Origin of the sequence: Delftia sp. DT-2 (assembly GCF_028401915.1) — a bacterium.
GTDB classification, from domain to species: domain Bacteria; phylum Pseudomonadota; class Gammaproteobacteria; order Burkholderiales; family Burkholderiaceae_C; genus Comamonas; species Comamonas tsuruhatensis.
Window position 1 is genome coordinate 333,710 of record NZ_JAQOTI010000008.1, and the last position, 55,788, is coordinate 389,497.

Here is a 55,788-nt window from a genome sequence, read left to right on the forward strand (position 1 = left end):
CATGGGCGGCCTATCATCGGCGGCCTGAAATCCCTTCCCAAGAAAGCTCCATCCATGCTGCCCCGCCACAACGACCCCATTGCCGCCATCGCCACCGCTCCGGGGCGCGGCGCCGTGGGCATCGTGCGCGTCTCCGGCAAGGGGGTGGCGCCGCTGGTGCGGGTGCTGTGCGGGCGCGACCTCAAGCCGCGCGAGGCCACCTACCTGCCGTTGCGCGATGCCGCAGGCGGACCCATAGACCACGGCCTGGCCCTGTTCTTCCCGGCGCCGCACAGCTACACCGGCGAGGACGTGCTGGAGCTGCAGGCCCACGGCGGCCCGGTCGTGCTGCAGCTGCTGCTGGCACGCTGCCTGGAGGCGGCGCAAGAGCCTCTCGAAGGCCATCGCAGCGTACTGCCTGGCCTGCGCCTGGCCCAGCCTGGGGAATTCACCGAACGTGCCTTTCTCAACGACAAGATCGATCTGGCCCAGGCCGAAGCCATTGCCGACCTGATCGACGCCAGCACCGAGGCCGCCGCGCGCAGCGCGAGCCGCTCGCTGTCGGGAGCCTTCTCCGAGGAGATTCATGGCCTGCGCGATGCGCTGGTGCACCTGCGCATGCTGGTCGAGGCCACGCTGGACTTTCCCGAGGAAGAGATCGACTTCCTGCAAAAGGCCGATGCCAGCGGCCAGCTCGCGCGGCTGCGCGGCAAGCTGGACCAGGTGCTGTCGCGCGCCCACCAGGGTGCGCTGCTGCGCGAAGGCATCAAGGTCGTGATCGCAGGGCAGCCCAATGCGGGCAAGAGCTCGCTGCTCAATGCGCTGGCCGGTGCCGAGCTGGCCATCGTCACGCCCATCGCCGGCACCACGCGCGACAAGGTGCAGCAGACCATCCAGATCGAGGGCGTGCCCCTGCATGTGATCGACACGGCAGGCCTGCGCGAGAGCAGCGACGAGGTCGAGCGCATCGGCATCGCGCGCGCCTGGGACGAGATCGCCGCGGCCGATGCCGTGCTCTTCCTGCACGACCTCACGCGCATGGGCGACAACGACTATCTGGCCGCAGACGCGGCCATCGCCGAAACCCTGGCCCAGAAGCTGCCGGGCCAGGTGCCCGTGATCGATGTCTGGAACAAGACCGATCGCGCCGAGCCGGCCCAGCTGCAGGCGCATGGCGGGCGCGAAGGCAGCGTGGCGCTGTCGGCACGCACTGGCGACGGCCTGGATGCGCTGCGCCGGCGCCTGCTGGATGTGGCCGGATGGCAGTCCGCCCCCGAAGGCCTGTACCTGGCGCGCGCACGCCATGTGGAGGCGCTGCAGGCCGTGGCCGCGCACCTGGAAGAGGCCGAGCTGCAGCTGGCGGCCCAGGCCGCCCATCTGGACCTGCTGGCCGAGGAACTGCGCCTGGCCCAGGTCTCGCTGAACTCCATCACCGGGGAATTCAGCTCGGATGACCTGCTGGGTGTGATCTTCTCGAGCTTTTGCATTGGCAAGTGACAGAGGGGATGCGGGCTGAGCGCGGCATGCCCAGCACGGCTGATGGGATGGCGGCAATATTTATCTTTTGCTACAAAATTTGCCGTCGAAAACCCACGCGCCGGCATTGGCGTGCCCGCTGCCGTCGCTTAGCATGCGGCGTGCCGCAGCGGCCCTTGCCGCTGCCTGTCGCCGGGTGCCGTCCCGGAGCGGGTACGCGGCCCACTTCGAACCGGATCCGCCATGTCTTCTTCCTCCCACAATGATTTGCGGCCTTTGGCCCAGGCCATGTCGTCGGCCGTGGCTGTCGACGGTGTGCAGAACGCGCTGACCTCGGAGCAGTGGGATCTGCTGGCACCTTACCTGGTGCCCGTCACTATGGCCGCGGGCGAGCTGCTGTTTGCCGAAGGTTCGCTGGACCGCAATCTGTACTTCGTGGAGTCCGGCAGCCTCAGCGTGCACTACCAGGATGCCAAGGAGCGTATCCGCCTGGCCATCGTCGGTCCGGGCTCCATCCTGGGCGAGGGCGCCTTCTTCGCGCACCGGGCGCGCCACGCCACCGTGCAGGCTGCTGCGCCGGGGCGCCTGTGGTGCCTGACGGCCATGCGCTTCGCCGAACTCAGCAACCGCCAGCCCGGGGTGGCGCTGGCCCTGGTCATGGCCGCCGGCCAGGTCCTGGCGCGACGCGCGGTGGACAGCCGCCGCCGGGTGGCGAGCACCTGAGCAGCACCTGAACGGCACTTGGGCGAAGGCTCTCCGGGGGCCGGGTGGGATTACAGACCGGGCTTTGCTCTGCGACAAATTGATACAGCGGTTTTTGCAACACCTGTGCTCAAAATGTCGCCAAGTTGCAGGCACAATGCCGCGAGTTTGTGACTATTCGTGACAATGAGAGCCCCCATGTCTGTGTTCAACTGGTTTTCCCGCAAGCCTTTGCCCGAACAGGGCCGTGGTTCGCCTGGAAACGATGGCCAGGCCAACCCCGCGGCACGCCGTGATGCCGTCGCGGCCGGGCGCCGCAGCGAGCGGTCCGAGCGCCGTGAGCAGCTCTATGGCGTGGTGCGCGATGTCATGGTGCGTGCCGGGGTGTTGTCGGCCAGCTACAAGTTCAAGGTGCTCTCGCTGGACAGCGTGGGCCAGCGCTTCGTGGTGATGATGGACCTGGCACGGGCCTATGCCAGCGAAACCGCTCGGCTCAGCGAGATCGAGGCCATGCTGGCCCAGGCGGCCAAGGCCCGCATGGGCGCGGTCGTGACAGCCGTGTACTGGCGGGTCAGCGACCAGAACGCCGCCGCCCAGGCCCAGGTGCATTCCGTGGCCGTGCGCACACCGCGTCCCGTCCAGCCCGTGGCCGTCCCCGCCGTGGCTGCGATGGAGGCCGTGGCGCCCCAGCGCCGCAGGCAGGACACGGCGCCGTTCGAGCCCATAGACGATCAGGAAATGGCCGCCTTCAAGATGGCCGTGGCGGCCATGCCCGCTGCAGCCCGTGGTGCGGGCTCTGCAGCTGCGGCGCCCGCCGGCGTGCGCCGCTCGGGCCCCTTGCTCGGGCCAGGCGCAGGCGAACGCGGCGCGGACTTTCACCACAGCACGCTGGACCATCTGGACCTGGGTGTCACCCAGTACGGCGAACTGCGCTGACCGGGCGCCGGCCTGATTCAGTGGCCGGCGAAATCCACCAGCGTGAACAGCGGCAGGCCGCCATCGCGCAGCAGGGTGGAGCCGCCCAGTTCGGGCAGATCCACGATGGCCGCGCCCTCGATCACCGTGGCGCCCAGCTTTTCCAGCAATCTCTTGCCGGCCATCATGGTGCCGCCGGTGGCGATCAGGTCGTCGATCAGCAGTACGCGATCACCGGTCTTGACGGCATCTGTGTGCAGCTCCACCGTGGCGCTGCCGTATTCGAGCTCATAGGTTTCCTCCACCGTGGTGAACGGCAGCTTGCCCTTCTTGCGGATGGGCACAAAGCCAACGCCCAGCTCGTGGGCCACCACGGCACCCAGGATGAAGCCGCGTGCATCGAGCCCTGCCACCACGTCGGGGCGCATGCCGCGCTGCATGTAGCGGTGCACGAAGGCGTCGGTCATCACGCGAAAGACCTGGGGATCCTGCAGCAGCGGCGTGATGTCGCGGAACTGCACGCCGGGCGCCGGCCAGTCGGGCACGGTGCGTATGTGCGATCGCAGGTAGTCGTTGACGCTGAGGGTGGTGTGCATGGCGCTGGATCGGGGGCTGGAAAGAACGGGCCAGTGTACCCAGACGCCCGATGGGGCCGCCGCCGCCGGGTAGCCAGACCGCCTAAAATCTTCCAGATGAATTCTGATGCTGCCACCTTGAATGCGCTGGATACGTCCAGGGTCCTGCGCCTGGCCCGCGACACCCTGGGCATCGAGGCCGATGCCCTTCTTGCCATGTCGCAGCGCCTGGATGGCGTGTTCGGTGAAGTGGTGCAGCGCATCCTGAGCCTGTCCGGCCGCGTCGTCGTGATGGGCATGGGCAAGAGTGGCCATGTCGGGCGCAAGGTGGCGGCCACCCTGGCATCCACGGGCACTCCCGCCTTCTTCGTGCATCCGGGCGAGGCCAGCCATGGCGACCTGGGCATGGTGACCGGCATCGATCTGGTACTGGCGCTGTCCAACAGCGGCGAGGCCGATGAACTCACCGTGCTGCTGCCTGCCATCAAGCGCCAGGGCATACCCCTGGTGGCCATGACCGGCGGCGCGCAGTCCACGCTGGCCCGCCATGCCGACTGGGTGCTGGACACCCGTGTGGAGCGCGAGGCCTGCCCTTTGAACCTGGCACCCACGGCCAGCACCACCGCGCAGATGGCCATGGGCGACGCCCTTGCCGTGGCACTGCTCGATGCACGCGGCTTTGGCGCCGAGGACTTTGCGCGCTCCCATCCGGGCGGCGCGCTGGGCCGCAAGCTGCTGACCCATGTGCGCGATGTCATGCGCAGTGGCAAAGAGCTGCCCAAGGTCGGGGCCGATGCCAGCTTTGTCGAGTTGATGCGCGAGATGAGCGCCAAGGGCCTGGGCTGCTCGGCCATCGTCGATGCGGCAGGCGTGCTGCAAGGCATCTTCACCGACGGAGACCTGCGCCGCCGTGTCGAGGCCGGCACCGACCTGCGCGCGCTGCAGGCCGGCGATGTCATGCACAAGGGGCCCCGCACCATCGCCGAAGACGCGCTGGCCGTCGACGCCGCCAGCATGATGGAGGAGCACGGCATCACCGCCGTGCTGGTGGCCGATGCGCAGCACCAGCTGCGCGGCGTGGTCCATATCCGCGACCTGATGCGCGCCAAGGTAATCTGATGGCACGCGCTCCCTTGACGCCCGTGCAGAACTGGGACGCACCACTGCTGCTGCTGGCGCAGGACGTGCGGGTGGCATTCTTCGATGTCGATGGCGTGCTGACCGATGGCGGCCTGCTGTTCTCTGGCGAAGGCGAAGTGCTCAAGCGCTTCAACACGCTGGACGGCCATGGTCTGAAACTGCTGCAAAAGGCTGGCATCACGCCCGCCGTGGTGACGGGCCGCGATTCGCCCGCGCTTCGCCTGCGGCTGAGCAATCTGGGCGTCACGCATGCGCGCTTTGGCACGGAAGACAAGGTGCCTGCCGCCGAGGCCATCCTGAAGGAGCTGGGCCTGCAATGGCACCAGGCGGCAGCCATGGGCGACGACTGGCCGGACCTGCCCGTGATGCGGCGCTCCGCCTTCGCCTGCGCACCGGCCAACGCCCATGACGAAGTGCTGGCCGTGGCCGATTGGGTCACGCCGCGCAGCGGCGGTGAAGGAGCGGTGCGCCAGCTGTGCGACCTGCTGCTGGCCGCGCGTGGCGCCTATGCCGGGCTGCTGGCGGAATACGCATCATGACCCAGGCCTGGCGCCGCGTCGGTGACCGGCTTTCCCTGTACCTGCCCGTGCTGCTGATGGGCCTGCTGGCGCTGGGCACCTGGTGGCTGGTGCGCAATGCGCCGCAGCCCCTGGCCAGCGGCACCGAAAAGGCCGTGGCGCACGAGCCCGACTATTTCATGAAGGATTTCTCGATCAAGAGCTTCGATGCCACGGGGCGTCTGAAGAGCCAGATCGAGGGCAGCATGGGCCGCCACTATCCCGATACCGACACGCTTGAAATCGACAACGTCCGCATGTTCGCGGTCTCGCCCGAAGGCCGCATCACGCGCGGCAGTGCGAACCGGGCGCTGAGCAATGCCGATGGTTCCGAGGTGCAGATGTTCGGCAATGCCATCGTCACGCGCGAGCCATTTGTGACAGCAGGTAAACAGCCGCAGCCGCAGTTGCAATTCCAGGGCGAATTCCTGCACGCCTGGCCCAACGAGGAGCGCGTGAGTTCCAACCAGCCCGTGGTGCTGACCCGTGGCAAGGACCGCTTCACGGCCGACAGCATGCAGTACAGCAACCTGGATCTGGTCATGAAACTGCAGGGCCGCGTGCGCGGCACCCTGCAGCCTTCCAGGACCAAGTAAGGCGCCAGCGCAAGCGCAGGCATGCCGATGGAGAACAAGCCATGACGACATCCTCGCGCAGCCCGGCACCCCTGGCCTTCATCACCGGCGCATCCAGCGGCATAGGCCAGGCCCTGGCCTGGCACGCCTACCAGCAAGGCTGGTCGCTGGCGCTGGTGGCTCGGCGCGGCGACGTGATGGCGCAGTGGGCTGCGCAACAGGGCCTGGACTCCTCGCGTTTCGCCCTCTACGAGGCTGATGTGGGCGTGCCTGACAGCATCATCGCCGCCGCCCGGCGCTGCGAGCAGCAGCAGGGCCTGCCCGATGTCGTGATCGCCAATGCTGGCGTCAGCTGGGGCGTGGACACCTCGATGCGCGAGGACATCGACACCATGCAGCAGGTGCTGGCCGTCAACACGATGGGGGTTGTGGCCAGCTTCCACCCCTTCATCGCACCCATGGTGCAGCGTGGAAGCGGGCAACTGGTCGGAATTTCCAGTGTGGCCGGGCTGCGCGGCCTGCCAGGACACGGCGCTTATTGCGCCAGCAAGGCTGCAGTCATTGCCTATTGCGAAAGCCTTCGCGGTGAATTGCGCAGTAGTGGCGTAAAAGTCACGACATTGCTTCCTGGCTATGTGGATACACCCCTCACGCGTGGTAACCGCTATGGCATGCCATTCCTATTGGAGCCGCAGGAGTTTTCCGCAAGGGCCTGGCGTGCCATTGAAGCTCGCCGCAGTCTGGTCATCATTCCATGGCAAATGGCCTGGGTGGGGCGGTTGATGAAAATTCTCCCCAACGCGATATTCGACAGGCTGCTTGTAGGACGGAAGCGCAAACATCGGCATTTGGAAAATCCCTGATGCCCATTGCCGTTCGGAATATGCTCATGCACGCATCTTGTGCGTAAAAAAGGCTCCATGAAGGAGCCTTTTTGATTCGGGGTAACACTGAGAACCGTGGAACTCATTCCCCGTTGTTATTGTTGTTTCCCCAGCCGCCGCCACGGCCGCCATTGCGGGGGCCGGAGCCATAAGGGCTGCGGAATCCGCCGTCGCCACGACCGCCGTAGCCGCCGCCACCGCCGCCGTCGCCACGGCCATAGCCGCCACGGTCGCCACCGTCACCGCGTCCGTAGCCACCGCCATCACCGCGGCCACCGCCACCGTAACCGCCGCCGCCACCATCACCACGGCCATAGCCGCCGCCACCGCCGCCAAAGCCGCCCGAACGCGGGGGACGAGGCTCCATGGGACGTGCTTCGTTCACCACGAGGCTGCGTCCGCCCAATGGCTGGCCATTCATGCCCTGAACGGCAGCCTGAGCCTCGGCATCACTGCCCATCTCGACAAACCCGAATCCCTTGGAACGGCCTGTGTCGCGCTCCATCATGACCCGGGCGCTGGTGACAGCGCCGAACTGGCTGAATGCCTGCTCCAAGTCGTTGTCACGCACACCATAGGGAAGGTTGCCGACGTAAAGCTTATTGCCCATCAAAAACTCCTCAACTCCTCAATGCTCACTGGTTTGCGCTCGGCTTCAGGACGCACAGACATCAGGTTCCTTGTATACAAGAGCCTGGCCAACCTTCCTAAACACATAGCGTTCGAACGGGTCTGCCCGAAACTAAATTATGAAGCACAAAAATCAAAAAGATAAATGCTCGAAAACACAAGCTGATAACGTTTGGCAACAAAAAAGGGGCCCAGAGGGCCCCTTTTTTTGCTAACGCATGCTCTAAGCGAGAGCTTAGTAGCTGTTGCGACGGCCACCGCCGTAGCCGCCGTCGCGGTTGCCACCGCCGAAGCCGCCACCGCCGCCACCACCGAAGCCGCCGCCGAAGCCGCCGCTACGGGGAGCGCGGGGCTCCATCGGGCGGGCTTCGTTGACCACCAGGTCACGGCCGCCGCGGTTTTGGCCGTGCAGGCCTTGGATAGCAGCTTGTGCTTCGGCATCGCTGCCCATTTCGACGAAGCCGAAACCCTTGGAACGGCCGGTGTCGCGCTCCATCATTACCTTGGCGCTGTTAACGGCGCCGAATTCGCTGAAGGCTTGCTCCAGATCGCTGTCACGGAAGGTGTACGGCAGGTTGCCGACGTAAAGCTTGTTGCCCATGGAGGACTCCTGAAAAAACTGGAAAACGCGATGGAGCCCTAGGGAGTCAACACGGGATGACAACGTTAGAGACGCAAACGCACTAGCACTCATTGAGCCGAAGCCCGAACGAAAGCTCGCCCATTATGTGGCAGAAGTTTTCGCACGTTATTACTGTTTCGCAAAAATTCGTCGTGCCCGCCACAGAATGCCCCTGGGAGTTACCCTGAAATTGCGGCAGCGCATAAGCAAGTGCCTTGGCGGCAGTGGGGGCCGGCATGCAGATCCGAGGGCTGCTATGATCGCAGGCTCAGTCTTTGGGGAGTAGATCGTTCGGCTCAGCAGCCGGATGCATGCGTCAACAAACTTGGGCCTTCGCTGGCCTATGGCGTATGCGGCGCGCAGTGCAATGCTGCGTGTGACCGATCGAGACCATTGACCGCGCACCGATCCAAAGGCCGGAGTCGGAGCGTGGTCAATGCGTGCTCTATCCGGCCGGATAAATCCCCACACCATGGAAGCCTTCCTGATTTCAACCTCCGTCGTCGCGCTTGCCGAGATGGGGGACAAGACCCAGCTGCTGTCGCTGGTGCTCGCCGCGCGTTTTCGCAAACCCTGGCCCATCGTTGCGGGCATTTTCGTGGCCACCCTGGTCAACCATGCGCTGGCCGGTGCCGTGGGCGCCTGGATCACCAGCTATCTTGGCGAGAACGCCATGCGCTGGATTCTTGGCCTGTCCTTCATCGCCATGGCGGTCTGGATGCTGATCCCCGACAAGCTCGACGAGGACGAGGTGTCCGGACACTCGCGCTGGGGCGTCTTCGGCACGACGCTGGTGGCCTTCTTCCTGGCCGAGATGGGCGACAAGACGCAGATTGCCACCGTGATGCTGGCGGCCAAGTACAACGCCTACCTTTGGGTGGTGGCGGGCACCACGCTGGGCATGATGCTGGCCAACGCTCCCGTGGTGTGGCTAGGCGACAAGCTGGTCAAGCGCGTGCCCATCCGGCTGGTGCATGTGATCTCGGCCGTGATCTTCCTGGTGCTGGGCGTGCTGGCCCTGTTCCTTCCGGGGGCAGGGGTTTTGGCATAATGATTCTTCATGCGCCGATTTGCTTCTGCTTGCGGGCGCTTTATAAATCCAGCTAAAGACGACACCAGAGAACCCGGCCTCGTTTTTAGCGATGCCGGGTTTTTTCATGTCCTTCATCGCCACACCACAATCCATGCACTTCGACGAGCCGCTGCCGCTGCAGGGCGGCGGCTCGATCCGTGACTACGACCTCGCCTACGAGACCTACGGGCAGCTCAATGCCGACCGCAGCAATGCCGTGCTGGTCTGCCATGCGCTCAACGCCTCCCACCATGTGGCCGGCGTGTACGAGGGCCAGCCCAAGAGCGAGGGCTGGTGGGACAACATGATCGGCCCCGGCAAGCCCGTGGACACGAACCGGTTCTTCGTGATCGGCGTGAACAACCTGGGCTCGTGCTTTGGCTCCACGGGCCCCATGCACCCGCATCCGGACACCGGCAGGATCTATGGCGCCGACTTTCCCGTGGTCACCGTGGAGGATTGGGTGGACGCCCAGGCCCGGCTGCTGGACCGGCTGGGCATAGCGCAGCTGGCCGCGGTGCTGGGCGGCAGCCTGGGCGGCATGCAGGCGCTGTCCTGGTCGCTGCGCCATCCGGACCGCATGCGCCATGCCGTGGTCGTGGCCAGCGCGCCCAACCTCAATGCGGAGAACATCGCCTTCAACGAGGTGGCGCGGCGCGCCATCGTCACCGATCCGGATTTCCATGGCGGGCATTTCTACGAGCATGGCGTGGTGCCGGCGCGCGGCCTGCGCATCGCCCGCATGATCGGCCACATCACCTACCTGAGCGACGACGTGATGAACCAGAAGTTCGGCCGCCAGCTGAGGGAGGGCCTGGACCTGAAGTACAGCACGCAGGACGTGGAGTTCCAGATCGAGAGCTACCTGCGCTACCAGGGCGAGAAGTTCAGCAGCTACTTTGACGCCAATACCTACCTGCTGATCACGCGCGCGCTCGACTACTTCGACCCGGCGCGCACGCATGGCGGCGACCTGACCCAGGCGCTGTCGGTGGCCAAGGCCGGCTTTTTGCTGGTCAGCTTCACCACCGACTGGCGCTTCGCGCCCGCACGCAGCCGCGAGATCGTGAAGTCGCTGCTGGAGAACAACCGCGACGTCAGCTATGCCGAGATCGACGCGCCCCACGGCCATGACGCCTTCCTGCTCGACGACCCCCGCTACATGAACGTGATGCGCTCCTACTTCGACGGCATCGCCCAGGAAACCACGACAGCCGCCAAGGAGGCCGCATGACCGAGCTGAACACCATGCAGGCGATTGCGCGCCTGATCCCCAAGGGCTCGCGCGTGCTCGACCTGGGCTGCGGCGATGGCGCCCTGCTGTCGCACCTTCAGCGCGAGCGTGGCTGCACCGGCTACGGCGTGGAGCTGGATGACGCCAACGTGCTGGCCTGCGTGCGCCGGGGCGTGAACGTGCTGCAGCTGAACCTGGAGGACGGCCTGGCCATCTTCCAGGACAACAGCTTCGACGTGGTGCTGCAGATCGATACGCTGCAGCATCTGCGCAATGCCGAGACCATGCTGCAGGAGACGGCGCGCATAGGGCGCGCGGGCATCGTCGCCTTCCCCAACTTCGCGCACTGGCCCAACCGCCTGTCCGTGCTGCGCGGGCGCATGCCGGTGACGCGGCGCCTGCCCTACCAGTGGTATGACACGCCCAACATCCGCGTGGGCACCTACAAGGACTTCGAGGTGCTGGCCACCCGGAACCGGCTGCGCATACTGGACTCCTTCGGCCTGCAGGATGGCCGCAGCGTGCGTACCCTGCCCAATCTCATGGCGGGCACGGCCGTCTTCCATTTCGAGCACGCCTGAGCGCAGGCGGGCCATGCCCGTGTCATCCCCGGCGCGCACAATCGAATGCCCCGAGACCCCGGAGACAGACATGGACAACCTCCCACGCCGCCGCGCGCTGGCCCTGGCCCTGGCCGGCGCGGCCGCCGGCCTGCTGGCGGCCGGCTGCGCCGCACCGCAGGCGCCCGCCCGAAGCGATGCCGCTGCCGACTGGCCGCCCCGGCCCGCGCTGATCGCCCATCGCGGCGCATCGGCGCTGCGGCCAGAGCACACGCTGGAGGCATACCGCGAGGCCATACGCGCGGGCGCCGACTTCATCGAGCCCGACCTGGTCATCACGCGCGATGGCGTGCTGGTGGCGCGGCATGAGAACGCCATCGCCATCCTCGCGGCCGACGGCAGCCTCAAGGAGGCCACGACCAATGTGGCCGACCGCCCCGAGTTCGCGGCGCGCAAGACCACCAAAACCATCGACGGGCAGGCGATCACGGGCTGGTTCGTGGAGGATTTCACGCTGGCCGAGCTGAAGACGCTGCGTGCGCGCGAACGCATTCCGGCGATCCGCCCGGCGAATGTGCAGTTCAATGACCGTTTCGAGGTGCCCACGCTGCAGGAGGTCATCGACCTGGCCCGAGCCGAGAGCGCACGCACGAGCCTCACCATCGGCATCTATCCCGAGACCAAGCACCCGAGCTACTTCCAGTCCATCGGCCTGCCGCTGGAGCCCGCGCTGCTCAAGCTGCTCGCGGACAACGGCTGGAACCATGCGCAGGCGCCAGTCTTCGTGCAGTCCTTCGAGGTCGAGAACCTGCGCTGGATCCGTGCGCGCAGCAGCCTGCGCCTGGTGCAGTTGCTGGCGCCCAAGGGCAAGCCCTATGACAGCGTGGCACGCGGCACGGGCCCCGGCTATGCCGACATGGTCACGCCCGCAGGCCTGGCCGAGATTGCGCGCTACGCCAACGGCATAGGGCCGAGCAAAAGCATGGTGATCCCCGTGGTGCAGGGTGCGAATGCCGCGCCCACTGCGCTGGTGGCCGATGCCCATCGCGCGGGGCTGCTGGTCCATCCCTGGACGCTGCGGCCCGAGAACGCCTTCCTTCCCCTGAGCCTGAAATCTCCGCCCGCACAGGACGGCGCCCGGCGTGGCAATGCGCGCGCCGACATGGACGATTTCCTGCGCACGGGCATCGATGGCATCTTCACCGACGACCCGTCGGTGGGGCGAGCCGCCATTGACGCATTGCTCAAGTCGCGGCCTTGACCGGACGTGCTGCCGTGCGCCGGCCCGCTGCCTGCGCCTGCTCCAGCCACTGCTGGCGGCGTGCGGCATCGGCGCCGAGCACGGGTCCGAAACTGTGTATGCGCACGGGTCGGATGCCGCTGAACTCCAGGATGGCACGGCGCATCTGGTGATGGCCAGGCATGTGCGCCAGCCAGCGGTAATACCAGGGCGGGGAATCCATGCTCACCAGCAGATCGGCGGTGCGGCCGGCCAGCAGCCGGTCCCACAGCATCGAGCCCTTGCGGTACTTGAAGGCGAAGCCCGGCAGAAAGATGCGGTCGATGAAGCCCTTGGGCAAGGCCGGCAGGCCGCCCCACCAGGTCGGATAGACCCAGGCCAGGTGGCTGGCCCACAGGATGTCGGCCTGGGCCTGCTGCAGGTCAGGCTCCAGAGGCTGATCCTGGCGATAGCCGGCGCGCAGCAGCGGGTCGAATTCCAGTTCGCCCAGGCGCAGCGTGCGCACTTGGGCACCGCTGTCGCGTGCGCCCTGGGCGTAGGCATCGGCCAGGCCGGCGCACAGGCTGCCGTCCGACGGGTGGCCGAGGATGATCAGGATGCGCTGGGGATGATGGGGGTGCGTGGTGCTTGGAGACATGGCGGCCATGTTCGCCTTGCCCCAAGGGGCAGGGTCAAGACCCTGGATCAAGCCATGGCGGTTTCGCAGGCGCGTTCTCTGGAATCCGCCGGCTCCAGGCGGCATTCGAGCAGCTCACGCTCCAGTGCGGCCAGCTGCGTCTGCAGTCCCTGAAGGTGCTGCATCTGCGCCTGCACCTGCTCGCGGCGGCCGCGCAGCAGCCGGGCCAGCGCGTCCCAGCTGTCGGCGTGGTCCAGGCGCTGCAGGCCATGCAGCTCGTCGAGCCGAAAGCCCAGCCCCAGCGCCTGGCGGATGCGCTGCACCAGCACCAGATCCTGCTGTCCATACACGCGGTAGCTGCCTGCCCGCGCCACGGCACCGAGCAGGCCCCGTGATTCATAGAGCCTGACGGCCTTGGGCGAGCAGCCGGCGCGTCGGGCGAGTTCTCCAATATACATGGGGCGTGATCGTAGTCGCTGGCGCCGGGCTCTCATGGTCTGCATGGCGTTGGCGCACAATGACCGGATCGCGGCGCTGGCTTCGCTCGAACGGTGCGCCCATCCCTGACACGAGGACCCACCATGAATGCACGCACTCCTTCACAACTGCTGCAGCCCGCAGCCGCGCTGGACCGGATCAGCCGCTCCTGGGACGAGCGCATCGTCCCGGCGCTGACCGAGTACATCGCCATTCCCGCCAAGTCGCCCATGTTCGCGCCCGACTGGGAGCAGCAGGGCCACCTGGAGACCGTGCTGCGCAATGCGGCCGACTGGGTGCAGGCGCAGAAGGTGGCGGGCCTGACGCTGGAGATCGTGCGCCAGCCGGGCCGCACGCCAGTGCTGTTCTTCGAGGTGGAAGGCACGCAGGACAAGGCGGCCTCCAGCCCCACGGTGCTGATGTACGGCCATCTGGACAAGCAGCCCGAGTTCGACGGCTGGCGCAGCGATCTGGGTCCGTGGACGCCCAAGTACGAGAACGGCAAGCTCTATGGCCGTGGCGGCGCCGACGACGGCTATGCGGTCTACGCCAGCATTGCCGCCGTGCAGGAGCTCAAGCGCCAGGGCGTGCCGCACCCGCGCATCCTGGGCCTGATCGAGACCTGCGAGGAAAGCGGCTCGCGCGACCTGTTGCCCTATGTCGATGCCCTGCGTCCGCGCCTGGGCGATGTGGGCCTGGTGATCTGCCTGGACAGCGGCGCCGGCAACTACGACCAGCTGTGGCTGACCACCAGCCTGCGCGGCATGGCCAGCGGCACGCTGAAGGTGGAGATCCTCACGGAGGGCGTGCACTCAGGCGATGCCTCGGGCGTCGTGCCGTCGTCCTTCCGCATCCTGCGCCAGGTGCTGGACCGTCTGGAGGACAGCAAGACCGGGCGCCTGCTGCCCGCCAGCTTCCACTGCGAGGTCCCGGCCGACCGCATGGCCCAGATGCGCGCCACGGCGGCCATCCTCGGCGAGGAGACCTATGCGCGCTTTCCCTGGGCGCACTACGACTGCGGCGGCTCCACGCTGTTTGCCCTGCCCACCACCACCGACCCGGTGCAGGCGCTGGTCAAGCGCACCTGGGAGCCCACGCTGAGTGTCACAGGCGCAGAGGGCCTGCCCGCGCTACAGGATGCCGGCAACGTGCTGCGGCCCTACACGGCCTTCAAGCTCAGCCTGCGCCTGCCGCCCCTGGTCGATGCCGCCGCCTGCGTGCAGGAGATGAAGGCGCTGCTGGAGGACAACGCGCCCTACCAGGCCCGTGTGACCTGGCAAGGGCTGTCGGGTGCCAGCGGCTGGAATGCGCCAGCCATGGACGGCTGGTTCGAGGACGCGCTCAACGCCGCCAGCCAGGCGCATTTCGGCGCTTCCTGCGGCTACATCGGGCAGGGCGGCACGATTCCGCTGATGAACATGCTCAGCCAGGGCTTTCCCAAGGCCCAGATGATGGTCTGCGGCGTGCTCGGCCCCAAGAGCAACGCCCACGGCCCCAATGAATTCCTGCACGTGCCCTATGCCAAGAAGCTCACGGCCGCCGTGGCCCAGGTGATCGCCGCCATGGCCGTGACGCAGGCAGGTTCCGAAGCCGGTGCCGGCACTGCCGGCGTGGCGTGATGGCAGCGTCTGCCCCCGCGCCGGAAGGCCAGGTCACACGCCTGGCATCCGGCGACGGCGCCGAGCTGTCACTGTGCGATTGGCCTGCCGGCGAGGGCCCGGCGCGCGCCACCGTGCTGCTGGTGCACGGCCTGGGCGAGCACATCGGCCGCTATGCGGCACTGGCCCAGCGGCTCAATGCCTGGGGCTATGCCGTACGCGGCTACGACCAATATGGCCACGGACGCTCGGCAGGGCCGCGCGGTGGCCTGACGGGCGACAACCGGCTTCTGGACGACCTGGCGGCCGTGGTGGATGACACGCGCGCCCGGCAACCGGCCGACCAGCCGCTGGTGCTGTTGGGCCACAGCCTGGGCGGCCTGGTGGCGGCGCTGTTCGTGGCCCGGGCCATCCGGCCTGTCGATGCGCTGGTGCTGTCCTCGCCAGCCCTCGATGTGGGTCTGTCGCCGATCCAGAAATTGCTCGTTGGCACGCTGCCGCGCCTGCTGCCCGATCTGCGCGTGTCCAACGGCCTGCAGATTCCGTATCTCTCGCATGACGTGGCGGTCTGCGATGCCTACCGCGCCGATCCGCTGTGCCACGACCGCATCAGCGCACGGCTGGCGCGCTTTCTGGCGCAGGGCGGCCCGCAGGTGCTGGCCCGTGCGGGCAGCTGGAGTGTGCCCAGCCTGTTGCTGTGGGCAGGGGACGACAGGCTGGTGGCGCCGGCCGGCAGCCAGGCCTTTTCCGACCGTGCGCCGCCGGCCGTGGTGCAGGCGCAGTGCTTTGACGGCGCCTACCACGAGCTGTTCAACGAGCGCGATGCCTTCGCCGCGCCCGTGTTCGCAAGGCTGCGGCAGTGGCTGGGCCGGTTCAGTCCAGCGTGAGCGCCGCCAGCGCGGCCAAGGGCGCGGTTTCCGCGCGCAGAACGCGTGGACCCAGCGTGACGGGCACGAAACCCTGGGCGCGGGCCAGGGCCTCTTCGGCCGGAGAGAGGCCCCCTTCGGGGCCCGATAGAAAGACCACGGGCGCATCCTCGGCCATGGCGTCCACGATCTCGCCCAGCGGCCGGGTTCCCTCGCCCAGCGACAGCAGCAGCCGCAGCGTGCCGGGCGGCAGCTGTTTCGCGCCGCCCTCCAGCCAGTCTTGCAGGTCGGTGGGCGCATGCAGCGGCGGCACGCGGTTGCGTGTGCACTGCTCGCAGGCCGACACGGCCACGGCCTGCCAGTGCGCCAGCTTTTTCTCGGCGCGCTCGCCCTTGAGCTTGAGCACGCTGCGCTCGGCCACCAGCGGCGTGATGCTGGCGGCGCCCAGCTCGGCGGCCTTCTCCACCAGCCAGTCCATGCGTTCGTTGGCCGTGATGCCTGCCAGCAGGTGCACGGGGCGCAGCGGTTCGCGTTCCACGGCGTGGTGCGCGCCTATGCGCACGGCCACGTCGCTGCGGCCCATGCGCAGGACCGTGGCCTCGAACTCGCCGCCGCTGAAGCCCTCGCCGGCACGGCCCTGAAAGAGGGTGATGCCGTCGCCGGGCTGCAGGCGCAGCACCTGCACATGGCGCGCCGCACCGGGCGGCAGTTCGATGTCGTCGCCGCTGCGCAGCGCGATGGGGCAGTGAAAGCGTGGCATGGCGTACCTGTCCTCAAACGCGCCCGTAGGCCCAGCCCACCTGGGGCTGAATGTTCTCGATCTGGTCCACCAGGCGCAGCAGCGGCGTCAGTTCGCGGTAGCGGCTGCAGGTGGCGCGGATGTAGTGGATGAAGCGCGGCGTATCCGCCAGGTAGCGGGGCTTGCCGTCTCGCAATGTCAGCCGTGCAAAGATGCCGGCCACCTTGAGGTGGCGCTGCAGCCCCATCCACTCCACGCCACGGTAGAACTCGCCGAAATCGTCGCCCCAGCCGCTTTGGCTGCGCGCGCCCACCAATCCCGACTTGCGTGCCTTTTCCCAGTAACGCACGGTAATGTCGATGACAAAGTCCTCTTCCCAGCTGATGAAGGCATCGCGCAGCAGGCTGGCGATGTCATAGGTCACTGGGCCGTAGACCGCATCCTGGAAGTCCAGCACGCCCAGCGGGCCGCTGGCCGTCACGGGCTGCATGAGGTTGCGCGTCATGAAGTCGCGGTGCACGAAGACGCTGGGCGCCGCCAGGTTGTGGGCCACGATCTGGTCGAAGGCCTTGGCCAGCGTGGCCTGCTGCCTGTCGTCGAGCACGGTCTCGCGGTGGCGCGCGATGTACCAGTCGGGGAACAGCTGCAGTTCGCGGCGCAGCAGGGCGTCGTCATAGGCGGGCAGCACGTCGGGGCGCGAGGCGGTCTGCCAGGCCAGCAGCACCTCCAGCGCCGAGCGGTACCAGGCTTCCGCGTCCTGGGGCTTTTCCGGGTCCAGCGCCTCGATGACGGTGTGGCCGCCCAGGTCGGACAGCAGCATGAAGCCGTGCACGGCGTCCCAGTCCAGGATCTGCGGCACGGCCAGGCCGGCCGAGGCCATCAGCGCCTGCACCTTGGCGAAGGGCGCGCAGTCTTCCTTGTCCGGCGGGGCATCCATGACGATGAGGCTGGCGCCGGCGGCGGTGTCCAGGCGCAGATAGCGGCGAAAGCTGGCATCGGCCGATGCCGGGCGCAGGGTTTCGGGGCGCAGCGCGTGGCGGGCGGACAGCGGGGCCAGCCAGGCGTCGAAGGCGGCATGGCGGGCGGGGTCGGCCCAGACAACGCCGGCCGTGGGGGTGTTTGGATGGCTCATGGATAATCGCGATTCTACAAACCGCCACCCCGGCGAATGCCCGGCGGTGATGCTAGGCTTGCGCCTTTGTCCACCCGCCGCTGTTGACCACCGTGTACCTCCGACCGCCGCTCCCCGATCCGCTGGCTGCCCGCGCGCCCGCGCGCCCCGCTGTACGCCCGCTGGCCTGGCTTGTGGCTCTCGCATGGGCCGGTGGCTCGACGCTGGCCCAGGCCCAGCCCGCTGCGGCCGATGAAGGCCGGCTGCAGCAGGTGCGCCCGCTGCGCCCCAGCACGCTGATGCAGGAAACCTACCCTGAGGCGGTCCGCTCCCAGCAGCCCGTCTACGTGCGTGGCGACGCGCTCAGCGGCCAGCCGGACATCAATGCGGTGATCGAGGGCAATGCCGAACTGCGCCGCGGCGACACCATGATCCGCGCCGACCGGCTCGAATACCAGGTGCCCGACGACCGCGTCAATGCCTCGGGCGCCGTGCACATCAACCAGGCCGGCAATGTCTACGAAGGCTCGCAGCTGGACCTGCAGGTCGATGCCTTCAAGGGCTTTTTCGACAACGCCGGCTACCGCTTCCTGGCCAACGGGGCCTACGGCAAATCCTCGCGCGTGGACTTCATCGACCGCGACCATGCCGTGGTCCATGACGCGACCTACACCACCTGCCAGCGCGATGACGAAGCCACCTGGCAGCCGGCCTGGATGCTGCGCGCCCGGACCTTGCACATCGACATGGCCGAGGAAGTCGGCGTGGCCGAAGGCGCGGCCCTGCAGTTCAAGGGCGTGACCGTGCTGCCCGTGCCGCGCATGAGCTTTCCGCTGTCGGACAAGCGCAAGTCGGGCCTGCTGCCCCCCACCATGGGCCTGGACAAGCTCAGCGGCATCGAATACACGCAGCCCTACTACTGGAACCTCGCGCCCAACCGCGACATGACCCTGTATCCCTCGGTCATGAGCAAGCGCGGCGTCAACCTGGGCGCCCAGTTCCGCTATCTGGAGCCCACCTATTCGGGCGAGGCCTACGCGGCCTACATGCCGGGCGACCGCCAGCGCGACCGTGACCGCTGGGCCTACTCGCTGCAGCACCGGGGCGTCATCAGCTCGCCCATCGGCGGCCTGGGGTTGAACATGAACCTCAACCGCGTCAGCGACGACAACTACTGGCGTGATTTCCCGCTGGCCGCCCGTTCCTTGCGCGAGCGCCTGCTGCCCAACGACGTGAACCTGTCCTGGGCGCGTGGCGACGGGGTGCTGACCCTGCGCACCCTGTACTGGCAGACCATGCAGGACGCATCGGCGCCCATTGCCCCGCCCTACGGCATGAAGCCGCAGCTGCAATGGCGCTACACGCCGCTGGACCTGCCGCACGGCCTGGACTTCAGCTTCGTGGCCGACACCACGCGCTTCGAGATCGACAAGCCCCTGGCCGGCATGACCTACAACAACGGCCAGCGCAGCTACATGCAGGCGCAGCTGAGCCGTCCCTTCCTGTCGCCGGGCGCCTTCATCACGCCCAGGATCCAGTTGCACACCAGCAACTACCAGGTGGACCGCCTGATGAGCAACGGCAACCGCAATGCCTCGCGCACGCTGCCCACGGTCAGTGTGGACAGCGGCCTGGTGTTCGAGCGCGACACCACGCTGTTCGGCCGCCAGCTGCTGCAGACCTTCGAGCCGCGCGCCTTCTACACCTACACGCCCTACCGCGACCAGAGCTTTCTGCCGCTGTACGACACGGCGCGCAACGACTTCAACTTCGCGAGCATCTACTCCGAAAACGACTACAACGGCCAGGACCGCATTGCCGACAACCACCTGCTGACCCTGGGCGCGACCACACGCCTGATCGACGGGGCCACGGGCGCGGAAAAGGCGCGTTTCGGCATTGCGCAGCGCGTGCGTTTCTCCGACCAGAAGGTCATCCTGCCCGGCGAGGTGCCTGCCACCAGTCGGCTGTCCGACGTGCTGCTGGGTGCGGCCATCAACTGGACCGATGCCTGGTCCACCGAAGGCACGACCCAGTACAACCGCGACCTGAACCGCCCGGTGCGCACCACCTTCGGCGCGCGCTACAGCCCCAGCTCCTACCGCACGGTGAACGTGGCCTACCGTACCCAGTACGACACCGTGGCACGCACCGATGCCAGCAAGCTGGTCGATGTGGGCTGGCAATGGCCCATCAACGACCTCTGGGGCGACAAGGGCCGTGACCTGGGTGCCGGCCGTGGCCAGGGCGGCGGCCGCTGGTACACGGTGGGCCGGCTGAACTACAGCCTGAAGGACCGCAAGCTCGTCGATACCGTGGTCGGGCTGGAGTACGACGGCTGCTGCTGGATTGGCCGCGTGGTGCTGGAGCGCCTGCAAAGCTCCATCACCCAGTCCAACACCCGGCTGCTGTTCCAGATCGAGTTCGTAGGCTTCTCGCGGCTGAGCCTGGGTGCCGACCCGCAGCGCAGCCTCAAGCAGAATGTGCCGCGCTACCAGTACCTGCGCGAGTCGGTGACGCCGCCCAGCCGCTTCACCAATTACGATTAGAGCCAAGGCTCCAAACACGCTTTTTGCAAGGCATCTCTCCCATGCGTTTTCTTTCCCAGACCCATTGCTGCGCAGCGGCCGCTGTGGCGCTGGCCTTGCTGGCCACCACAGCCCAGGCGCAAGGCCTGCGTGTTCCGGGCCAGTCCAGGGCGCCCCAGGCCGGCGATGCCTCCGTCTCGCGCGCGCTGGACGCCACCAACCAGCCCTTGTCGCGTGATCGCGGCAGCAATGCCGGCGTGCGCTCGGCCGACTACATCGTGGCCGTGGTCAACTCCGAGCCCGTGACCAACAACGAGGTGCGGGCCCGCATGGCGCGCGTGGCGCAGAACATTGCCGAGCAGGGCGGCCAGATGCCGCCCGAGGCGCTGCTGGCCCGCGAGGTGCTGGAGCGGCTGATCGTGGAAAAGGCCCAGCTGCAGGAAGCCAAGGACACGGGCCTGCGCGTGGATGACTACGCCGTGGACCAGGCGCTGACCAATGTGGCGCGGCAAAACGGCCTGGACAAGGCCGGCCTGCAGTCACGCCTGCGGGCCGAGGGCGTGAACGAAAAGCAGTTCCGCGAAGAACTGCGCCGCCAGATCACGCTGCAGCGCCTGCGCGAGCGCGATGTGGACGGCCGCGTGCGCGTGACCGAAGCCGACATCGACCGCTACCTGGCCGAGCAGCGCAGCGGCGGCGCCGACAAGGCGCCGGCGGCCGTGAACCTGGGCCACATCCTGATCGCTGTGCGCGAGGATGCCAGCCCCGCCGAAGTGGCCGAGCGCGAAGCCCGCGCCAAGCAGGCTGCCGAGGCGGCCCGCACGCAAGGCGACTTCCTGGCCGTGGTCAAGGAGTTCTCCGATGTGCCCGACGGCCAGGGCGGCGGCGCCATGGGCATGCGCCCGCTGGACCGCTACCCCGAACTGTTCACCAAGGCCGTGGGCCAGACGCCGCAGGGCGGCATCGTCGGCCCCTTCCGTTCGGGCGCGGGCTTTCACGTGCTCAAGGTGCTGGAGAAGTCGCAGGCCGGCATGCCTTCCGTGGTCACGCAAAACCATGCGCGCCACATCCTGCTGCGCATCGGCGACCAGATGACCGAGGCCGATGCCGCCAAGCGCCTGGCCGACTACAAGCGCCGCGTGGACAGCGGCCAGGCCAGCTTCGAATCGCTGGCCCGCGAGTTCTCGCAGGACGGCAGCGCGCGCAACGGCGGCGATCTGGGCTGGGCCTCGCCCGGCCAGTTCGTGCCCGAGTTCGAGCAGGTGCTCAATGCGCTGCAGCCCGGGCAGGTCAGCGACCCGCTGGTCTCGCGCTTCGGTGTGCACCTGATCCAGCTCATCGAGCGCCGCCAGGCCGCGCTGACGCCGCGCGAGCAGCGCGAAATGGTGCGCAACGTGGTGCGCGAGCGCAAGCTCGAAACCGACTACCAGACCTGGCTGCAGGAGCTGCGTGGCCGCGCCTACGTCGAGTACCGCGAGCCCCCGCAATAAGACACCCCCCAAGCAGCCATGGCTGCGGCAGTCCACAATGGAAGGCGGTGCCATGGCGCACCGCCTTGCTTTTTCTATGAAACACATTCCTCGCAAACGCTTCGGCCAGAACTTCCTGACCGATGGCGGCATCATCGACGGCATCGTGCGTGCCATCGATCCTCGGCCGGGCCAGTCCATGGTCGAGATCGGTCCGGGCCTGATGGCCCTGACCCAGCCCCTGGTCGAGCGCCTGGGCCGGCTCACCGTGATCGAACTGGACCGCGACCTGGCCGTGCGCCTGCGCCTGCACGAGCAGCTCGACGTGGTCGAGTCCGACGTGCTCAAGGTGGACTTTCGCGCCATCGCCGCGCGCCTGGGCGTGCCCAAGCTGCGCATTGCGGGCAACCTGCCCTACAACATCTCCAGCCCCATCCTCTTTCACCTGCTCGAGCAGGTGGACGTGGTCGAGGACCAGCACTTCATGCTGCAAAAGGAGGTCATCGACCGCATGGTGGCCTCTCCGGCCACGGCGGCCTATGGGCGGCTGACGGTCATGCTGCAGTGGCGCTATGCGATGGAGAGCGTGCTGTACGTGCCGCCCGAGAGCTTCAATCCGCCGCCCAAGGTGGACAGCGCCGTCGTGCGCATGGTCCCGCGCGAGGCGCCGGCGGCCCTGGACGCGAAGCTGCTGGAGGAGATGGTGCAGGTGGCCTTCAGCCAGCGGCGCAAGATCCTGCGCAACACGCTGGGGCGCTGGCTGGAAGCCAAGGGCTTTGACGGGGAGTTCGACCTGCAGCGCCGCGCCGAGGAAGTGCCGGTGTCCGAGTACGAGGCACTTGCGGCCCGGTTCACGCGCAGCTAGACGCAGGTGGCGCACGGCGCCAGCGCCCACATGGGACGCTGGCGCCGTGCAATCAATGTGCGGCTCTTACAGGAAAGAGTAGAAGCAGCGGAACGGGATCTTGCGCTCGGCCCAGTATTCGGCCGCGTCGCGGAAGCTGTCCAGCAGTTGCTCGCGCACTTCCTTGTCGAACTTGGGCGTGGTCGGGATCTGGTCGAGCACGAGCACGAAGCCCGGCTGCGGGCCGGCCTTGTGGATGGGGTCGGTCAGGCAGTCGTAGAGCGCGTCGAAGTTCTTGCCGAAATGCGCGGGGAAGAAGAACTGCGTGGCCAGCAGCTCCAGGATGTCGGCCTTGGTCTGCGCATGGGCCAGGTTGGCATACAGGAAATGGCACCCCAGCGTCTCGGCCGCCTGTTGCAGATCCTCCACCCTGTAGGCGCGGATGGACTGCACGATGTTGGCGCGCACGTTCCGCAAAGGGGTGTCCGGGATCTTACGAAGTGGTGCATCCATCTCCGTGGCTCTTTCTCTAACGTGGATGTGGCCTGCGGGTACGGGCACCTGGCCTGCGGCGTCCCCGGGCTGTGGATGAAATGCAGACCCCTGCCAGCGCACTGCGTCGGACGCGGAGGGTCGAACTGGCTGCAAAGACTGGGTCGAGGTCATTCGATGATCTTGCGAAAGCTGCTGTAGTGGTCGCTGGTGTAGTAGCAGGCATCGGGCTGCTGGGGCTCTCCGCCGCAGACGATGCGGCGGGCTCCGCGGTCACGCGAGCCGGGCGTGCGCACCGTGTACTCACGGTAGTAGCCGCGCGACTGGCGCGGCAGGATGCGCTCGCGGTTGCCGAACACCGTGCCGTCCTTGTCGTGGGCAAAAGGCCCGCCGCGCAGGATCAGCGTATAGGTGGAACGGCCTTCGCGCGGCAGCTCTGACAGAGTGACGGTGGCCATGGCCGCCGTCGAATCCGCGCTCTCGGGCGCCGAGCGGCGCGCATCAGCGAGCGAGGGCGACAGCACAAAGGCGGCCCCGACGATGAGCGCTAGACCGGACTGGTACGCCTTGGCGGCGGCTGCCTTCAGCATCAACTACACCTTTCAGAAATCCAGGGAAGCCCTGAAATCTCGACCCGCTAGTGTGACGGAACACCCCTCAAAATGCAAGTTCTGCCTAAAAAACAGGCAGCTTGACCGAGGAAATGTCTGGGGATTGAACAGTGAGAAGGCAACTCTGCGCCTGAGTTGCCTTCCATTCAATGCAAATGCCGCCCGTTGTCTCAAAAACGCGCGCGGCCAAAACGAGGGACACCGAGCAAGGGCCGCCCCGCAGCGAGGGTGTCGTCCCCCTCCCGCGAAGCGAGAGAGGGCGCCGTGCACACGGGGGAAGCGGCGAAGCCGCTCAGGGGGTGCTTAACGGTTAGCGTTAGCGTCCGCCACCGTCAGCGCCGTCATGTTGACGATGCGGCGCACCGTCGTGCTCGGCGTGAGGATGTGCACGGGACGGGCGGCGCCCAGCAGCACGGGGCCGATGGCAATGCCGCCGCCAGCGGCCTGCTTGAGCAGGTTGTAGCTGATGTTGGCCGCGTCGATGTTGGGCATGACCAGCAGGTTGGCATTGCCCAGCAGCGTACTGTTGGGCATGAGCTGGGCGCGGGCCTTGCCGTCCAGGGCCACGTCGCCGTGCATCTCGCCGTCCACTTCCAGCCAGGGGGCCTGCTCGCGCAGCAGCTCCAGGGTCTGGCGCATCTTGACGGCGCTGGGCTGGTTGCTGGAGCCGTAGTTGGAGTGCGACAGCAGGGCGGCCTTGGGCTTGACGCCGAAGCGCATCATTTCCTCGGCGGCCATGATGGTGATCTCGGCCAGCTGCTCGGCCGTGGGGTCGTAGTTGACGTGGGTGTCCACCAGGAAGACCTGGCGGTCGGGCAGCAGCAGGCCGTTCATGCAGGCATAGGTCTGCACGCCGGCGCGGCGGCCGATCACCTGGTCCACGTACTGCAGGTGGTGCGATGTCTGGCCCCAGGTGCCGGTGATCAGGCCGTCCACTTCGCCCTTGTGCAGCAGCATGGAGCCGATCAGGGTCAGGCGGCGGCGCATCTCGATCCTGGCGATGGGCACGGTGATGCCCTTGCGCTCGGTCATGCGGTGGTAGGTCTGCCAGAAGTCGCGGTAGCGCTCGTCGTGCTCGACGTTGACCACGTCGTAGTCCTGGCCCTCCTTCAGGCGCAGGCCGAACTTCTCGATGCGCTGGGCAATGATGGCCGGGCGACCGATCAGCGTGGGGCGCGCAATGCGCTCGTCCACCACGATCTGCGCGGCGCGCAGGATGCGCTCTTCCTCGCCTTCGGCATAGGCCACGCGCTTCTTGGTGGCCTTCTTGGCCGTGGCGAACAGCGGCTTCATCATCGTGCCCGAGGCGTAGACGAAGGTCTGCAGATGGGCGCGGTAGGCATCCATGTCCTGGATCGGGCGCTGGGCCACGCCGCATTCGGCGGCAGCCTGGGCCACGGCCGAGGCGATCTTCATCATCAGGCGCGGATCGAAGGGCTTGGGGATCAGGTACTCAGGACCGAAGCTCAGCTGCTCGCCCACGTAGGCTGCCGCCACTTCCTCGCTCTGCTCGGCCTGGGCCAGTTCGGCGATGGCGTGGACGGTGGCGATTTCCATCTCGGTGGTGATGGTGGTCGCGCCGCAGTCCAGCGCACCCCGGAAGATGTACGGGAAGCACAGGACGTTGTTGACCTGGTTGGGGTAGTCCGAGCGGCCCGTGGCGATGATGGCGTCGCTGCGCACGGCCTTCACGTCTTCGGGAACGATTTCGGGGTTGGGGTTGGCCAGCGCGAAGATCACCGGACGCGCGGCCATCTTGACCACCATGTCCTGCTTGAGCACGCCGCCGGCGGACAGGCCCAGGAAGACGTCGGCGCCTTCGATGACCTGGCCCAGCGTGCGCAGCTCGGTGGCGCGCGCGAACTGGGCCTTGTCCTCGTCCATCAGCTCGGTGCGGCCCTCGTAGACCACGCCGGCCAGGTCGGTGACGAACACGTTCTCGCGGCGCAGGCCGACTTTGAGCAGCAGGTTCAGGCAGGCCAGGGCAGCGGCGCCCGCGCCCGAGGCCACGAGACGGACCTCCTCGATCTTCTTGCCCGCGACCTTGAGCGCGTTGACCATGGCCGCTGCCACGGTGATGGCCGTGCCGTGCTGGTCATCGTGGAAGACGGGGATCTTCAGGCGGCGGCGCAGTTCGCGCTCCACGAAGAAGCACTCGGGTGCCTTGATGTCTTCCAGGTTGATGGCGCCGAAGGTGGGCTCCAGCGCGGCGATCACATCGACCAGCTTTTGCGGGTCCTTCTCGTTGATCTCGATGTCGAAGACGTCCACGCCCGCGAACTTCTTGAACAGGACGGCCTTGCCTTCCATCACCGGCTTGGAGGCCAGCGCGCCGATGTCGCCCAGGCCCAGCACGGCGGTGCCGTTGGAGATCACGGCCACCAGGTTGCCGCGCGCCGTGTACTTGAAGGCGGCGGCCGGGTCCTTGACGATCTCTTCGCAGGGCGCTGCCACGCCGGGCGAGTAGGCCAGGGCCAGGTCATGCTGGTTGGCCATGGGCTTGGTCGGCACGATGGTCAGCTTGCCGGGCTTGGGAAACTCGTGGTATTCGAGTGCGGCACGGCGCAGCTGGGCACGTTTATCGGAAGGGGTCGGGGCCGTGTTGTCGGACATCAAGCGTCTCCAGCGAAGGCATGGCCAACGCACGCGCGGATCAGCCCGCGTGCCGTCGGCCGAGGTAGGGGGGAACCGATTGTAGGCCGACAGGCAATAGCCGGGTCCTGCTGTGAAACTGTTGTGATGCCTGGTTGCCCAATGCCCCGCAGCGGCGGCGGTCTTTGCTTGCGCGCCGCCGCAAAGCCGGGCAATCACCTGGCATCCATCAGATGGCGTCCAGCGGAAACACCGGGCGGCTGACCCGGGCGAACGGAAAGCGCGAATAGTCCGAGGTGGTCACGCCGGGGCTGTCGCACTCGACCAGACCGGCGGACAGCGGCACGAAGACGGGCCGGCAGTACATGCGCGACTTGAGCAGCACGAAGCGAAAGCGAGTCGGGTCCATGCCCACGCAGTGGAACACGCCCAGGTCCCAGGGCTCGTGCGTCTGCTCGGTGATCACGATCTGCGCGGCGCCCGTATCCAGGCAGGCCGTGCGGCCCATGTGGCAGCGCTGGCCCGTGTAGATGGGGCCGCTGACCGTGTAGGCGCCGTCGCTGACGGCGCGCACCGTGCCGCGCAGCCGCAGCGGCTGCTTGTGAAGGCCGATGCGCTCCAGCGAGACCTTGTTGCCCAGCGCGATCTCCACCTCGGCGCCTTCGCCCGCCGCCGTGAGCGAGGCAACCGCTTCGGGGTCGCACAGCGGGCCCACGGCAATGCCTGACAGGCCCAGCTCCAGCGCGGTCTGCAGCACGTCCATGGTGTCGCAGGTGCCGCCGGACATGCAGTTGTCGCCATGGTCGAGCAGCAGCACGGGGCGGTCGGCGCCGTCGGCCAGGGCCTGGGCGCGGCGCAGCGAATCGGCCAGCGGCTCGCTGCGGTAGACGAAGTCGGCGCGGCGCTGCCAGATCCGGGCGGCCAGCGCGTCCACGCTCGCCTGGGTGGCCGCGCGTTCGTCGGTCCTGCAGGTGGCGACCACGCTCACGCAGGGCGCGGCGATGTCGGCCAGCGAGAAGCCGCCGAACACCGAGACCGCGGGCAGGCCCTCCGCTTCCAGGGCGCGCGCTGCGTTCACGGCGTCCAGCATGGGGCCGTCCAGCGTGGTGCTGCGCAGCGTGTGGCTCATCAGCGGCAGGCGGTGCCAGCACACGGCATAGCGCGCGCGGCCGGCCAGCATGTCCAGCAGCAGCCGGCCCGCGTGCTCGCCGGTCTCGTACATGTCGATGTGCGGATAGGTCTTGAAGCCCACCATCACGTCGGCATTGCCCACCATTTTTTCGGTGATGTTGCCGTGCAGGTCCAGCGCCACGCCAACGGGCACGCCGGGCGCGGCGGCGCGCACGCGTTCGAGCAGGTCGCCTTCGCCGTCGGCACTGTTCTCGGCCACCATGGCGCCGTGCAGGTCCAGCAAGATGGCATCGCAGCCCGGCGCGGCCGCCACGATGCGGCGCGTGAGTTCGTCATAGGCGGCCGCATGCACGGGGCCGCTGGGATTGGAGGTGGCCGATACCGGCGTGACCAGGGTGGCGCCCGCCGCCTCGGCCAGGTCGATGAAGGCGGCCATGGCCGTGCGCATGCCCTTGTTGGCCGAATAGGCGGCCTCGCCATAGGTGGGCGCAAACGCCTCGATGGGCGTGGGCACGGGCGAGAAGGTATTGGTCTCGTGGTTGAGCCGGGCGATCAGGATCTTCATGCCGGCACCCCGCCGTCCGCTGCCTGCACCACGCCCGCAGCCGCCAGCATGGCGCGCAGCAGCACGTTGCAGCCGGCCTCCAGGTGGGCGGGCTCGGCATCCTCGATCTCGTTGTGGCTGATGCCGTCGGCGCAGGGCACGAAGATCATGGCGGCAGGCGCCACGCGCGCCAGGTAGACGGCATCGTGGCCCGCGCCGCTGACCACGTCCATGGCGCTGTAGCCCAGGTCGGCCGCATTGGCGCGCACGGCCTCCACCAGGTGCGGCGTGAAGGGCTGGGGCGGGAAGTAGACGACCTGCTCCACGCCAACGGTCACGCCATGCGCGGCCGCAATGCGCTCGCAGGCCGCGCGCAGTGCGGCATCCATGTCCAGCAACTGGCCGTCGTCCGGCGCGCGCAGGTCCACGCTGAGCTTGACGCCGCCCGGGATCACGTTGCGCGAGTTGGGAAACACCTCCAGCGATCCCACGGTGCCGCGCGCATGCGGCAGGCGGTCCAGGGCGATGCGGTTGACCTCGGCCACGAGGTCGCTGGCGGCCAGCAGGGCGTCGCGGCGCAGCTCCATGGGCGTGGGGCCGGCATGGGCCTCCATGCCCTGCACGCTGACGTCGTACCAGCGCTGGCCCAGCGCGGCGCTGACCACGCCGATCACGCGTTCATGGTTTTCCAGCACCGGGCCCTGCTCGATATGGGCCTCGAAATATGCGCCCACCGCAGGCGCCGGGCCGGCCGGCCCGGCATAGCCGATGGCGCGCAGCGCCTCGTCCACGCTCACGCCCTGGGCATCGCGCTGGGCCAGCGCATGCTCCAGCGTGAAGGCATTGACGAACACGCCCGAGCCCATCATCACGGGCACGAAGCGCGAGCCTTCCTCGTTGGTCCACACGGCCACTTCCAACGGGGCGCGCGTGCGCACGCCGCCATCGCCCAGCGTGCGCAGCACCTCCAGCCCGGCCAGCACGCCGTAGTTGCCGTCGAACTTGCCGCCCGTGGGCTGGGTGTCGATGTGGCTGCCCGTCATCACGGGCGGCAGCGCATCGTCCAGGCCTGCGCGGCGCGCGAAGATGTTGCCGATGGCATCGACGCGGATGCTGCAGCCGGCCTCGCGCGCCCACTGCACGAAGAGATCGCGCCCCTGGCGGTCCAGGTCCGTCAGCGCCAGGCGGCACACGCCGCCCTTGGGTGTGGCGCCTATGCGCGCCAGGTCCATCAGCGATTGCCACAGGCGGGCGCCGTCGGTGCGCAGCCCGGCCGCAACGGCGGCGGCTGCAAGAGGGGTACTGAGATCCATGAATGACTCCTGGGAATGCGAAAGGCGGTGGATCAGGCGATCCCTACACCGAGATACCGGTCCTTGATGGCGTCATCGGCCAGGAAAGCGGCATTGCCTGCCTCGTGCGCAATCGCACCCTGTTCGATGATGTAGTGGCGGTCGGCCAGCTGGGTGCAGACCTCCAGGTTCTGCTCCACCAGCAAGATCGCCACGCCAGCGGCCTTGATGGTCTTGAGCTGGGCCACGATCTCCTCCACGATCACGGGCGCCAGGCCCTCGACGGGCTCGTCCAGCATGAGCAGGCGCGGCGCGTTCATCAGGGCGCGGCCTATGGCCAGCATCTGCTGCTCGCCGCCCGACAGCTGGCCGCCGCCGTTGCCGCGCCGCTCCTTGAGGCGCGGGAAGATGCGGTAGATGTCGGCCAGTTGCCAGGGCGAGCGCTTGCGCTGGCCCAGCATCAGGTTCTCCTCCACCGTGAGCAGCTTGAAGATGCCGCGGTGCTCGGGCACCAGGCAGATGCCGCGCTGGGCCACCTGGTGCGTGGCCAGCCGGTGCACGGGCTCGCCGCCGAAGCGGATCTGCCCCTGCGAGGGCTGCATCACGCCTGCGATGGACTTGAGCGTGGTGGTCTTGCCCGCGCCGTTGCGGCCCAGCAGCGTGACCAGCTCGCCGTCCTGCACCTGCAGCGACACGCCCTGCAGCACATGGCTCTTGCCGTAGTGGGCGTGTATGCCCTCGACCGAAAGCAGGGGACCGCTCATGCCTTTCCTCCCGTGATCATGTTGCCCAGATAGGCGCTGCGCACACGCTCGTCGGCGCGGATCTCGTGGGGCAGGCCTTCGGCCAGCACACGGCCCTGCTGCATGACGGTGATGGTGTCGGAGATGTCCATGACGATGTTCATGTTGTGCTCGATGAGCACCACGGTGTGCTCATCCCTGAGGCCCTGGATCAGGCGCTTCATCTCGTCCAGGTCATCGATGCCCATGCCCGAGGTCGGCTCGTCCAGGAAGATGGCCTTGGGCCGCGCGGCCAGGGCCATGCCCACCTCCAGCCGCCGCTGCTGGCCGTGCGAGAGGTTGCCGGCCGGCGTGTCCGCATGGCGCTCCAGGCCCAGGCGCGAGAGCACGCTGGCCACGGTGTCGGCCAGGGCGCGAGCACCCACGGGCGCGTTCCAGCAGTCCAGCGCCCTGGCGGGCGCCACGCCCTGGGCGGCCAGGCGCAGGTTCTCGCGCACGGGCAGGGTCAGGAACAGGCTGGTGACCTGAAAGGACCGTGCCATGCCACGCCGCACGCGGCGGTGGTCGGGCTCGCGCGTCACGTCGTGGCCGTCGAAGACGATGCGCCCGCCGCTCACGCTCTTGGTGCCCGTGAGCATGTGGAACAGGGTGGTCTTGCCCGCGCCGTTGGGGCCGATCACCGAGTGCACGGTGTGGGCGCGGACCTTGAGGTCCACGCCGCCCAGGGCGACGAACTTGTCATAGCGCTTCTCGACGCCCACGGCCTCGAGCAGGATGGGAGATGCTGTGGCGCTCATGCCTGGCCTCCTTTGGTTTCTGCAGCGGCCGCCTCGGCATCTGCCGGCCCTTTGCGGCGCACCAGGGCCCACAGGCTCTCGCCCAGGCCCCACAGGCCGCGCTGCAGGCCCAGGCTCACGATCATCAGCACCACGCCCAGCAGCAGCAGCCAGCGCGGCCACAGCGTGGACAGCCAGTCGCCCAGCAGCACATAGAAGGCCGCGCCCAGCACCGAGGCCAGCAGGTTGCCCGTGCCGCCGATCACGGTCATCACCAGGATCATTTCGCTGGTGTGGTACTCGGCGTTGGACAGCGGGGCGATGCCCGTCATCATGGCGTGCAGCGCGCCGGCCAGGCCCGTGACCGCGCCCGAGATCACGAAGGCCTGCAGCTTCAGCAGCCTCAGGTCGTAGCCCACGGCGGCGGCGCGCTCCTCGTTGTCGCGCACGGCCAGCAGCGTGCGGCCGAACATGGAGTCGCAGACGCGGCGCAGCAGCCAGAACACCACCAGAAAGAGCACGGCCACAAAGCCGTAGTACTGCCAGGGCGTGGCCAGCGGCCACAGCGTCTGGCCGGCCACCGCGAGGGCGGGGCGGGGCACATCGAGCAGGCCGTTGTCGCCGCCGGTGATGTCCGTGGCCGAGTAGGCGATGAAGTAGAACATCTGCGCAAACGCCAGGGTGAGCATCACGAAATAGGTGCCGCGCTGGCGTATGGCCACCCAGCCGACGATGGCCGCGCCCACGGCGCCCATGGCGGTGGCGGCCAGCAGGGCCAGCGGCATGGGCAGGGGCCAGCGTGTCAGCAGCAGGGCGATGGTGTAGCTGCCCAGCCCGAAGAAGATGCCCTGCCCGAAGGACAGCAGCCCCGTGTAGCCCAGCAGCAGATTGCAGCCCATGGCCGCGAGGCCGAAGATCAGCACTTCGCTGGCCAGCGAGCCCGACTGCATGCACAGCGGCATGGCCACCACGATGGCCAGCGCGAGAAGGAGATGGGAATGCCTGGTCATGGTCTTCATCCTTTGCGGCCCAGCAGGCCATGGGGTCGCAGCAGCAGCACGGCGGCCATGGCCACGTAGATCATCAGGCGCGCGCCCTCGGGCCACAGCGTGCTCATCACGCTTTGCACGATGCCGATCAGCAGGCCGCCGACCAGTGCGCCGCCGAAGCTGCCCAGCCCGCCCACGACCACGATCACGAAGGCCACGCCCAGCGCCTCCACGCCCATGAAGGGCTCTGCGCCGCGTATGGGCGCGGCCAGCACGCCGGCCAGCGCCGCCGTGGCTGCGCCCAGCGCGAACACCAGGCTGAAGATGCGCAGCACGTTCACGCCCAGCAGGGACACCATCTCGGTCGATTCGCTGCCCGCGCGCACCGCGCTGCCCAGCCGCGTGCCTTCCAGCAGCCACCACAGCAGCACGGCCAGCACGGCGGTGAAGCCGATCACGAACAGCCGGTACTTGGGATAGACGAAGCTGCCCCACATCACCACGCCCTGCAGCAGATCGGGCACGGCCACGCTGTCGCCCAGCGGGCCCCATTGCACGATCACCAGCTCCTGCACCACCAGGGCCAGGCCCACGGTGACGATGATGTGGAACTCATGCGCCTTGGCATACACATGGCGCAGCATGAGCTTTTCCACCAGCCAGCCCAGCGCGCCCACGGCCAGCGGCACCACGACCAGGGACAGCCAGAAGCTCATGCCCCAGCGCGTCATTTGGTAGCAGAAATAGGCGCCCAGCAGGTAGAAGGCACCGTGCGCGAAATTCACGAAACGCAGCAGGCCGAAAACGATGGACAGGCCCACGGCCAACAGGAAATACAGCATGCCTATGCCGATCCCGTTGATGGTCTGAAGCAGATAGATGCTCATACAGGGTCCGAAACGATGGACGAAGGAGGCGGCGCGGAATGCGCGATGGTTTGAACCTCGTGCGACACAGGGCTGAGCCCTTGAACTGGCACGGCCCAACTCAGGGACACCGAGCAAGGGCCGCCCCGCCGCGAGGGTGTCGTCCCCCTCCCGAAGGAGAGGGGGAAGGCGCGCAGCGCCTCAGGGGGTGCCTTCCATCTCAAACCAGCTTGCAGCCGGTCTGGTCTACGGGCAGGAAGGACTTGCCGGAGCTGACCACATCCACGTAGTCGTCCTTGTTCTTCATCTTGGACTTGGCCTTGCCCTTGAGCAGGTAGTAGTTCTTGAGCACCTGGTGGTCTGCCTTGCGCACCTCTTCCTCGCCCGTCAGGCCCTGGTACTTCATGCCTTCCAGCGCGGCGACCACGGCCTTGGGGTCGACCGTGCCGGCCTTGACGATGGCATCGATCATCAGCTTGGTGCAGATGTAGTGGCCGGCCAGGCTGTAGTTGGGATTGGCCTTGAACTTGTCGTTGCAGCGCTGCACCAGATCACGGTTGAGCGGCGTGTCCACCGTGTGCCAGTACTGGGCGCCGAAGTACACGCCGTCGCACAGGTCAGCGCCCAGCGACTCGAACTGCTCCAGCCCTGAGGCCCAGGCGATCAGGATGGTCATGTTCTTGTTCATGCCGAAGCTGATGGCCTGGCGCAGCGTGTCCGAGGACTGGGCGCCGAAGTTCAGCAGCAGCAGCACGTCGGGCTTGGCGGCCACGGCATTGGTCAGGTAGCCGCTGAACTCCTTTTCGGTCAGCGAGTGGTAACTGTTGCCCACATGCTCGATGCCCTTTTCCTTGAAGATGTTCTTGGCCGCCGTGAGCAGGCCGTCGCCGAACACGTACTGCGGCGTGATGGTGTACCAGCGCTTGGCCTTGGGCAGGGATTCGATCAGCGGGCGCACGGTCTGCTCGATGGCGCCGAAGGTGGGTGCCGACCAGCGGAAGGTGGCGCTGTTGCAGTCCTTGCCCGTGATCTCGTCTGCGCCTGCGGTGGTGATGAAGATGCCGCCGGCCTTCTCGGCCTCCTTGCCCATGGCCAGCGCCTCCGACGACAGGATGCCGCCTGCGAAAAAGCGCGTGCCCTGCTGCTGCGAAGACTCCTGCAGCTTGCGCACGGCCGTGGCGGGCTTGCCCTCGGTGTCCAGCACGGTGTAGGCCAGCGGGCGGCCCAGCGCCTTGCCGTATTGCTCTATGGCCAGCTTCATGCCCAGGTCCGCGTACTTGCCGTTGGCCGCGAAGGCGCCCGACATGGGCACGGGGCAGGCGAACTGGATGCTGTCCTTGGACTGCGCCCAGACGCTGCGGCCCAGGCCCAGCGATGCGGGCAATGCGCCCAGTGCCGAGAGTTGCAGGAGGTGACGACGTTGCATGGGATCTCCGTGATGGGGACTGAAGGCGCTGCGGCCCGGGTACGCTTTTCAGAGCAAGTTGCATGCCAGTCGAAACGGGTGCGTGCAGGCTCCTTGATTCATATTTATAGTGATAAATAGAAGGAATAGGGCGCGTGCTAACCCTAGGCGCAAACGCCCACGCGCCATGGCGGTGCATACTGCACCAAACCCGTATGCAGACTGGGCGCGGACACGATCCGGTGCCCTTCCGGAGAACACAACAATGGCTACACCCAAGTCGGCCCCCCTGGCGATCCGGCAGCTCAAGCGCCCGGATCTGGTGGCCCAGGAGATCAAGCGCCTGATCACCGAAAAGAACCTCAGCCCCGGCGACCGCCTGCCGCGCGAAAGCGAGCTGCAGGCCCAGTTCCAGGTCAGCAAGGGAACGATCCGCGAGGCTCTCAAGTCGCTGGAAGTGCAGGGGCTGATCACCATCTCCACCGGCCCTTCGGGCGGTGGCACGGTCGTCGAGGTGCCGCTGGACCGCACGCTGCAGTTCATGCAGAACTACCTGTTCTTCCAGGAGGTGACCATCGACGACATCTACACGGTGCGCCAGATGCTGGAGCCCGAGCTGGCGGCAGGCGCCGTGCCCCATCTGACCGAGGCCGATTTCGAGGCCCTGGAGCACAGCATCGCCTGCTGCGATCCCACGCAAAGCAGCGACGACCTGGTGAGCCAGCGGCGCGAGGACGTGAACTTCCACGACATCCTGGCGGCCGCCAACCCCAACCCGTTCCTGCGCTTCACCTGCGAGCTGATCAACGAGATGATCCGCCAGCTCATCGTCTTCGCCAACCGTACTCCGCAGGCCGAGCACCGGCGCTTCGGCGAGGCCAATGCGCAGTTCCACCGCAGCATCGTGCAGGCCGCGCGCGAGCGCGATGCTGCGAAGGTGCGCGCATTGATGCAGGAGCACATGCGCGATGCGGCCAGCAGCGTCAAGCGCATGAAGGGCCGCATCCAGGGCCGGCTCATCCTCGATGCCGACAGCCTGCGCAGCCCGCGTCCGCGACGCGCCGTGCAGCCGGTGGAAAAGGCCGCGGCGACAGCGCCAGGGACTGCGTCAAAAACAACGGCAAGGGCGAGCGCAAGGGCCACCGCGAAGGCCCCGGCAAAGGCCCCCGCAAAAACCATCCCAAAGGCTTCCGCAAAGACGGCTGCGAAGGCTCCGGCAAAGTCGCCTGCAAAGGCCACGTCCGCGCGTCCCGCTGCCGCACGCAAGCGCGCGGCCTCCTGAGCTGTCCCGCACCGGTCATCGGCGCCCCACGCCACGCGTTTCGCGCTGCCCGCTGCTGGTATGCTGCCGCGCGCTTGGCCTTCACGCATCCCCCTCACGAGACAACAGCATGAGACAAACCCCTTTCGCATCCTCCCGCACCCCGGTGCGCCGCGCAGCCCTGTGGCACGCCCTGGCCGGCGGCCTGGCGCTGGCGGCCACGCTGGCGGCGCCCCTCGCCCATGCCCAGGGCGCAGGCAGCTATCCGTCCAAGACCATTCGCCTGGTCGTGCCCTTCGCACCCGGTGGCTCCACCGACATCCTGGGCCGCCTGCTGGCGCAAAAGCTGGGCGAGAGCATGCACACCACGGTGGTGGTGGACAACAAGCCCGGTGCCAACGGCACCATCGGCTGCGACCTGGTGGCCAAGGCGCCGGCCGACGGCTACACCGTGGTGCTGGGCGACGTGGGCTGCATGGCCATGGCCAAGGGCCTGTATACCAAGCTGCCCTATGACCCGCTGCGCGACTTCGCGCCCATCAGCCTGGTGGCGCGCAGCCCGCTGGTGCTCACCGTGGGCGCGCAAAGCCCGTTCCACTCGCTCAAGGAGCTGACGGCGGCGGCCCAGGCCCAGCCCGGCAAGCTCAACTACCCCTCGTCGGGCACGGGCGGACCCAACCATCTGGGCGCCGAGCTGTATGCCATGCAGGCCAAGGTCAAGATCGGCCACGTGCCCTACAAGGGCAGCGCGCCTTCGGTGGTGTCGCTGGCCGCCGGCGAGACCGACTTCGGCTTTCTCACGGCCGTGACCATTGCCGCGCAGCTCAAGGCCGGCAAGGTGCGCGCGCTGGCCGTGGCCCACAACGAACGCCTGCAGTCCATGCCCGACGTGCCCACCATGTCGGAGGCCGGCCTCAAGGACTTCACGGCCGATGCCTGGTTCCTCGCGGCCGTGCCCGCAGGCACGCCCAAGCCCATCGTGGACCGGCTCTACGCCGAGATCGCCAAGGCCCTGCCCGCGCCCGAGGTCAAGGAAAAGCTGGACGCCATGGGCGTGCTGCCCTCGGGCCTCAAGCCCGATGCCTCGGCCCAGTTCCTGCGCGTGGAAGTGGACAAGTGGCGCGATGTGATCAAGAACGCGGGCATCACGCTGGACTGATTTCGCAGCCTTGCCGTTGCCATGCAAAAAAGCCCCTGTGGCCTCACGGCCCAGGGGCTTTTCTCATGTGCCGGAGATGCTCAGTTCGTTTCGGTCAGGGCATCGCCCAGGGCGCTGACCAGCCGCTCGATCTCGGCCTTCTCGCTGATGAAGGGCGGTGCGATCTGGATGGTGTCGCCGCCGTAGCGCACGTAAAAGCCCTTGTCCCAGCACTTCATGGCGATCTCGTAGGGACGGCGGGCCGGCTCGCCGGGCAGCGACTCGATGGTGAAGCCCGCAGCCAGGCCGAAGTTGCGGATGTCGGCCACATGCTTTGCTCCCTTGAGGCTGTGCACGGCCTGCTCGAAGAACGGGGCCAGCGCGCGCACGCGGCCCGGGCCGTCCTCGCGCTGCAGCAGGTCCAGCGCGGCCACGCCCGCCGCGCAGGCAATGGGGTGGGCCGAGTAGGTATAGCCGTGCGGGAACTCCAGCATGTACTCGGGGCCGCCCGCTGCCATGAAGGTGTCGTAGATCTCCTTGCTGGCCACCACGGCGCCCAGGGGCTGGGCGCCATTGGTCACCTGCTTGGCGATGTTCATGATGTCGGGCGTGACGCCGAAGGCCTCGGCTCCCGTCATGGCGCCGCAGCGGCCAAAGCCCGTGATGACCTCGTCGAAGATCAGCAGGATGTTGTTCTGCGTGCAGATCTCGCGCAGGCGCTGCAGGTAGCCGGCCGGCGGAATCACCACGCCGGCCGAGCCCGAGAAGGGCTCGACGATGACGGCTGCGATGTTGCTGGCGTCATGCAGGGCGATCAGGTCCAGCAGCCGGTCGGCCAGCGCGCGGCCATCGGTGGCAGGCATGCCTTTGTGGAAGGACCCCAGCGCCGGCTGCGTGTGCGGCAGGTGGTCGGCCTCCACGCCCTGGCCGAAGGTCTTGCGGTTGCCCACCATGCCGCCGACCGAGATGCCGCCGAAGTTCACGCCGTGGTAGCCCTTCTCGCGCCCGATCAGCCGGGTCTTGCCGCCCTGGCCCTTGGCGCGCCAGTAGGCGCGTGCCATCTTCAGCGCCGTGTCGGCGGCTTCCGAGCCCGAGCCCGTGAAGAACACATGGTCCAGGCCTGCGGGCGTCAGCTCCTTGATCTTGTTGGCCAGCGCGAACGAGGCCGGGTGGCCGAACTGGAAGGCCGGCGCATAGTCCAGCTGCTGGGCCGCGCGGCCGATGGCTTCGGCGATCTCGCGGCGGCCATGGCCCAGGCCCGAGCACCACAGGCCCGACAGGCCGTCGAAGATCTTGCGGCCGTCGGCATCGGTGTAGTAGGCGCCCTGGGCGCTGGTGATCATGCGCGGGCGCGCCTTGAACTCGCGGTTGCCGGTGAAGGGCATCCAGTGGGCCTCGAGCCAGGCGGCATCGGTGCGCGTGGCGGGGGCGGCGCTTTGTTCGGTGGGAACCAGGGTCATGGCGATCTCCTCGAGCCTAGGGAAGAAATGTGGATCGGCCCATTGTGAGCGCGCTGTTTGATTTCGCGAAGAGCACGATATCGAGGTTTACTTGCATATTTCTGCAAGTGATCAAGCGCCTGCCGGTCGCTGCATGGCGTGCGCGCATTGGGGGAATCCGTCGCCACTGCCGCCCCGTGGCTCCCCTATAGTGGCTCCCCTGTAGCGGTGGCCATGTCCGGCAAGCACACCGGGAGGCGAATGGCGATGGCGGAATTTTCTCTGGATACCCCTGCGAGCCGCCGGGCACGCGATGGCCGTGCGCGCGCGGCGCTGGGCCAGCTGGGCGACATGGATCTGCGCCTGCTGCGCGTGTTCAAGGCCGTGGTCGAGTGCGGCGGCATGTCGGCTGCCGAGCTGGAGCTGAACATCGGCAGCTCCACGCTGAGCCGCCACATGAAGGACCTGGAAGAGCGCCTGGGCCTGACGCTGTGCCGGCGCGGGCGCGCCGGCTTCGCACTCACGCCCGAAGGCCACCGCATCTACGAGGCCACGCTGCAGCTGCTGGGCGGCGTGGAGGGGTTTCTGGGCCAGGTGGACGACATCCATGGCCGGCTGGCCGGCACGCTGGACGTGGCGCTGTTCGACAAGACCGTGGGCAATCCGCAGTCACGCATTCCCGAGGCGATAGGCCTGCTGCACGATCAGGCGCCGCAACTGCACCTGCGGCTGCACGTGGCCTCGATACAGGCCATCGAGCGCGGACTGATGGAGGGGCGCTGGCAGGTGGGCGTGCTGCCCTCTGCACCCAGTTCGGGCGCGCTGGACAGCGCCCGGCTGTTTGGCGAGCGCATGCAGCTGTACTGCGCTCCCGGCCATCCGCTGCATGGCGCCGACCATGGCGGGCTGGACTGGGACAGCCTGGGCGCACATGCCTTTGCAGGCCTGGGCTACCAGTCGCCCAACATGGCGCTCAGCCACCAGGCCGGCCTGCAGCGCCAGGCCACCGGTTTTGACCAGGAGGCCATTGCCATGCTGGTGCGATCGGGCCGCTACCTGGGCTTTCTGCCCGACCACTATGCACAGGCCATGGAGGGCCAGGGTCTGCTGCAGGCCGTGGCCCCCCACCGGTTCTTCTATCTCTGCGATTTCTTCGCGGTCTGGCGCAGTGCCGTGGTGCCTGGGCGTGCAGCCCGTGTGTTCATCGACGCGCTGCTGGGCGTGCACCGTGAATGAACGGCTTTGCCACAGCCTTGGCAAGAGGAAAATCACAGGTTTGCGAAGAGGCTATACACAGCTTTTCACACAGCTTGTGCACATATTTTCCAGCGTATGCGCTTGACAATGTTTGGCATTGTGACCGGCGCCGGGGCTTCAGTCCGCCCCGATGCGGTCGAAAGGCATGTATGGATTCCGTGCCGGCCATGGGCCGCACGGGCAGCGCCTTGATACCAACGATTTCGCATTTCCCGGGTTCTTGCACCATGCGCCGCCATGTCCACCTCTCTTGCCGCCACGGCAGGGCCGGGTTTCAGCCCGTGCCGCCATCGACCATCCTTGCCAGGGTTTCGGTCAGCCAATTGCCGAATGAGGCGTCCGCGCTGAAAGACCGCAGGGGCGTGGGCATGTTCGTGCTCCTGGCGGGTTCAGGCCGCAGCCGCAGTGGCTGCTGCGGGCGGCGCCATGCCGGCGCCCGCGTCGGCACGGCGGCGCAGGCTGCGCTCCCACAGCTTTTCATGGAAGAAGAAGGCCACGGCCTGCACCGTGGGCTCCAGCAGGCTGAGCGTCAGCGCGGCCCAGAGATTGCGGGTCACGGCATAGGCCACGGCCGCTGCCACGGTGACATGGATGACGTAGTAGCTGGCAGTCTTCAACAGCGTGCGGCGGTGGTGGTGAAGGGTCTGGCGGATGCGGCTCATGGGGCTCTCCTCGGGATGAGACTCCATGCTAGGTGCGTGAAATAGTTATGGCCAATCGAAAATGATCATCAAAGTTATAAAAACTATCGATGGCCGGCGGTTGCGTGCTGCGGCCTTGTGCCATGCCGGGGGCGCGCCATGAGCTGGGACCAGATTTTCGTGCTCGGCTGGGCGCCGCATCCGCAGTGGTTCCAGTGGCTGCATCCGGGCCTGGTGACGCTGTCGGTGCTGGTGGCCGTGGCCACGTCGGTGATGGCCATGCAGATTGCCGGGCTGGCGCGCGATGCCGCGTCGCCGCGCATACGCCGCGTGGGCGTGCTCACGGGCGCCTTCTGCCTGGGCGCGGGCATCTGGGCCATGCACTTCATCGGCATGCTGGCCTTCGTGCCCTGCACCTTTGGCGACTACGACCCCTGGATCACCACGCTGTCCATGCTGCCCAGCATGCTGGCGTCCTGGCTGGCGCTGACGCTGATGGTGCGGCCGCAGCTGTCCACGCAGGCGCTGGTGGGCGGCGGCGTGCTCATGGGGCTGGGCATTGGCTCCATGCACTACATCGGCATGGCGGCGGCCCAGACCTGGACCTCGATGCTCTACGACCCCTGGGGCGTGCTGCTGTCGGTGATCGTGGCGGCAGGCATGGCCATGCTGTCGCTGTGGGTGCGCTTCAGGCTGGGCAACACGGGCCGGCTGTGGCCCACGCTGGTGGCCGGCATCGTCATGGGCTTGGCCATTTCCTGCATGCACTATGCGGGCCTGTATGCACTGCGCCTCAAGCCCGAGATCGATGTGCTGGCGCAGGTGGAGTCGCCCACGCATGCGCTGCTGGTGTTCTCCATCGTCGGCATGGTGGTGCTGATCTTCGGTCTGGTGTTCGCGGTCAACATGACGCTGCGTTACCGCCAGATCTACCGCCAGGTGCAGCGCAGCGAATCGCGCCTGCGCGCCGTGGTGGAGACGGCAGTGGACGGCATCGTGATGATCAACGGGCGCGGCAGCATCGTGTCGTTCAACGGCGCGGCCGAGCGGCTGCTGGGCTGGACGGCGCAGGAGGTGGTGGGCCGCAGCGCCAGCCTGCTCATGCCCGCGTCGGGCTGCGATGGCGATGGCGGCTCGCTGCAAAAGCATCTGGCCACGGGCTTTGCGGGCCTGCTGGGCTCCAGCCGCGATATCAACGCCATGCACAAGGACGGCACGCAGATCGCCGTGCGCCTGGCCGTGGGCCGGGTGGCGATTGCCGGCGATCCGCTGTACGTGGGCTTTGTGACCGATATCCGCGAGCGCCGCCAGATGCTGCAGTCGCTGCGCCGCAGCGAGGAGCAGTACCGCACCCTGATCAACAACGTGCCCGGCACCACGTTCCGCTGCCTGTACGACGGCAAATGGACGCCGCTGCTGCTCAGCCGCTCCATCGAGGAGTTGACGGGCTGGACCGAGCAGGATTTCACCGATGGCCTCACGGGCTGGGACCGGCTCATCCACGCCGAGGACCGCGACCGGCTGGAGGCTGCGGTGGCGCATTCTCTGGCGCGGCGCCAGACCTACAACGCCGACTACCGCCTGCTGCACCGCGACGGCAGCACGCGCTGGGTGTCCGAGACCGGGCGCGGCGTCTTCAACGAACAGGACGAACTGACCTGGATCGACGGCGTGATCATGGATCAGACGGCGGCGCGCGCGCGCAATGCCGAGTTCGAGGGCACGGTGCGCGCCATCGACCTGTCGCTGGCCACCATCGAGTACGACCTGCGCGGCCATGTGCTGCGCGCCAACCGCAATTTCCTGGACCTGTTCGGCTACCGGCTCGACGAGGTCGCGGGCCGCCACCACGGCATGTTCTGCGAGCCCGGCTATGCGCATTCGCCCGAGCATGTGCAGTTCTGGCGCCGCCTGGCCGAGGGCGAGTTCCAGGCCGGCGAGTTCCTGCGCTGCGGGCACGAGGGGCGGCGCATCTGGGTGCAGGCCACCTACAACCCCATACGCGGTGCCGACGGCCGGCCCTACAAGATCGTCAAGCTGCTCACCGACATCAGCGCCCAGCGCAAGCTGGCCCAGGAGCTGGTGCTGGCCAAGGAGCATGCCGAAGCCGCGGCCGCCGCGCGCAGCACCTTCCTGGCCAACATGAGCCACGAGATCCGCACGCCCATGAACGCCATCATCGGCTTCACCGAGGCGTTGCGCGAAACCGCGCTGCAGCCCACGCAGGCGCGCTACCTGGACACGGTGCACTACGCGGCGCGCTCCATGCTGCGCCTGCTCAACGACATCCTGGACACGGCCAAGCTCGACAAGGGCGCGGTGGAGCTGGAGATAGAGGACTTCTCGGTGCGCGAGCTGTGCCAGCAGATCCTGGCATCGCTGCGCATCACGGCCGATCGCAAGGGCCTGGACCTGCGCCTGGACTACGACCCGCACACGCCGGCCGCGCTGCGCGGCGACGGCATGCGTGTGCAGCAGATCCTGGTGAACCTGCTGGGCAATGCCGTGAAGTTCACCGAACGCGGCCATGTGCTGCTGCGCGTGCGCTACGAGCAGGGCGTGCTCCAGCTCGATGTGCATGACACGGGCATAGGCATCGCGGCCGAGAAGATCCACCGCATCTTCGACCCCTTTGCCCAGGCCGACGCCTCGACCACGCGGCGTTTCGGCGGCACGGGCCTGGGCACGACCATCTCGCGCCAGCTGGCCGAACTCATGGGCGGCAGCATCCAGCTGCACAGCACGGTGGGCGTGGGCACGGTGTTCGAGGTGCGCCTGCCCCTGCCGGTCGGCGAGAGCCCGCTGTCCGAGCGCGGGGCGGCCAGCCGCGGCCTGCCGCCGCTGCACATCCTGGCCGTGGACGATGTGCCCGAGAACCTGGAGCTGCTGCAGATCAACTTCTCCAGCCAGAACCACCAGATGGTGCTGGCCCACGACGGTGCCGAGGCGCTGCGCTGCGTGCAGGCGCAGGAGCCGCCTTTCGACGTGGTGCTGATGGACCTGCAGATGCCGGGCATGGACGGCCTGGCGGCGGCGCGCGCCATCCGTGTCTGGGAGCGGCAGCTGCAGCGCCGGCCCGTGCCCATCGTCGCGCTGTCGGCCAGCGTGCTGGAGAAGGACCGCAGCGACGCCACCGCCGCCGGCATGGACGGCTTTGCCTCCAAGCCGCTGGACATGGCGCGGCTGCAGGCCGAGATCGCACGCCTGCTGTCGCTGCAGGTGGCGCTCAAGGAGGCCAGGCCGCCCGCGCCCGCCAGCGCCCAGCCGGGGCTGCCTGATGTCACGGTGGACTGGGCCTCGGGCATTGCGCTGTGGGGCCGGGTCGATCCGCTGGTGGCCGCCATTCGGCGTTTCCTCAACGAACAGCTGGACCTGGCCGACCGCCTGCGCCGTGCCCTGCAGCGCCCCGGACCCGAGGCCTTGATCGGCCTGGCGCACCGCGTGCGCGGCGCGGCCGGCAACCTGGGCCTGCAGGCCGTGTACCGGCTGGCATCGCGCCTGGAAAGCCTGGCGCAGGAGGGCGCCGGGCAGCCGCAGCTGCTTGCCCTCATCGACCAGCTGCACCAGGCGCTGGATGCCGTCGCGCGCGAGCTGCGCCAGCGCCACCCGGCCGCCATGCCGATGGCCGAGGCGCAGGGGGCGGCATCGGGCGAGGCGCCGGGCCAGGCGCAGGGCCATGCGTGGGCGCAGGCCGACGGCGATGCGGCGCCCCAGGCGGGCGCACCCGCCCTGCCTGCCGATGCCCGGCCCTGGCTGGAGCGCATCGTGGCCGCCTTGCACAGCGGGGAGCTGGACGGGCAGGCCATGCAGGCCCTCGTGCGCATGCTGACGGCCGAACAGCTTCAGCCGCTGCAGCAGGCACTGGATAATTTCGACTTCGAGCGCGCGCAGGAATGCGCCCAGCAGTTGCAGCAGCAACTGCCCTCGAACGATGGAGACAGAGCATGAATGCGCCCAATCTATTGGCAACGGACAAGCGCCCGCGCCTGCTGCTGGTCGATGACGACCCGACCAACCTGCATGTGCTGCGCCAGATCCTGGGCGAGGATTACCGGCTCTCGTTCGCCACGGACGGGCGCAAGGCTCTGCAGCTGGCCCAGCACCAGCCGGACCTGATCCTGCTGGACATCATGATGCCCGAGCTGGACGGCTACGCCGTGTGCCGCCAGCTCAAGGCGCAGGCCGACACGGCCCGCATCCCGGTGATCTTCATCACCGCCCTGTCGGACGGACAGGACGAGGCCCTGGGCTTTGCCTCGGGCGCGGTGGACTACATCGTCAAGCCCGTGCGCGCGCCCGTGGTGCGGGCGCGGGTGCGCAACCACCTGTCGCTGGTCAAGCTCGACGAGCTGCGCAGCACGCGGCTGCAGATCGTGCAGCGCCTGGGCCGCGCGGCCGAGTACCGCGACAACGAGACGGGCATGCACGTGATCCGCATGAGCCACTACGCAAAGACGTTGGCGCTGGCGGCCGGCTGCACCGACGAATGGGCGGACGACCTGCTCAACGCCGCGCCCATGCACGATGTGGGCAAGATCGGCATCCCCGATGCCATCCTGCTCAAGAACGGCCCGCTGACGGCCGAGGAATGGACGGTCATGCGCCGCCATCCGCAGATCGGCGCCGAGATCATCGGCGAGCACGATTCCCAGGTGCTGCAGATGGCCTACAGCATCGCGCTGACCCACCACGAGAAATGGGACGGCACGGGCTATCCGCAGGGCCTGGCGGGCGAGGACATCCCGCTGGCCTCGCGCATCGTGGCCGTGGCCGACGTGTTCGATGCCCTCACCACGGAACGCCCCTACAAGCACGCGTGGACGGTGGACGACGCCATGGATCACATAGAGCAGCAGGCCGGCGCCCACTTCGACCCGCGCCTGGTGCCGCTGTTCATCGGCCTGCGCCCGCAGCTGGAAGACATACGCGAGCGCTGGAAGGATTGACGGGAGACCGATTCCTGCAGGGTGCGCCGGGGCTTGGGCAATCGCTTACCCTGGGCGGCCTGTCTCCGGCACCTGCCTGTCCTGCCCATGTCTTGTTCGCCTTCTCCCTCCTCTTCCTTGCCTGCCGCTGACCGCTTCCATGTCCGCGCACTGACCGCCGCCGACCTGCCCGGTCTGCTGGACATCCAGCGGGCCTGCTATGGCGAGGACTATGCCGAGAGCGGCGAGGTCTTTGCGCGGCGCCTGGCCGGCACGGCCCATTGCTCGCTGGCACTGGAGCAGGACGGCCGTGTGCGCGCCTATCTCGCGGCCTACCGCAGCCTCATGGCCAAGATCACGCCGCTGCACGGTGACTTCGAGGCCGTCGAGCAGGCCGACACCCTGTACCTGCACGACATGGCCGTGCACCCCGAGGCCGCAGGCCAGGGCCTGGCCCGTGCGCTGCTGGCTCCGCTGTGGGAGCGGGCGCGCGCCGAGGGCCTGCGCCACACGGCCCTGGTGTCGGTGCAGGGCTCGCGCGGCTACTGGGAGCGCCATGGCTATGCCGTGCAGGCGTTGACCGACCCGCTGCAGCAGCAGCGCCTGGTGAGCTACGGCGACGGTGCGCTGTACATGGCCCGGCCGCTGTAGGGCGGTGCTACGGGGCGCTACAGGGTGCTACAGGGCGCCGTGTCGCGTGGTGGTCTGCAAGGCGCGGTGATGGGGTTTTTGGCCGGGGACGGGCCGGCCGCCTCTGGTCATAATGCGCGCCATGCCCGATCGCTGGAAACCCAATGTCACTGTGGCGGCCATCATTGAGCGCGATGGCCGTTTTCTGCTGGTGGAAGAAGACACGGCCGATGGCGTGCGCTACAACACCCCCGCCGGCCATCTCGACCCTGCCGAGTCGCCCATCACCGCCTGTGTGCGCGAGGTCGATGAGGAGACGGCGCACGACTTCGTGCCCACGGCCCTGGTCGGCGTCTACCTGAACCGCTTCGTGCGCACGCGCACCGGCTCCGACATCACCTATCTGCGCTTTGCCTTCACGGGCGAGCTGGGTGACTTCCGGGCCGGCCAGCCGCTGGACGACGGCATCATCCGCACGGTCTGGATGACGCTGGACGAACTCAAGGCCTGCACCGCCCAGCACCGCAGTCCGCTGGTGATGCAAAGCATAGAGGACTACCTGGCCGGCCGCCGCTACCCGCTGGAGCTGATCCACACCGATCCCAGCGTGCTGCAGGCTCCGCAGCCCCACTGAGTCACCAAGGCACCGAGCACCATGCCGGCCCTGTCTGTCACACAACGCCACGCTCCCGCGTCTTGATGGCATGCAGACCTCCTCCGCCACCGACGATCCCCTGGCCCTGTTCGAGCGCCACCGCCCGCGCCTGTTCGGCCTGGCCTACCGCATGCTCGGCCAGCGCGCCGATGCCGAGGACCTGGTCCAGGAGGCCTGGCTGCGCTGGCATGGCGCCGAGCGCGCCGGCATAGAGCAGCCCGAGGCCTGGCTGGTCTCCGTGACCACGCGCCTGGCCATAGACCGGCTGCGCCGCCTGCGCGCCGAGCGCGAGCACTACCAGGGCTTCTGGCTGCCCGAGCCCCTGGTCCAGCCCTGGGCCGAGGAGTCCGCACCCTCGGCCGAAGACCTGCTGGAGCGTGCCCACGACGTGTCCACGGCGCTGATGTTCGTGCTCGAGCAGCTCACGCCCGACGAGCGCGCCGCCTTTTTGCTGCGCGAGGTCTTCGATGCCGACTATGCCGAGGTTGCCCAGGCCCTGGGCCGCAGCGAGGCCGCCTGCCGCCAGCTCGTGCACCGCGCCCGCACCCATGTTCAGGCCGGCCGCCCGCGCTTTGCGGCGCCGCCCGAGGCCCATGCCGCGCTGCTGCAGCGCTTTGCGCAGGCCGTGCAGGGTGGGGACTTTGCGCAGATCCAGGCGCTGTTCGCGCCCGATGCCGAACTCATCAGCGACGGCGGCGGCAAGGTGCCCTCGTTCGGCCGCGTGCTGGAGACCGGCCGGCGCCTGGCCCTGCTGTACTTCGCCACCACGCGCCGCATGCGGCGCAACGGCCAGCGCCAGACCCTGCACCTGGCTCGCATCAACGGCCTGCCGGGCCTGCTGCGCTGCATCGACGGCGAGCTGGAATCCGTGCAGACGCTGCTGGTCGAAGACGGCCTGATCCGCCGCATCTACACGCTGCGCAATCCCGACAAGCTGTCCGGCGTGCCAGTGCCGCCGCAGGCGCTGCCGTAGTCAGACGAGTTGCAGGTCGCGGGGCGTCGCGCCTTCGAAGACACGCTGCAGCTGGGCCGGGCTCAGTCCATACATGCGCTGGAACAGGCCGCCCAGCACGGCGCGGTACTCGTTGAGCACGGGATGGTCGCGGTTCTGGAACAGGTTTTTCTGGTTGACCTCGACCTGCTCTCCCACGATGCGACCGCCCGCGCGCGCGGAAAGCCCGCCGCCCAGCAGCCAGTAGGTCGTGCCGTGGCCGTGGTCCGTGCCCTTGTTGCCGTTCTCGCGGAAGGTGCGGCCGAATTCGCTGATCACCACCACCACCGTATGGCGCCAGGCCTCGGGACCTATCTCCTGGGCAAAACCGGCCAGGCCCCGGCCCAGCTCGTCCAGCCGTCCGGCCAGCGCGCCTGTGGCGCCGCCCTGGGCCACATGCGTGTCCCAGCCGCCTACATCGACGAAGCCCAGGTCGAAGCGCTCGCGCATCAGGGCCGCCATGCGCTGCGCCACCAGCGCAAAGCCCCGCGCGCTGATGGCGTCGCGCCCGGCCTGGTCCATCTCTTCCTGCACGCTGCGCTGCACCGCATCGCGCACGGCAAAGCCCTCCTGCACGGCAGTGCCCAGGGCAGTGCCTGCGTACATGGCGGCAATGGCCTGGCTGCGTCTATCGTCCAGCCCGCCCTTGCCCACGGACGCCAGGGCCATGTTGGCGGACGGCAGGCTGCCACGCAGCAGTAGTGGCAACTGGGGCGTGAACGACATGGGCGACACCGGGCCCCGCCCGTCCTGCCCCAGCACCTGGGCCAGCCGGTTCAGAAAGCCCGACTGGTAGCTGCGGCGCCCGTCCAGGCCCTGGCCCAGTTCGATGGAGTCCTGTGTCTCGAAATGGCTGCGCGACAGGTCGTGCGTGCCTGCAAAGGGCACGAAGCAGGCCTGGCCGGCCTGGAACAGCGGATGGATGCTGTCCTCCAGCATCGGGTGCAGGCCCCAGCGGCCATCCAGCGCCAGCGCGCCGCCGGCCTCGCCGGGACGGGGGATGGCAATGCTGGGACGGGCCTCGTAGTAGAAGTCGCTGTGCGTGGGCACCAGCAGACTGTTGCAGTCATAGGCACCGCGCAGAAACACCAGCAGCAGGCGCGGCGTGGCTGGCTGGAGGGCGGCCGCCTGCAGCCGGCCCAGGTGGGCGGCAAAGGGCAGGGCCGATGCCATGGTCAGGAAGTGGCGTCGCTGCATGGAAAGTCTCCGGGGTTCAGCGGAACATCATCTCGGGTGCGGACAGGAAGTAGGTATTCCAGTCCGCCGGATTGCGGGCCTGGGCCAGTGCCGCCTGCGTGGCCTGGCTCCACTGGGGCAGGCGCTGGCGCACGCTGGCCCGTTCCGACAGCATGGGGTAGGGCGGCTTCTCCAGCGCCTCCTTGGGGTCGGCGCGAAACAGCACGGCGCTGCGCGTGGCGATCTGGCGCGCCACCTCGAAGCGTGCCGCCATCTGGCCCGAACTGGCCCAGTCGGACTGCATCTGCGGATAGCCGTCCGGCGTCTCATGCGCGTAGAGGTTCTGGCCCAGCCGGTTGATCCAGCCCAGCACGGGCGCCACGTCGGCCGCCACGCGCTGGTCCACCGACAGCCGCGTGGCGGCCAGCACGTAGTGCAGCGGATCGCGGAACTTGCGGCCAAAGCGCGCGGCCTCCGGATCGGTCAGCAGCGCTGCCACGGTGGCTGCGATGTCGCCCCGGCTGCGCGTGAAGGCCTGTGCCGTGCGCTGCACCAGGGCCGGCGGCGGATCGTCGGCAATGAAGAACACCGCCAGCTTGTGCGCGATGAACTGCGCCGTGGCCGGCGCGGCGACGATGCGGTCCAGCGCCTCCTGGACCTCGGCCATGCCGCGTGCGTTCAGGGGCTGGCCCAGGAAGGTCTTGGCTCCGTAGTCGTGCCGGTTGGGATTGAACTCGAAGAATCCCGAGCGCAGGTAGTCGCCCTGGCGCCCGGCGCGCATGCGCGGCGGCGGCGTGCCGGCCGGCTGCAGATTGATGCCCACGCCTGTCAGGATGCGCGCCATCTCCTGCACGTCGGCCTGGGTGTAGCCGCTGCCCACGCCCATGGTGTGCAGCTCCAGCAGCTCGCGCGCGTAGTTTTCGTTGATGCGGCCCGCCGCATTGCTGGCGTTGTCCAGGTAGCGCAGCATGGCCGGGTGGCGCAGCGAGGCCTCCAGCAGGCTGCGGAAACTGCCCAGCGCATACGGGCGTATGGCCTGCTCCTCGTAGTCGCCCACCCAGGCGCGGATATCGGCCTTGCGCAGGCTGACGCTGAAATGGTTCATCCAGAACCAGGTCATCTGCTCTTGCAGCTGTGCCGGCGAGTACAGCGCGCGGATCACGAAGCGCTTCTGGGCATCGCTGCCCAGCTGGTTCAGCGTGCGCTGGTAGGCCTGCTGCCGCGCGGCCTTTTCATCGGCCGATGCGGCTTCCTGCACGGCCTTGCGCTGGTCGCCCAGCTCCAGCAGCACCTGGTCCATGGGGCGCTGGCTGATACCCAGCTCATCAATGCGCTGCTGCGCCTGCGCAGGCAGCGGCTGAGGCCCCGGCTGCAGTTGCCGGGCCAGCCAGGCCTTGAGGCCCAGGCGCTGCAGCTGCGCATCCTCGCTGTCGGTGGCGCCCCAGGTGACGCGGTCCAGCCATTGCTGGCGCTGCGCGGCGGTGAGCGGTGCCTCGGCCACTCCCTGTAGCGCGGCCGCTGCGGACGACGGCGGGGCCTGCAAGGGCGCACAGCCTGTGGCCAGGACGATGGCGGAGAAAGTGAGAGCGATGGCGAACGGCGAAGTGCGGCGCATGGTGTCTCGGTGGGTAGGGGGCATCCATTGGACGCCAGCATCCTCCACCCATGTGCTTCGCCCTGTAAAGCGCCGGTAGCAAAAAGTAAAAGGCAAAAAAAAGCGGAGTGTGAAGCACTCCGCTTTTTCTGAGGGACCCTGCCTTATTTGCTGGGCCGGCTCGCGCATTCAGCGCACTGTCCGTACAGGGCCATCGAATGGTCCTGGATCACCCAGCCCTTGGCCTTGGCGATCAGGTTCTGGCGCTTTTCGATATCGGGATCGTAGAACTCCTCGACCTTGCCGCAGCTGGTGCAGACAAAGTGGTCGTGGTGCTGGCCTTCATTGAGCTCGTAGACGGCCTTGCCGCTCTCGAAATTGCTGCGGATGAGGATGCCTGCCTGCTCGAACTGCGTGAGCACGCGGTAGACCGTGGCCAGGCCGATGTCCGAACGCTCGTCCAGCAGCACGCGGAACACGTCTTCGGCCGTCATGTGGCGTTGCGCACCCGTCTGGAAGATCTCCAGGATCTTCAGGCGGGGCAGCGTGGCCTTCAGGCCGGTACTCTTGAGTTCGTCGATGTTCTTCATGTCTGGGTCTTTGGCAGAGACTGCCCGCTGGGCTGCCACCACGGCAGGTGCGGGACGGCGAACAAAATGGCCCTGGTGCCAGGGGCGTCGCATGATCGCAAGCCCCGGGGACCAGCCGCTACAATGATCCACGATCATATCCCTATGCTGATACCAATGCATGTTCAAGCCCGTTGCCGCGCCAGTGCGGCCCTGATGCTGTTGATCGGGGTGGCGCTGGCAGGCTGCAGCAGCCTCGATGGCGCCGCGCACCGAGTCGCCAATGTCGTCACTCCCTACAAGGTCGAGGTCGTCCAAGGCAACTTCGTCTCCCGCGAACAGGTCGAGGCCCTGCAGCCCGGCATGAGCCGCCAGCAGGTGCGTGACATCCTCGGCACGCCGCTGGTCACCAGCGTATTCCACGCCGACCGCTGGGAATATGTGTTCACCATCAAGCGTCCCGGCGTCGATTCCCAGGTGCGCAAGCTGACCGTCTTCTTCAACGGCGACCTGTTCGCCCGCTCCGAAGGCGACGAGATGCCCACCGAGGCCGAATTCGTCGCCAGCCTGGGCTCCAAGAAGAAGCTGGGCAAGATTCCTCAGCTGGAAGCCAGCGAGGAGCAACTGTCCAAGTTCCCCGCTGCCAAGCCGGTCGAAGAGCCCGTGGCCGCCGAGCCGCCGCCCGCGGCGGCCAGCTATCCGCCACTGGAGCCCGGCGCCCGCTGATATCGCCGCCCGCGCGCCGCAAGGCATGCGGGCGTTTTTCCGTGGATGGCGGCTGCCGCGGTGCCTGCCGTGCGCCCGGGCAGTCCACTTTCCACGCATTGAGCCTTTGCATCTCTTTCCCGACATGAACGCCACGACCGCCACTTCCTCCAGCAACAACCAGCGCCTGCGCGTGGCCGTGGCCGGCGCCTCCGGCCGCATGGGCCGCATGCTGATCGAGGCCATCGCGCAAAGCGATGACCTTGCGCTGACCGCCGCGCTGGACCGTCCCGACAGCCCTGCGCTGGGCACCGATCCCTCGGCCTTCCTGGGCCTGGCCAGCGGCATCGTCATCGAAAGCGATGTGCGCGCCGCGCTGTCCAAGGCCGACTGCCTGATCGACTTCACGCGCCCCGAGGGCACGTTGGAGCACCTGGCCATCTGCGCCGAACTGGGCGTCAGGCTGGTCATCGGCACCACGGGCTTCAGCGACGAGCAAAAGGCCCGCATCGCCGAGTACGCCCAGCGCACGGCCGTGGTGCTGTCGCCCAACATGAGCGTGGGCGTGAACGTGACCTTCAAGCTGCTGGAGATGGCGGCCAAGGCCCTGTCCAGCGGCTACGACATCGAGATCGTCGAGGCCCACCACCGCCACAAGGTGGATGCGCCTTCGGGCACCGCCCTCAAGATGGGCGAGGTCATCGCCGAAGCCCAGGGCACGAAGCTGGCCGACCGCGCCGTCTACGAGCGCTTCGGCCACACCGGTGCGCGCGAGGACAACACCATCGGCTTTGCCACCGTGCGCGGTGGCGACATCATCGGCGACCACACGGTGCTGTTTGCGGGCACGGGCGAGCGCATCGAGATCTCGCACAAGTCCAGCAGCCGTGCCGGCTATGCCCAGGGCAGCCTGCGTGCCGCGCGCTTCCTGGCGGGCAAGACCAGCGGCCAGTACGACATGTACGCCGTATTGGGCCTGTGACGAGGCTCGCAGCACGGGCAAGGTAAGACCATGAGCGGTCCACTCTGGCTCTGGTGGCAGCAAGGCGATGCCGTCGCGCGCGGCACGGCGCTGCTGCTGCTGGCGCTGTCGGTGGCCAGCTGGGTGGTCATCGTCTGGAAGGTCTGGTTCATGGCCGCCAGCCGGCGCCGCGTTCCCCAGGCCATTGCGGCCTTCTGGAGCGCGCCGGACCTGGCCTCGGGCCAGGCCCGCATGGGCGAGGGGGATCGCCAGCAACTGGTGGCACCCATGGCCGAGGCCGTGACACAGGCGCTGGCGCCCATGGGCAGCGGCCTGGCGCTTGCGGGACGCGCGGCGCATTCCGTCCGCCTGACGCGGGGGCTTCGCCAGGCGCTGCAATCGGCCAGCCACCAGCTGCAATGGGGCCAGACCCTGTTGGCCACGGTGGGCGCCACGGCACCTTTTGTCGGCCTGCTGGGCACCGTCTGGGGCATTCACCACGCGCTGGCCACGCTGGCGGGCAGCGGGCAGATCGGCATCGAACAACTGGCCGGCCCGGTGGGCGAGGCCCTGGTGATGACGGCGGCCGGACTGGCCGTGGCCCTGCCGGCCGTGCTGGCCTACAACCTGCTGGGCCGGGCCGCGGCCCAGATGGAGGCCATGCTGGAAGGCTTTGCCCATGACCTGCAGGCCCTGTTCGGCACCCAGCCGGCCGAGCAGGCGCCGCACGATGACGGCATGGCCGTCGCCGGCCTGCCGGCCGGCCCCATGGAAGCGCCCTGACGGGGCGGCTCGCCAGGAGCACACATGGCCTTTGGACGACTGAGCGGCAAGGAAAGCTCCTCCCAGCCCATGCACGCCATCAACGTCACCCCGCTGGTGGATGTGATGCTGGTGCTCGTCGTCATCTTCATCCTCGCGGCACCCATGCTGGCCGCCTCGCTGCGCGTGCAATTGCCCCAGGCCCAGGGCACCCAGCCCATGGCCGCCGCGGGCGAGGACGATGCGCTGCTGCTGGAGGTCGATGCGAAGGGTGCGCTCTGGATGCAGGGCCAGCCCGCCACGGCGGATGCGCTGCGTGAGCGCCTCGCTCAGCTCGGCGCGCGCAACCCCCAGGCAGAACTGCAACTGCGTGCCGACCAGGCCGTGCCCTATGGCCGTGTGGCCGAACTCATGGGCTGGGCCCACGCGGCAGGGCTGACGCGCATAGGCTTCGTGGCCGAGCCGGCGCGAAACCAGGATGGAAAACCCGCAGCCGTCCTGGGTCCCACCGGCGCCGGGCGCTGAAGCGATCAGGCGCTCAAGCGCTCAAGCGCCGCCGGGCCTGTGCCCGCGAACCTAGTCCTGTCCTTCGGGCCAGCGCTCGTTGCCCGCCAGCCGCAGATGCTGGCCATGGTCCGAGGAACGCTGGTACAGACTGAGCCCGAACAGCGGCAGCATGCCGATCAGGTGATCGAAGATCGCGCCCTGTATGGCCTCGTACTCCACCCAGACCGTGGTGCTGGTGTAGCAAAACAGCTCCAGCGGCACGCCCATGGGCGAAGGCTCCATGGTGCGCACCAGCAGGAACATGTTCGGCGTCTTGTGGATGTGCGGATGGCGCAGCAGGTAGGCGTATGCATAGGCCTTGAACGCGGCCAGATTGCTCAGATGCTGCGCTGCCATCTCGCTGCCCGCCGGCGCATCGGCCATGCGCAGGCCGCCATCACTGCTCCAATAGTCCTTGAGGGGCTCGAGCAATGACAATTTCTGCCGCTGCTCTGCCGTCAGCAGGCGGATGGTGTGGGCGTCTATGTGCAGCGAGCGGCGGATGCGGCGCCCGCCCGACTCGAACATGCCGCGCCAGTTCTTGTAGCTGTCGCTCATCAGCCGCCAGGTCGGAATGGTGGTGATGGTCTTGTCCCAGTTCTGCACCTTGACCGTGTGCAGCGCGATGTCGATCACGAAGCCGTCGGCGCCGACCTGGGGCATCTCGATCCAGTCGCCCACGCGCAGCATGTCGTTGGAGCCCAGCTGCACGCCGGCCACGAAGGACATGATGGTGTCCTTGAAGATCAGCATCAGCACGGCCGAGGCCGCGCCCAGGCCGGACAGCAGCAGCAGCGGCGAGCGGTCCACCAGGGTGGCGACGATGAGCACGATGGCGATCAGGAACACCAGCAGCTTGCCCAGCTGCACATAGCTCTTGATCGAGTGCGCCTGCGTGGCCTTGCGCTCTTCCTTGAGGTCGTGCGCCTCGTTCATGGCATTGAGCAGGGCGCTGATCACGCGGGCCACGTGGTAGATGGTGCAGGCGATGGCCAGGTTCAGGATCAGGGTGGCCCACTGCGGCTGCAGCTGCGGTATGGCCTGCACGCCGGACTGCATGACCAGCGAAGGCACGGCCTTGGCCAGCCGCTGCAGCACGCTGTCGTGCAGCAGCACCTGGGCCCACTCCATCTCCACCAGCGTGCTGCGCATGCGCGGCAGCACGCGCAACAGCAGCCATTGCACGACAAAACCCGCGGAGCGGGCCAGCAGCACCAGCGCGCACAGCGCAGCCAGGGCCTGCATGACGGGATCCCAGCCGGAAATCAAAGACCAGTTCAGCAAGAGAAAACTCCAGGGCGCGGAAAAACCTGCCGCGCGATGGCGGCATGCCCGGGGTGTCCGTATCCGTTCCTGCGCAAGTCCGGGCTGGCGATGGCGGAACGTCTGCGGCGCACTGCCACAGAGGGTGCCAAGCATACGCAGCGCGGCTTTTCCCCGCGCGGCGGCCGGGCAACCGGGTGCCGATGGCGCAGTACCGCCTGCGGGCTTGTGGGCTGCTTGCGGCACCGGCGGGCCGGGGCCCTAAAATCGTCGGTTGATTCCGGCCATCCGGCTCGTCCGGCCACCTTGTCCGGCCCTTGGGGCCGCAGCACCATGCAAGAGAAATACAACCACATCGACGTTGAGCGCGCAGCGCAAGACCACTGGTCCGCCCGCGACGCCTACCGCGTGACCGAAGACCAGGCCAAGCCCAAGTTCTACGCCTGCTCCATGCTGCCCTACCCCAGCGGCAAGCTGCACATGGGCCATGTGCGCAACTACACCATCAACGACATGCTGGCGCGCCAGCTGCGCATGAAGGGCTACAACGTCCTCATGCCCATGGGCTGGGATGCCTTCGGCCTGCCGGCCGAGAACGCGGCGCTCAAGAACAAGGTGCCGCCTGCGCAGTGGACCTACGACAACATCGCCTACATGAAAAAGCAGATGCAGGCGATGGGTCTGGCCATCGACTGGAGCCGCGAAGTGGCCACCTGCGATCCCGACTACTACAAGTGGAACCAGTGGCTGTTCCTGCAGATGCTGGAAAAGGGCATTGCCTACCGCAAGACCCAGATCGTGAACTGGGACCCAGTGGACCAGACCGTGCTGGCCAACGAGCAGGTCATCGACGGCCGCGGCTGGCGCACGGGCGCGCCGGTCGAAAAGCGCGAAATCCCCGGCTACTACCTGAAGATCACCGACTACGCCCAGGAGCTGCTGGACCATGTCCAGGTGGGCGGCGACAAGGCCACGCTGACCGGCTGGCCTGAAAAAGTGCGCCTGATGCAGGAAAACTGGATCGGCAAGAGCGCGGGCGTGCGCTTTGCGTTCACCCACGACATCCGTGGCGCCGACGGCCAGCCCATCCAGGACGGGCGCCTGTATGTGTTCACCACGCGCGCCGACACCATCATGGGCGTGACCTTCTGCGCCGTGGCGCCCGAGCACCCGCTGGCCCAGCATGCCGCGGCATCGCAGCCCAAGCTCGCGGCCTTCATCGAAGAATGCAAGAAGGGCGGCACCACCGAGGCCGAACTCGCGCTCAAGGAAAAGGAAGGACTGCCCACGGGCCTGTTCGTCACCCATCCGCTGACGGGTGCCCAGGTCGAGGTCTGGGTCGGCAACTACGTGCTCATGAGCTACGGCGACGGCGCCGTCATGGGCGTGCCCGCGCATGACGAGCGCGACTTCGCCTTTGCGAAG

At 67.8% G+C, this 55,788-nt stretch carries 52 protein-coding genes (1 of these 52 running past the window's edge); 29 read left to right on the plus strand and 23 right to left on the minus strand.

From position 1 onward, the window contains the following. Positions 1–54: 54 nt before the first annotated feature. The 3 genes from mnmE to PO605_RS16775 all read left to right on the plus strand — a co-directional run bounded on the left by mnmE (position 55) and on the right by PO605_RS16775 (position 3,093). On the plus strand, positions 55–1,476 hold the full coding sequence (gene mnmE / locus PO605_RS16765) for a tRNA uridine-5-carboxymethylaminomethyl(34) synthesis GTPase MnmE (RefSeq protein ID WP_017407040.1): 1,422 nt from the start codon (positions 55–57) through the stop codon (positions 1,474–1,476). 222 nt (positions 1,477–1,698) lie between these two features. Further along, entirely contained in the window at positions 1,699–2,178 is a 480-nt protein-coding gene (locus PO605_RS16770) for a Crp/Fnr family transcriptional regulator (protein ID WP_047471388.1), read from the plus strand. Between the two features lie 177 nt (positions 2,179–2,355). Further along, on the plus strand, positions 2,356–3,093 hold the full coding sequence (locus tag PO605_RS16775; protein ID WP_016447253.1) for a hypothetical protein: 738 nt from the start codon (positions 2,356–2,358) through the stop codon (positions 3,091–3,093). A gap of 17 nt (positions 3,094–3,110) precedes the next feature. On the opposite strand, the gene PO605_RS16780 is transcribed toward PO605_RS16775, so the two are convergent. Next, complete coding sequence (locus PO605_RS16780; RefSeq protein WP_017405006.1) at positions 3,111–3,668, minus strand: adenine phosphoribosyltransferase; 558 nt, start codon at positions 3,666–3,668, stop codon at positions 3,111–3,113. Positions 3,669–3,764: 96 nt separating this feature from the next. On the opposite strand from PO605_RS16780, the gene PO605_RS16785 reads away from it, so the two are divergent. The 4 genes from PO605_RS16785 to PO605_RS16800 are packed head-to-tail and all read left to right on the plus strand — an operon-like array spanning position 3,765 to position 6,782. Further along, positions 3,765–4,766, plus strand: coding sequence for a KpsF/GutQ family sugar-phosphate isomerase (locus PO605_RS16785; protein WP_016447251.1), 1,002 nt, complete (start codon positions 3,765–3,767; stop codon positions 4,764–4,766). Beyond that, the gene (locus PO605_RS16790) at positions 4,766–5,326 is read left to right on the plus strand and encodes a KdsC family phosphatase (RefSeq protein WP_016454196.1); all 561 of its coding nucleotides are present in this window, start codon (positions 4,766–4,768) and stop codon (positions 5,324–5,326) included. The genes PO605_RS16785 and PO605_RS16790 overlap by 1 nt, the downstream gene beginning before the upstream one ends. After that, positions 5,323–5,940 carry an LPS export ABC transporter periplasmic protein LptC gene (lptC, locus tag PO605_RS16795; RefSeq protein WP_016447249.1) on the plus strand — a complete coding sequence of 206 codons (618 nt, stop codon included), beginning with the start codon at positions 5,323–5,325 and terminating at the stop codon, positions 5,938–5,940. Before PO605_RS16790 ends, lptC begins: the two co-directional genes overlap by 4 nt. Positions 5,941–5,981: 41 nt before the next feature. Beyond that, positions 5,982–6,782, plus strand: a complete 801-nt coding sequence (locus PO605_RS16800) for an SDR family oxidoreductase (protein ID WP_016447248.1) — start codon at positions 5,982–5,984, stop codon at positions 6,780–6,782. Between the two features lie 103 nt (positions 6,783–6,885). Here the strand turns inward: PO605_RS16800 and PO605_RS16805 are convergent, their stop codons facing one another. Further along, positions 6,886–7,413, minus strand: a complete 528-nt coding sequence (locus tag PO605_RS16805; RefSeq protein WP_082001643.1) for an RNA recognition motif domain-containing protein — start codon at positions 7,411–7,413, stop codon at positions 6,886–6,888. 255 nt (positions 7,414–7,668) lie between these two features. Then, positions 7,669–8,034: an RNA recognition motif domain-containing protein gene (locus PO605_RS16810; protein ID WP_016447246.1), complete on the minus strand. Its 366-nt coding sequence runs from the start codon at positions 8,032–8,034 to the stop codon at positions 7,669–7,671. A gap of 493 nt (positions 8,035–8,527) precedes the next feature. Between PO605_RS16810 and PO605_RS16815 the strand changes: the two genes are divergently transcribed. The 4 genes from PO605_RS16815 (at position 8,528) to PO605_RS16830 (ending at position 12,182) form a co-directional block, all read left to right on the plus strand. Then, positions 8,528–9,106, plus strand: coding sequence for a TMEM165/GDT1 family protein (locus PO605_RS16815; RefSeq protein WP_034348253.1), 579 nt, complete (start codon positions 8,528–8,530; stop codon positions 9,104–9,106). A 106-nt stretch (positions 9,107–9,212) separates the two neighbouring features. After that, positions 9,213–10,361 carry a homoserine O-succinyltransferase MetX gene (metX, locus tag PO605_RS16820; RefSeq protein WP_047474469.1) on the plus strand — a complete coding sequence of 383 codons (1,149 nt, stop codon included), beginning with the start codon at positions 9,213–9,215 and terminating at the stop codon, positions 10,359–10,361. After that, positions 10,358–10,942: a methionine biosynthesis protein MetW gene (gene metW, locus PO605_RS16825; protein ID WP_012207840.1), complete on the plus strand. Its 585-nt coding sequence runs from the start codon at positions 10,358–10,360 to the stop codon at positions 10,940–10,942. Before metX ends, metW begins: the two co-directional genes overlap by 4 nt. A gap of 70 nt (positions 10,943–11,012) precedes the next feature. After that, on the plus strand, positions 11,013–12,182 hold the full coding sequence (locus PO605_RS16830; RefSeq protein WP_272206656.1) for a glycerophosphodiester phosphodiesterase: 1,170 nt from the start codon (positions 11,013–11,015) through the stop codon (positions 12,180–12,182). Here the strand turns inward: PO605_RS16830 and PO605_RS16835 are convergent. Together PO605_RS16835 and PO605_RS16840 are read right to left on the minus strand one after the other, a co-directional pair. Next, on the minus strand, positions 12,166–12,807 hold the full coding sequence (locus PO605_RS16835; RefSeq protein ID WP_047471831.1) for an NAD(P)H-dependent oxidoreductase: 642 nt from the start codon (positions 12,805–12,807) through the stop codon (positions 12,166–12,168). The two genes, PO605_RS16830 and PO605_RS16835, sit on opposite strands and share 17 nt — an antisense overlap. A 38-nt stretch (positions 12,808–12,845) precedes the next feature. Continuing rightward, complete coding sequence (locus PO605_RS16840) at positions 12,846–13,235, minus strand: MerR family transcriptional regulator (protein ID WP_016447240.1); 390 nt, start codon at positions 13,233–13,235, stop codon at positions 12,846–12,848. Positions 13,236–13,358: 123 nt separating this feature from the next. Between PO605_RS16840 and PO605_RS16845 the strand changes: the two genes are divergently transcribed. Further along, a complete protein-coding gene (locus PO605_RS16845) occupies positions 13,359–14,873 on the plus strand; it encodes a M20 family metallopeptidase (RefSeq protein WP_046241498.1) in 1,515 nt (504 codons plus the stop codon). Next, on the plus strand, positions 14,873–15,739 hold the full coding sequence (locus tag PO605_RS16850; RefSeq protein ID WP_047471828.1) for an alpha/beta hydrolase: 867 nt from the start codon (positions 14,873–14,875) through the stop codon (positions 15,737–15,739). Before PO605_RS16845 ends, PO605_RS16850 begins: the two co-directional genes overlap by 1 nt. Here the strand turns inward: PO605_RS16850 and PO605_RS16855 are convergent. Both PO605_RS16855 and PO605_RS16860 read right to left on the minus strand, forming a co-directional pair. Beyond that, entirely contained in the window at positions 15,726–16,478 is a 753-nt protein-coding gene (locus PO605_RS16855; protein ID WP_016447237.1) for a 16S rRNA (uracil(1498)-N(3))-methyltransferase, read from the minus strand. The genes PO605_RS16850 and PO605_RS16855 overlap by 14 nt on opposite strands. A 13-nt stretch (positions 16,479–16,491) precedes the next feature. Then, positions 16,492–17,589 carry an aminoglycoside phosphotransferase family protein gene (locus PO605_RS16860; RefSeq protein WP_016447236.1) on the minus strand — a complete coding sequence of 366 codons (1,098 nt, stop codon included), beginning with the start codon at positions 17,587–17,589 and terminating at the stop codon, positions 16,492–16,494. 92 nt (positions 17,590–17,681) lie between these two features. Between PO605_RS16860 and PO605_RS16865 the strand changes: the two genes are divergently transcribed. The 3 genes from PO605_RS16865 to rsmA all read left to right on the plus strand — a co-directional run bounded on the left by PO605_RS16865 (position 17,682) and on the right by rsmA (position 22,430). After that, positions 17,682–20,117, plus strand: coding sequence for an LPS-assembly protein LptD (locus PO605_RS16865; RefSeq protein WP_047471839.1), 2,436 nt, complete (start codon positions 17,682–17,684; stop codon positions 20,115–20,117). A gap of 41 nt (positions 20,118–20,158) precedes the next feature. Beyond that, positions 20,159–21,586, plus strand: a complete 1,428-nt coding sequence (locus tag PO605_RS16870) for a peptidylprolyl isomerase (protein WP_272206657.1) — start codon at positions 20,159–20,161, stop codon at positions 21,584–21,586. A 76-nt stretch (positions 21,587–21,662) separates the two neighbouring features. Further along, positions 21,663–22,430, plus strand: coding sequence for a 16S rRNA (adenine(1518)-N(6)/adenine(1519)-N(6))-dimethyltransferase RsmA (rsmA, locus tag PO605_RS16875; RefSeq protein ID WP_017404994.1), 768 nt, complete (start codon positions 21,663–21,665; stop codon positions 22,428–22,430). 66 nt (positions 22,431–22,496) lie between these two features. Here rsmA and PO605_RS16880 read toward each other — a convergent pair whose 3' ends face one another. From PO605_RS16880 to PO605_RS16925, 10 genes are all read right to left on the minus strand, one after another. Beyond that, positions 22,497–22,922: a barstar family protein gene (locus tag PO605_RS16880; RefSeq protein ID WP_013804792.1), complete on the minus strand. Its 426-nt coding sequence runs from the start codon at positions 22,920–22,922 to the stop codon at positions 22,497–22,499. Between the two features lie 149 nt (positions 22,923–23,071). Further along, positions 23,072–23,491 (minus strand): ribonuclease domain-containing protein, encoded by a 420-nt coding sequence (locus PO605_RS16885; protein ID WP_016447232.1) that lies wholly within the window; start codon positions 23,489–23,491, stop codon positions 23,072–23,074. 324 nt (positions 23,492–23,815) lie between these two features. Continuing rightward, complete coding sequence (locus PO605_RS16890; protein WP_016447231.1) at positions 23,816–26,125, minus strand: NADP-dependent malic enzyme; 2,310 nt, start codon at positions 26,123–26,125, stop codon at positions 23,816–23,818. Positions 26,126–26,333: 208 nt separating this feature from the next. Next, on the minus strand, positions 26,334–27,800 hold the full coding sequence (locus tag PO605_RS16895) for a M81 family metallopeptidase (protein ID WP_047474771.1): 1,467 nt from the start codon (positions 27,798–27,800) through the stop codon (positions 26,334–26,336). Next, positions 27,797–29,092, minus strand: a complete 1,296-nt coding sequence (locus PO605_RS16900) for a Zn-dependent hydrolase (protein ID WP_047219255.1) — start codon at positions 29,090–29,092, stop codon at positions 27,797–27,799. The genes PO605_RS16895 and PO605_RS16900 overlap by 4 nt, the downstream gene beginning before the upstream one ends. Positions 29,093–29,124: 32 nt before the next feature. Then, positions 29,125–29,835 carry an ABC transporter ATP-binding protein gene (locus PO605_RS16905; protein ID WP_017404300.1) on the minus strand — a complete coding sequence of 237 codons (711 nt, stop codon included), beginning with the start codon at positions 29,833–29,835 and terminating at the stop codon, positions 29,125–29,127. Continuing rightward, positions 29,832–30,611, minus strand: coding sequence for an ABC transporter ATP-binding protein (locus PO605_RS16910; protein ID WP_047474763.1), 780 nt, complete (start codon positions 30,609–30,611; stop codon positions 29,832–29,834). The genes PO605_RS16905 and PO605_RS16910 overlap by 4 nt, the downstream gene beginning before the upstream one ends. Beyond that, entirely contained in the window at positions 30,608–31,600 is a 993-nt protein-coding gene (locus PO605_RS16915; RefSeq protein WP_016447228.1) for a branched-chain amino acid ABC transporter permease, read from the minus strand. The genes PO605_RS16910 and PO605_RS16915 overlap by 4 nt, the downstream gene beginning before the upstream one ends. A 5-nt stretch (positions 31,601–31,605) precedes the next feature. Beyond that, entirely contained in the window at positions 31,606–32,466 is an 861-nt protein-coding gene (locus tag PO605_RS16920; protein WP_012207821.1) for a branched-chain amino acid ABC transporter permease, read from the minus strand. Between the two features lie 199 nt (positions 32,467–32,665). Then, the gene (locus PO605_RS16925) at positions 32,666–33,871 is read right to left on the minus strand and encodes an ABC transporter substrate-binding protein (RefSeq protein WP_034365479.1); all 1,206 of its coding nucleotides are present in this window, start codon (positions 33,869–33,871) and stop codon (positions 32,666–32,668) included. A 244-nt stretch (positions 33,872–34,115) separates the two neighbouring features. Here PO605_RS16925 and PO605_RS16930 point away from each other — a divergent pair, with 244 nt between their 5' ends. Then, a complete protein-coding gene (locus PO605_RS16930; protein ID WP_047474760.1) occupies positions 34,116–35,132 on the plus strand; it encodes a FadR/GntR family transcriptional regulator in 1,017 nt (338 codons plus the stop codon). Positions 35,133–35,241: 109 nt separating this feature from the next. After that, positions 35,242–36,270 carry a Bug family tripartite tricarboxylate transporter substrate binding protein gene (locus PO605_RS16935; protein WP_016454212.1) on the plus strand — a complete coding sequence of 343 codons (1,029 nt, stop codon included), beginning with the start codon at positions 35,242–35,244 and terminating at the stop codon, positions 36,268–36,270. Positions 36,271–36,350: 80 nt separating this feature from the next. On the opposite strand, the gene PO605_RS16940 is transcribed toward PO605_RS16935, so the two are convergent. Beyond that, complete coding sequence (locus PO605_RS16940; protein ID WP_016447223.1) at positions 36,351–37,709, minus strand: aspartate aminotransferase family protein; 1,359 nt, start codon at positions 37,707–37,709, stop codon at positions 36,351–36,353. Between the two features lie 246 nt (positions 37,710–37,955). On the opposite strand from PO605_RS16940, the gene PO605_RS16945 reads away from it, so the two are divergent. Next, positions 37,956–38,924, plus strand: coding sequence for a LysR family transcriptional regulator (locus PO605_RS16945; protein WP_046238008.1), 969 nt, complete (start codon positions 37,956–37,958; stop codon positions 38,922–38,924). A gap of 410 nt (positions 38,925–39,334) precedes the next feature. On the opposite strand, the gene PO605_RS16950 is transcribed toward PO605_RS16945, so the two are convergent. Continuing rightward, a complete protein-coding gene (locus tag PO605_RS16950) occupies positions 39,335–39,607 on the minus strand; it encodes a DUF2061 domain-containing protein (protein ID WP_047474758.1) in 273 nt (90 codons plus the stop codon). Positions 39,608–39,745: 138 nt separating this feature from the next. Between PO605_RS16950 and PO605_RS16955 the strand changes: the two genes are divergently transcribed. The 5 genes from PO605_RS16955 (at position 39,746) to sigJ (ending at position 46,769) form a co-directional block, all read left to right on the plus strand. Next, positions 39,746–43,534, plus strand: coding sequence for a PAS domain S-box protein (locus tag PO605_RS16955; RefSeq protein WP_160850961.1), 3,789 nt, complete (start codon positions 39,746–39,748; stop codon positions 43,532–43,534). Beyond that, on the plus strand, positions 43,531–44,532 hold the full coding sequence (locus PO605_RS16960; RefSeq protein WP_016447218.1) for an HD-GYP domain-containing protein: 1,002 nt from the start codon (positions 43,531–43,533) through the stop codon (positions 44,530–44,532). The genes PO605_RS16955 and PO605_RS16960 overlap by 4 nt, the downstream gene beginning before the upstream one ends. Positions 44,533–44,619: 87 nt before the next feature. Beyond that, complete coding sequence (locus PO605_RS16965; protein WP_043791589.1) at positions 44,620–45,162, plus strand: GNAT family N-acetyltransferase; 543 nt, start codon at positions 44,620–44,622, stop codon at positions 45,160–45,162. A gap of 112 nt (positions 45,163–45,274) precedes the next feature. Beyond that, on the plus strand, positions 45,275–45,775 hold the full coding sequence (locus tag PO605_RS16970; protein ID WP_017407282.1) for an NUDIX hydrolase: 501 nt from the start codon (positions 45,275–45,277) through the stop codon (positions 45,773–45,775). A gap of 70 nt (positions 45,776–45,845) precedes the next feature. Beyond that, on the plus strand, positions 45,846–46,769 hold the full coding sequence (gene sigJ, locus PO605_RS16975) for an RNA polymerase sigma factor SigJ (RefSeq protein ID WP_047219249.1): 924 nt from the start codon (positions 45,846–45,848) through the stop codon (positions 46,767–46,769). On the opposite strand, the gene PO605_RS16980 is transcribed toward sigJ, so the two are convergent. From PO605_RS16980 to fur, 3 genes are all read right to left on the minus strand, one after another. Next, positions 46,770–47,984, minus strand: coding sequence for a DUF1501 domain-containing protein (locus tag PO605_RS16980; protein WP_017407283.1), 1,215 nt, complete (start codon positions 47,982–47,984; stop codon positions 46,770–46,772). Between the two features lie 16 nt (positions 47,985–48,000). Continuing rightward, positions 48,001–49,578, minus strand: coding sequence for a DUF1800 domain-containing protein (locus PO605_RS16985; protein ID WP_047474549.1), 1,578 nt, complete (start codon positions 49,576–49,578; stop codon positions 48,001–48,003). Between the two features lie 143 nt (positions 49,579–49,721). Then, entirely contained in the window at positions 49,722–50,147 is a 426-nt protein-coding gene (fur, locus tag PO605_RS16990) for a ferric iron uptake transcriptional regulator (protein ID WP_013804774.1), read from the minus strand. A 156-nt stretch (positions 50,148–50,303) separates the two neighbouring features. Between fur and PO605_RS16995 the strand changes: the two genes are divergently transcribed. The 4 genes from PO605_RS16995 to PO605_RS17010 all read left to right on the plus strand — a co-directional run bounded on the left by PO605_RS16995 (position 50,304) and on the right by PO605_RS17010 (position 53,079). Then, a complete protein-coding gene (locus PO605_RS16995; protein ID WP_016447212.1) occupies positions 50,304–50,852 on the plus strand; it encodes an outer membrane protein assembly factor BamE in 549 nt (182 codons plus the stop codon). Positions 50,853–50,976: 124 nt separating this feature from the next. Next, a complete protein-coding gene (gene dapB, locus PO605_RS17000; protein ID WP_017407286.1) occupies positions 50,977–51,813 on the plus strand; it encodes a 4-hydroxy-tetrahydrodipicolinate reductase in 837 nt (278 codons plus the stop codon). A gap of 30 nt (positions 51,814–51,843) precedes the next feature. Beyond that, a complete protein-coding gene (locus PO605_RS17005; RefSeq protein WP_047474548.1) occupies positions 51,844–52,575 on the plus strand; it encodes a MotA/TolQ/ExbB proton channel family protein in 732 nt (243 codons plus the stop codon). A gap of 24 nt (positions 52,576–52,599) precedes the next feature. Next, positions 52,600–53,079, plus strand: coding sequence for an ExbD/TolR family protein (locus PO605_RS17010; RefSeq protein ID WP_016447209.1), 480 nt, complete (start codon positions 52,600–52,602; stop codon positions 53,077–53,079). Between the two features lie 51 nt (positions 53,080–53,130). On the opposite strand, the gene PO605_RS17015 is transcribed toward PO605_RS17010, so the two are convergent. Next, positions 53,131–54,345 carry a mechanosensitive ion channel family protein gene (locus tag PO605_RS17015; protein WP_016447208.1) on the minus strand — a complete coding sequence of 405 codons (1,215 nt, stop codon included), beginning with the start codon at positions 54,343–54,345 and terminating at the stop codon, positions 53,131–53,133. Between the two features lie 351 nt (positions 54,346–54,696). Between PO605_RS17015 and leuS the strand changes: the two genes are divergently transcribed. Next, positions 54,697–55,788, plus strand: the 5' end (the start) of a protein-coding gene (leuS, locus tag PO605_RS17020; protein ID WP_047474547.1) for a leucine--tRNA ligase. The gene runs 1,644 nt beyond the window's last position; only the first 1,092 of its 2,736 coding nucleotides appear in the window; its start codon is at positions 54,697–54,699; its stop codon lies off the right edge, out of view.

Bases quoted from the DNA above. Each gene is read 5' to 3' on its own strand.
- mnmE (WP_017407040.1), top strand. From the start codon at position 55: ATGCTGCCCCGCCACAACGACCCCATTGCCGCCATCGCCACCGCTCCG.
- PO605_RS16770 (WP_047471388.1), top strand. From the start codon at position 1,699: ATGTCTTCTTCCTCCCACAATGATTTGCGGCCTTTGGCCCAGGCCATG.
- PO605_RS16775 (WP_016447253.1), top strand. From the start codon at position 2,356: ATGTCTGTGTTCAACTGGTTTTCCCGCAAGCCTTTGCCCGAACAGGGC.
- PO605_RS16780 (WP_017405006.1), bottom strand. From the start codon at position 3,668: ATGCACACCACCCTCAGCGTCAACGACTACCTGCGATCGCACATACGC.
- PO605_RS16785 (WP_016447251.1), top strand. From the start codon at position 3,765: ATGAATTCTGATGCTGCCACCTTGAATGCGCTGGATACGTCCAGGGTC.
- PO605_RS16790 (WP_016454196.1), top strand. From the start codon at position 4,766: ATGGCACGCGCTCCCTTGACGCCCGTGCAGAACTGGGACGCACCACTG.
- lptC (WP_016447249.1), top strand. From the start codon at position 5,323: ATGACCCAGGCCTGGCGCCGCGTCGGTGACCGGCTTTCCCTGTACCTG.
- PO605_RS16800 (WP_016447248.1), top strand. From the start codon at position 5,982: ATGACGACATCCTCGCGCAGCCCGGCACCCCTGGCCTTCATCACCGGC.
- PO605_RS16805 (WP_082001643.1), bottom strand. From the start codon at position 7,413: ATGGGCAATAAGCTTTACGTCGGCAACCTTCCCTATGGTGTGCGTGAC.
- PO605_RS16810 (WP_016447246.1), bottom strand. From the start codon at position 8,034: ATGGGCAACAAGCTTTACGTCGGCAACCTGCCGTACACCTTCCGTGAC.
- PO605_RS16815 (WP_034348253.1), top strand. From the start codon at position 8,528: ATGGAAGCCTTCCTGATTTCAACCTCCGTCGTCGCGCTTGCCGAGATG.
- metX (WP_047474469.1), top strand. From the start codon at position 9,213: ATGTCCTTCATCGCCACACCACAATCCATGCACTTCGACGAGCCGCTG.
- metW (WP_012207840.1), top strand. From the start codon at position 10,358: ATGACCGAGCTGAACACCATGCAGGCGATTGCGCGCCTGATCCCCAAG.
- PO605_RS16830 (WP_272206656.1), top strand. From the start codon at position 11,013: ATGGACAACCTCCCACGCCGCCGCGCGCTGGCCCTGGCCCTGGCCGGC.
- PO605_RS16835 (WP_047471831.1), bottom strand. From the start codon at position 12,807: ATGGCCGCCATGTCTCCAAGCACCACGCACCCCCATCATCCCCAGCGC.
- PO605_RS16840 (WP_016447240.1), bottom strand. From the start codon at position 13,235: ATGTATATTGGAGAACTCGCCCGACGCGCCGGCTGCTCGCCCAAGGCC.
- PO605_RS16845 (WP_046241498.1), top strand. From the start codon at position 13,359: ATGAATGCACGCACTCCTTCACAACTGCTGCAGCCCGCAGCCGCGCTG.
- PO605_RS16850 (WP_047471828.1), top strand. From the start codon at position 14,873: ATGGCAGCGTCTGCCCCCGCGCCGGAAGGCCAGGTCACACGCCTGGCA.
- PO605_RS16855 (WP_016447237.1), bottom strand. From the start codon at position 16,478: ATGCCACGCTTTCACTGCCCCATCGCGCTGCGCAGCGGCGACGACATC.
- PO605_RS16860 (WP_016447236.1), bottom strand. From the start codon at position 17,589: ATGAGCCATCCAAACACCCCCACGGCCGGCGTTGTCTGGGCCGACCCC.
- PO605_RS16870 (WP_272206657.1), top strand. From the start codon at position 20,159: ATGCGTTTTCTTTCCCAGACCCATTGCTGCGCAGCGGCCGCTGTGGCG.
- rsmA (WP_017404994.1), top strand. From the start codon at position 21,663: ATGAAACACATTCCTCGCAAACGCTTCGGCCAGAACTTCCTGACCGAT.
- PO605_RS16880 (WP_013804792.1), bottom strand. From the start codon at position 22,922: ATGGATGCACCACTTCGTAAGATCCCGGACACCCCTTTGCGGAACGTG.
- PO605_RS16885 (WP_016447232.1), bottom strand. From the start codon at position 23,491: ATGCTGAAGGCAGCCGCCGCCAAGGCGTACCAGTCCGGTCTAGCGCTC.
- PO605_RS16890 (WP_016447231.1), bottom strand. From the start codon at position 26,125: ATGTCCGACAACACGGCCCCGACCCCTTCCGATAAACGTGCCCAGCTG.
- PO605_RS16895 (WP_047474771.1), bottom strand. From the start codon at position 27,800: ATGAAGATCCTGATCGCCCGGCTCAACCACGAGACCAATACCTTCTCG.
- PO605_RS16900 (WP_047219255.1), bottom strand. From the start codon at position 29,092: ATGGATCTCAGTACCCCTCTTGCAGCCGCCGCCGTTGCGGCCGGGCTG.
- PO605_RS16905 (WP_017404300.1), bottom strand. From the start codon at position 29,835: ATGAGCGGTCCCCTGCTTTCGGTCGAGGGCATACACGCCCACTACGGC.
- PO605_RS16910 (WP_047474763.1), bottom strand. From the start codon at position 30,611: ATGAGCGCCACAGCATCTCCCATCCTGCTCGAGGCCGTGGGCGTCGAG.
- PO605_RS16915 (WP_016447228.1), bottom strand. From the start codon at position 31,600: ATGACCAGGCATTCCCATCTCCTTCTCGCGCTGGCCATCGTGGTGGCC.
- PO605_RS16920 (WP_012207821.1), bottom strand. From the start codon at position 32,466: ATGAGCATCTATCTGCTTCAGACCATCAACGGGATCGGCATAGGCATG.
- PO605_RS16925 (WP_034365479.1), bottom strand. From the start codon at position 33,871: ATGCAACGTCGTCACCTCCTGCAACTCTCGGCACTGGGCGCATTGCCC.
- PO605_RS16930 (WP_047474760.1), top strand. From the start codon at position 34,116: ATGGCTACACCCAAGTCGGCCCCCCTGGCGATCCGGCAGCTCAAGCGC.
- PO605_RS16935 (WP_016454212.1), top strand. From the start codon at position 35,242: ATGAGACAAACCCCTTTCGCATCCTCCCGCACCCCGGTGCGCCGCGCA.
- PO605_RS16940 (WP_016447223.1), bottom strand. From the start codon at position 37,709: ATGACCCTGGTTCCCACCGAACAAAGCGCCGCCCCCGCCACGCGCACC.
- PO605_RS16945 (WP_046238008.1), top strand. From the start codon at position 37,956: ATGGCGGAATTTTCTCTGGATACCCCTGCGAGCCGCCGGGCACGCGAT.
- PO605_RS16950 (WP_047474758.1), bottom strand. From the start codon at position 39,607: ATGAGCCGCATCCGCCAGACCCTTCACCACCACCGCCGCACGCTGTTG.
- PO605_RS16955 (WP_160850961.1), top strand. From the start codon at position 39,746: ATGAGCTGGGACCAGATTTTCGTGCTCGGCTGGGCGCCGCATCCGCAG.
- PO605_RS16960 (WP_016447218.1), top strand. From the start codon at position 43,531: ATGAATGCGCCCAATCTATTGGCAACGGACAAGCGCCCGCGCCTGCTG.
- PO605_RS16965 (WP_043791589.1), top strand. From the start codon at position 44,620: ATGTCTTGTTCGCCTTCTCCCTCCTCTTCCTTGCCTGCCGCTGACCGC.
- PO605_RS16970 (WP_017407282.1), top strand. From the start codon at position 45,275: ATGCGCGCCATGCCCGATCGCTGGAAACCCAATGTCACTGTGGCGGCC.
- sigJ (WP_047219249.1), top strand. From the start codon at position 45,846: ATGCAGACCTCCTCCGCCACCGACGATCCCCTGGCCCTGTTCGAGCGC.
- PO605_RS16980 (WP_017407283.1), bottom strand. From the start codon at position 47,984: ATGCAGCGACGCCACTTCCTGACCATGGCATCGGCCCTGCCCTTTGCC.
- PO605_RS16985 (WP_047474549.1), bottom strand. From the start codon at position 49,578: ATGCGCCGCACTTCGCCGTTCGCCATCGCTCTCACTTTCTCCGCCATC.
- fur (WP_013804774.1), bottom strand. From the start codon at position 50,147: ATGAAGAACATCGACGAACTCAAGAGTACCGGCCTGAAGGCCACGCTG.
- PO605_RS16995 (WP_016447212.1), top strand. From the start codon at position 50,304: ATGCATGTTCAAGCCCGTTGCCGCGCCAGTGCGGCCCTGATGCTGTTG.
- dapB (WP_017407286.1), top strand. From the start codon at position 50,977: ATGAACGCCACGACCGCCACTTCCTCCAGCAACAACCAGCGCCTGCGC.
- PO605_RS17005 (WP_047474548.1), top strand. From the start codon at position 51,844: ATGAGCGGTCCACTCTGGCTCTGGTGGCAGCAAGGCGATGCCGTCGCG.
- PO605_RS17010 (WP_016447209.1), top strand. From the start codon at position 52,600: ATGGCCTTTGGACGACTGAGCGGCAAGGAAAGCTCCTCCCAGCCCATG.
- PO605_RS17015 (WP_016447208.1), bottom strand. From the start codon at position 54,345: ATGCAGGCCCTGGCTGCGCTGTGCGCGCTGGTGCTGCTGGCCCGCTCC.